Here is a 57111-nt window from a genome sequence, read left to right on the forward strand (position 1 = left end):
TGGACGAGCTGGTCAAGCACTGGGTGACCCACCAGATCGAGGTCATCGTCCGGCGCACCCGCTACCGGCTGCGCAAGGCCGAGGAGCGCGCGCACATCCTGCGCGGCTACGCCAAGGCCCTGGACCAGCTCGACGCGGTCATCGCGCTCATCCGCAACAGCGCGTCGGCCGACGCCGCCCGGACGGGCCTGATGGAGCTGCTGGACGTCGACGAGATCCAGGCGGTCGCGATCCTGGACCTGCAGCTGCGCCGGCTGGCGGCGTTGGAGCGGCAGCGGATCCTCGACGAGCTGGCCGAGATCGAGGCCCGGATCGCCGAACTGCAGGCCATCCTCGACTCCCCGGCGCGGCAGCGGCAGATCGTCCGCGACGAGCTCCAGGAGATCGTGGAGAAGTTCGGCGACGACCGGCGCACCCAGTTCGTGGCCAACGACGGTGACGTCTCGATGGAGGACCTCATCGCCGAGGAGCAGGTGGTCGTCACGATCACCCGCACCGGCTACGCCAAGCGCACCAAGGCCGACCTGTACCGCTCCCAGCGGCGCGGCGGCAAGGGCGTGATGGGCGCGCAGCTCAAGCAGGACGACCTGGTGCAGCAGTTCTTCGTGGGCTCCACCCACGACTGGATCCTGTTCTTCACCAACAAGGGACGGGTCTACCGGGCCAAGGCCTACGAGCTGCCGGAGGCCGCGCGCACCGCCCGCGGGGCGCACGTGGCCAACATCCTGGCCTTCCAGCCGGACGAGAAGATCGCCCAGGTCATCCAGATCAAGGACTACACCGTCGCCCCGTACCTGGTGCTCGCCACCGCACGGGGCCAGGTGAAGAAGACCCGGCTGACCGACTTCGACTCCCCCCGCAGCGGCGGCGTCATCGCGATCAACCTGCGCGAGGGCGACGAGCTGGTGGGCGCGGCGATGATCAGCCCCGACCAGAACCTGCTGCTGGTCACCCGCAAGGCGATGTCGATCTGCTTCAAGGCCGACGACGCCCAGCTGCGGCCGATGGGGCGGGCGACCGAGGGCGTGCGGGGCATCTCGCTGGCCGACGACGACACGCTGCTGTCGATGATCGTCGTCCAGGAGGGCGTCGACGTGCTGGTCGCCACCGAGGGCGGCTACGCCAAGCGCACCGGGATCGAGCACTACCCGGAGCAGGGGCGCGGCGGCAAGGGCGTGCTCACCGCCGACCCGAAGGCCCGCAAGGGCCCGCTGGTCGGTGCGCTGGCCGTGGTCCTCGGTGACGAGCTGTACGCCATCACCTCCGGCGGCGGCGTGATCCGGACACCGGTCAACGGGGTGCGGCACACCCGGGACCGCGCCACCATGGGCGTCAAGCTCATGAACTTGCCCGAGGACGTGTCGATCGTGGCGATCGCGCGTACGACGGACAACGACGAGCCCGAAGCCTAGGCTGGAACGGATGCCAGCCCGGGGACGGGACGACGACGTCCCTCCCCGGGCTGAACGACGAACCGGTGTCGACCGGTGGACAGCGCCCGTGGGTGCACCACCGGGAGGTGCCTCGGCGCGGTGGATGCCGCTGGTGGACAGGAGACTGGGATGAGCGACCGGACCCGCAGTTCGGTACGTACCGACTCCCGTGAGGAGACCGGCACGCCGGACGCGGGAACGCCGCCCGAGACCAGCTCCGGCTCCAGCGGTGCCACGGGTGCCGGGCACGAGCGGCCCGGTTTCGACGACACCGCCCGTACCGCGGCGGCCCGGCCGGAGGCCGCCGAGTCGTCCACGCGCTCCGGCCGCGGTGCCGCGGCCACGCCCCCGCCGGTGGACGCCACCCAGGCGGTGACCCTGCCCCCGGCCGGTGCGACCCCGCCACGGACCACCCGGCCCGCCGACGCCACCCGCTCCGCCGAGCCAGCCGCCGACGGTGCAGCCGGCAGTGCGCCCGCCAAGGCCGGCGCGTCCGGGAAGGGCCGGAACGCCGGACCGGGTCGCGGACCCCGGCGGGCCCGGCTGCAGCTGCGGCACATCGACACCTGGTCGGCGCTGAAGATCTCACTGGTCGTCTCGATCGCGCTGTTCTTCGTCTGGATGGTCGCCGTCGCCATCCTCTACGGCGTGCTCGGCAACCTGGACGTCTTCGACACGCTCAACGAGGTCTTCGCCCAGCTGCGCACCGACGACGGTGGCGGCGGTGACGTGATCACCGCAGGCATCGTCTTCTGGGGCGCGGCGATCATCGGCGCGGTCAACATCGTGCTCCTGACGGCGCTGTGCACCGTCGCGGCGTTCGTCTACAACCTCTGCTCGGACCTCGTCGGCGGCCTCGAGGTCACCCTCGCCGAGCGGGATTGAGCTGACCGCGACCCTCCGGGTCGCAGCGTGCACATCGCGACCCTGCCGGGCCGCAGCGTGCACATCGCGACCCTCCGGGTCGCAGCGTGGCCAGGTGCCGTCCCCCGGCGGCGTTGAGCCGTTGCCTGGTCGCCCGAGCAGGGCGCCTCCGGCCCCCGTGCTCGGCCGCCAGAGGCGGCTCGCGCCGCCGGCGTGGTGCCGTCCCCGACCGTCGACGTCGGGTCACCACTCCGCTCGTCGGGGGCCCGGTCACCCCCCTCGGCAGCGGGCTGCCGGGGTCGCGTAAGCTCCTCACCGGTCCACGGGCCTGTAGCTCAGGCGGTTAGAGCGCATCCCTGATAAGGATGAGGCCGGAGGTTCAAGTCCTCCCAGGCCCACCCGTGCACCAGGATCCGGCCGGCTCGCACGAGCCGGCCGGGCCCGGTCACCCACAGCGGTCGCCGGGTCGCGGTGACCGCACAGTTCGAGGAGGTCACCGGGTGCTGAAGAAGCTGGCGGTCGCAGCGATCGCTGCCAGTGCCGTCGTCGCCGTCCGCAAGCGTTCCGCCGGCAAGGGCGAGGCCGACCTCTGGGCCGAGGCCACCCGCGGACCGGGCGCCGTCAGCACCCCCCGCTCCTGAGCCAGCGCACGACCCGGTCGGGCCGTGCACCCGGGGACGTAGCTCAATTGGCAGAGCACCGCCTTTGCAAGGCGGGGGTTAGGGGTTCGATTCCCCTCGTCTCCACTCCATCAGCCAGTCGCGCCGGCCGGCGACCCGGGTGCCCGGGCGAGCTCGCGGGCAGCAGTGGGAGAGTGGTGTCGTGACCGAACAGACCCCCGCCGCACGGCGCGCCGTCCTGCACACCAACCACGGCGACATCACCGTCGACCTGTTCCCCGACCACGCCCCCAAGACGGTCGCGAACTTCGCCGACCTGGCCGAGGGCGCCCGCGAGTGGACGCACCCCGCCACCCGGGAGAAGACGACCGACAAGCTGTACGACGGCACGATCTTCCACCGCATCATCAGCGGCTTCATGATCCAGGGCGGCGACCCCCTGGGTCAGGGCTTCGGTGGCCCGGGCTACCAGTTCGGCGACGAGTTCCACCCGGAGCTGGCGTTCGACCGCCCCTACCTGCTGGCGATGGCCAACGCGGGCCCGGGCACCAACGGCTCCCAGTTCTTCATCACCGTCGGCCCCACCCCGCACCTGAACCGCAAGCACACCATCTTCGGTGAGGTGGCCGACCAGGCCGGCCGCGACGTCGTCGACAAGATCGCCGCCGTGCGCACCGGCCGCAACGACCGCCCCGTGGACGACGTGGTCATCGAGTCGGTCGAGGTGCAGCGCAGCTGACCACCCCTGACGGGACCGGGGGCACCGGCGGGGTCGACCCGCAGCCGGTGCCCCCGGCCGCGACCTGTTACCGGCACCCGGACCGGCCCACCGGCGTCCGCTGCACCCGCTGCGGTCGGCCGATCTGCCCCGAGTGCATGATCCCGGCGTCGGTCGGGTTCCAGTGCCCGGACGACGTCCGCGCCGGCGCAGCCGAGATCCGGCAGCCCCGCCGCACCACCGGCGTGCGCGTGGCCGGCCGCCGCTGGGGCGTGGTCACGCTGGCGCTGATCGCGCTCAACGTCGCCGTGGCCCTCGCCACGGCGGTCTCCGCGGCCACGGTGGACGTCAACCCGTTCAACAGCTTCTCCTCCCCGCTGCAGAACGACTTCGCGATCAGCCCCATCACGATCGACGCCGGCGAGTGGTGGCGGGTGGTCACCAGCGCGTTCACGCACATCGGCCCGGTGCACCTGGCGCTGAACATGCTGGCGTTGCTGCTGTTCGGGTCGGAGCTGGAGCGGCAGCTGGGCCGCCGGCGGTTCCTCGCCGTCTACCTGGTCTCCGCGCTGGGGGGCTCGGCCGCGCTGCAGCTGTTCGGCTCCTACTACGGCTCGGTGGTCGGGGCCTCGGCCGCCATCTACGGCCTGCTGGGGGCGCTGGGCGTCGTGCTGCTGCACCAGAAGCAGGACCTGCGCGGTCTGCTCACCCTGCTGGCGATCAACCTCTTCATCAGCTTCCTGCCCGGGGTGTCGCTGCTGGGTCACCTCGGTGGCCTCGTGACCGGTGCGGTCGTCGCCGCCGTGCTGGTGTTCGGGCGACGACGCCCTGCCCTGCAGATCGCCGGCGTCGCAGCGGTCTTCGTCGTCCTGCTGGTGCTGGTGTTCGGGGGGCTGCGCTAACCCGGAGCGTCCGGGGCGAGCAGCGCCTCGGCCACCGCCGCCGGGTCGGCGCCCAGGTCGCGCCGACCCAGCACCACCAGGACGGCGTCGTCCCGCGCGTCCTCCAGCTCCAGCGTGCGTCCTCGCACCCCCCAGCGGCGCTGCTCACGCAGCCGCACCCGCAGCGCCGGCCAGGCGATGGTCGTGGCCCGCAGCAGGCCGCGCACCGTCACGCCCTCCGGTCCGACGATCAGCCGCGGGCGCGCCACGGCGTCCCGCACGGCGACCACGCCCAGCAGGAGGGCGGCGGCACCCAGCAGCAGGCGGCCGGCCGGGTCGGAGAAGACCGCGGCCACCGCCAGGGCGAGGCCGACGGCGGCCAGGGCGACCGTCTCGCCCGGCCGGGGAGACCACTGCACCCCGCCAGCTTGTCAGCCGCCCGTGGTCTACTCCGTCCGGGACGTCCGGCACCACCGGGCTCCCGCCCAGCCGGGTCAGCGTCGACACGAGGAGGGGTCATGCGCGATGCCGTCGTCTGCGCCGCGGTCCGCACACCGGTGGGCCGCCGCCGGGGTGGGCTGGCCGGCGTGCACGCCGCCGACCTGTCCGCGACCGTGCTCACCGCGCTGGTCGACCGCACGGGGATCGCCCCGGCGGTGGTCGACGACGTGATCTGGGGCTGCGTCACCCAGGTGGGAGAGCAGACCAGCAACATCGGCCGGGTCGCGGTGCTCGCCGCCGGCTGGCCGGAGTCGGTGCCCGGCACCACCGTCGACCGGCAGTGCGGCTCCTCCCAGCAGGCCGTCGCCTTCGCCGCTGCGACGGTCGTCAGCGGGCAGGCCGACGTGGTCGTCGCCGGTGGGGTGGAGTCGATGAGCCGGGTGCCGATGGGCTCCTCGGTGGGGGACGGGTCGGCGGGCAGCCCGCTGGGCCCGGCCTTCCTCGCCCGCTACGGCGGCGTGGCCCCGCACCAGGGGGTCGGGGCGGAGCTGATCGCCGCCCGGTGGGGGCTCAGCCGCACCGAGCTCGACGAGTACGCGCTGCGCTCGCACGAGCGGGCGGGCAAGGCCCGGGCCGACGGGGCCTTCGACGAGGAGCTGGTCGCCGTCCCCACCCCCGACGGCACCCTCGTCACCGCCGACGAGGGCATCCGGAGCGGCGGCACCCTCGAGCGGCTGGCCGCGTTGCCCACGCCCTTCCAGGCCGGCGGGGTGATCAGCGCCGGCAACGCCAGCCAGCTCTCCGACGGCGCCGCCGCGCTGCTGGTCACCACGTCCGACCGGGCCGCCGACCTCGGGCTGACGCCGATCGTCCGGGTGCACACCACGGTCGTGGCCGGCGACGACCCGGTCGCCATGCTGACCGCGCCGATCCCGGCCACCCACAAGCTGCTGCACCGGTCCGGGGTCCGGTTGTCCGAGATCGGGTTGTTCGAGGTGAGCGAGGCGTTCGCCTCCGTGCCCCTGGCCTGGCTGGCGGAGACCGGCGCCGACCCGGCACGGGTGAACACCCGCGGCGGGGCGATCGCGCTGGGGCACCCGCTCGGCGCCTCCGGTGCACGGGTGATGACGACGCTGGTGCACGCGATGCGGTCCAGTGGCACCCGGTTCGGCCTGCAGACGATGTGCGAGGGCGGAGGCCTGGCCAACGCCACCCTGCTGGAGCTCGTGACGGACTGACCGCACCCGGTCCGCAGGTGCTGTGCACAGCCCCGTCCCCCGGCAGGGCGGGGTGGCGCTGCCACGGCGTCCGTCCACAGGCCGGAGAAGTCGACAACACGCCCAGGAACGGCCCGTCACGCTCCTCGTTTGCGATCTCGGCGAACGGGTAGTAGGGCCCCGAGCACTGCCTGTCCGCGCCTCGGGCCGCTGGCCTTTCCCACAGGTGTGTACACAGCTGGGGACGGACTTCCACGGGTGTAGTTACCCTGCTGCCGTTTCTGCCCCACGAGTCACACGCCGGGTGTCTGCCCAGGTCAACGGCTCGTCCGTGGCCGGGCTAACTCCACATGTGGTGGACAACCCGGTGGACACCGGTGACCGCTGCCTGTGGACGCAGCAGGAGGCTGTGCACAGTTGAACGCTCCGTCGTCCCCCGGTCACGCTCCTGACCTGCACAGAGGTGCCAAGTCGACCCCGCCGGGGGGGTCACCGGGCGGTCACCCTCCCCCTGGGAACGCGAGAGGCCCCCGTCCCCAGGGGGACGAGGGCCTCGGCGGCGCGACCGGGCGGTCAGCGCCAGCGCATCGACATGACCAGGCCGGCCACCATGGCGCCGAAACCGATCGCGAAGTTCCACGCACCCAGGGACACCATGAAGCCGAGGTCATCGCCGGCCACGTAGTAGACGACGATCCACAGCAGCCCGATGAGCATCAGCGTGATCATGACCGGGGCGTACCACCGGGGACTGGGCTCGGCCGCTCGTGCACGCGACGCCGAGGACGGGAGGACGCCCTCGGGCGGCGTGTAGACCGACTTCTTGCGCACCTTGGACTTCGGCACCTGAGCGGACTCCCTCCCGGGCCGGAGCCCTGTCGCCCCGGCGTGACCTCTCCCCAGCCTAAGCTGCTGGGGGAGCTGACCACCCGCACGCCGGGCCAGGTCCCCTGTCCGGGTACCCGGACCGACCCCGTAGGAGGTGCTGGTGGCCCGCTGGTCACGTCCCACGGTGTGGACGGCTCTCGTCCCCGTCGTCGCGCTGGCGGCGGGTCTGCTGTTCGCCACCTCCGAACGGACGGCGCTCGGCACCGACCTGCGGTCCGGGGAGATCACCGAGCTGTCCCAGCTGATCCGGCAGCGGGACGCCGTCGCGGCACGTCAGCAGGAGGAACTGGTCCGGCTGCAGGCCCAGGTCCAGGCGCTCACCGACCAGGCGGCCAGCCGCGACGGTGAGGTCGCCGCGGTGCAGGCCGGCACCGACGTCAACCTGTCCGCCGCAGGGCTCACCCCGGTGCGGGGCGCCGGCGTGCAGATCGTGCTGGACGACGCCCGACGCCCGGCCGGCGGTGGGCTGCCCCCCGGCGCCACCGTGGACAGCCTCGTGATCCACCAGTCCGACGTGCAGGGCGTGGTCAACGCGCTGTGGGCCGCCGGCGCCGACGGGGTGGCCATCATGGGCCAGCGGTTGATCGCCACCAGCGCCGTCCGCTGCGTGGGCAACACCCTGCTGCTGCAGGGCCGCACCTACTCGCCGCCCTTCGTCATCACCGCCGTCGGCGACTCCGACGAGATGCGCGAGGAGCTGGCGGCCTCCCGCGACGTGACGCTGCTGCGCCAGGCCGCCGACCTGTACGGCCTCACCTACCGGGTCTCCGACGAGCGGCAGGTCGCGCTGCCGGCCTACGAGGGCCCGCTGGACGTGCGCTACGCCCAGGTCGACGCCGGCTGACCACCCGACGGGGGACCCGCCCGTGACGGGAGGGCGATCGGACGTGTACACCTGATCGAGCGGCACCCGCCCCGGCGGTGTGCGCAGTGCTCCTGTTCGCCGTCTCCCGTGGATCGAGGCCCCCCATGACCTGGCCCTGCGCCGACGTGCTGGTGGACCGGTGACCGCGCCCGTGGTGCAGCGGCCGGTGCTGGTCGTCGACAACTTCGACAGCTTCGTCTACAACCTCGTCCAGTACCTGGGTCAGCTCGGGGTCCCCAGCATCGTCCGGCGCAACGACGCGGTGACCGTCGCCGAGCTCGGCGACCTGGACGTCGCCGGGGTGCTCCTCTCACCCGGGCCGGGCACGCCCGTCGACGCCGGGGTGACCGTGCCGATGGTGCGGGCGGCCGCCGACGCCGACCTGCCGGTGCTGGGCGTGTGCCTGGGCCACCAGGCGATCGCCGAGGCCTTCGGTGGCGTGGTGGGCCGGGCGCCGGAGCTGCTGCACGGCAAGACCAGCGAGGTGGTGCACGACGGCGTGGGTGTGCTCGCCGGCCTGCCGTCGCCGTTCACCGCCACCCGCTACCACTCGCTGGCCGTGGAGGCCGACAGCGTGCCGGCCGAGCTCGAGGTCACCGGGCGGACGCCGTCGGGCATCGTGATGGCGTTGCGCCACCGGGAGCTGCCCATCGAGGGCGTCCAGTTCCACCCGGAGTCGGTGCTGACCGAGGGTGGTCACCAGCTGCTGGCCAACTGGCTGACCCGCTGCGGGCTGGCGCCGGACCCGGCGGTCGTCGCCTCCGCCGCCGCGACCGTGCGCCGGCTGACGACGGCCACCGTCTGACCCGTTCGACGTCCTGCTGAACGGACGAGGGCCCCTCCCGGTGATCCGGGAGGGGCCCTCGTCCGTCGGTGCCCTGCTGCCTCAGCCGCCCGGGGCGGGCGCGGTGTCCGTGGGGGTGGCGGTGGGCGTCGCGGTGGGGGTCGCGGTGGGCGTCGCCGACGGGGTCGGGTCGGCCGGCTCGGGGATGGCGATCAGCAGGGTGATCGTGTCGTCGGCGGTGACCTGGGTCCGGGCACCGGGCTCGGTGCCGGCGATGGTGCCGGCCGGCAGGTCGCTCCGCTCGACGTTCTGGGCGGTGATGTTGCCGGCCGGGATCCCCGAGTCGATCAGCGCCTGGCGGGCTGCCTGCTCGGTCCGGCCGGTGACGTCGACCAGTTCGATGCTGCCGGTGGAGAGGCCCAGGGTGAACGTCTGGTCCGGCGCGGCCTGGGTGCCCTCACCGGGGTCGATGGAGACCACCCGGCCGGCCGGCTCCAGCGAGTCCACCTGGCTCGTGTTGATCGAGGTGAACCCGGCGCTCTCCAGGCTGGCGCGCGCACCGGACTCGGTCAGGCCGATGACCTCGGGCACGGTCACCGTCTCCGGTCCGGCGCCGATCACCAGCGCCACCGGGGTGCCGGGCTCGACCTCGGTGCCGGCCGCGGGGTCGGAGCTGAGCACCCGGTCGCGCTGCTCCTCGGTGCTCTCCGCCGTGGTGATGGTGCCCTCGGTTAGGTTCTCCGCCAGGATGGCGGCCAGCGCCTCCTGCCGGGTCAGGTCGACCAGCGTCGGGACGGTGGCCATCTCCACGACGGGTTCGGTCGGCTCCTCGTTGCTGTTGAGGGCGATGAGCACACCGACGACCGCGGCGATCAGCACCAGCGCCCCGATGACCGCGGCGATGACCTTGTTCCGCCTGCTCCGGCGGGCCGCCTCGTCGTCCTCGGCGCCCCAGTCGCCATCGTCGTGCGGACCGGCGGCGACGCCACTCATGATCGTGGTCTTCTCGGCGTCGCTCATCACCGGCGTGGCCTCCACCCGCTGGCCGGCGACCGCGCGCAGCAGGTCGGCGCGCATCTCGGCCGCCGACTGGTACCGGTTGGCCGGGTTCTTGCTCATCGCCTTCAGCAGGATGGCGTCGAGCTCCGGCGGGATCTCGGGGTTGATCGACGACGGGGTGCGGGGGTCCTCGCGCACGTGCTGGTAGGCGACCGCCACGGGGGAGTCGCCGGTGAACGGCGGGCTCCCGGTGACCAGCTCGTAGAGCAGGCAGCCGGCGGAGTAGACGTCCGAGCGGGCGTCGACGCCCTCACCGCGGGCCTGCTCCGGCGAGAGGTACTGCGCGGTGCCGATGACCGCAGCCGTCGAGGTCATCGTCGCTGCGGAGTCCGACACCGCCCGGGCGATGCCGAAGTCCATGACCTTGACGGTGCCCTGCGGCGTGATCATCACGTTGCCGGGCTTGACGTCGCGGTGCACGATGCCGTTCCGGTGGCTGAAGTCCAGCGCGGCACAGATGTCGGCGGTGAGCGACATGGCCCGCTCCGGGGACAGCCGGCGTTCGTGCCGGACCACGTCGCGCAGCGTCTCGCCCTCGACGTACTCCATGACGATGTAGGGCGTCGCGCCGGTGGCCGTGCGGTCCTCGCCGGTGTCGTAGACGGCGACGATCGCCGGGTGGTTCAGCGACGCCGCGGCCTGCGCCTCCCGCCGGAAGCGCACCTGGGAGGACGGATCACGGGCGAGGTCCTGGCGGAGCACCTTGACGGCGACCTCACGGCCGAGCCGGAGATCGCGCCCGCGGTGCACCTCCGCCATGCCACCGCGGCCGAGCACCCCGCCGATCTCGTAGCGCTCACCGAGCACCTGGGGCGTGGTCATCGGGGTTCCTCTCGGGCCGTGCGGTGGACCGGCGCCGACGACCGGGTCTGCGCCACGCCGTCGCGGAGCCTAATCGGTGCGGCGCCCGGCACCGGCGCGACGCGAGCAGAGCGTGACGCACGGGTCACGGGGTGTCCTGGGTGCTGCGGAGCGCTGCCGCCGCGGTCGTCTCGGCCGCCGTCGTCGTGGCCGGCGGCGACGTCGTCGGTTCCTCCGGTGGCGGCGCTGCCGTCGTCGTGGGGGTAGCCGGGGGGTTCGATCGCGGCGTGGTCGGGGTGCCGGCCGTGGTGGCCGGCGGGTTCGGCCGGGTCTGGGTGACGGTCAGCGTTGCGGTCGCGGTGGGACTCGCTGTCCCGTCGTCCGGCCGTCCCGCGGTGGCGGAGTCGGTGGGGGTGGTGCTGGGACCCGCCTCGGTCTCCTCGTCGGGTGCGTAGTCGTCGGCCGCCACGTAGAGGACGACCTCGTCGCCCCGGTCCAGTGGCCCACGGGGTGGGGTTGCGGTGACGACCGTGTCTTCGGCCAGTTCACGTCCCACCAGTGCCAGCTGGTCCTCGGTGGCGTCCTCGGTTCTGACCACGAGTTCCAGGGCAGTGAGCTGCTCGGTGACCTCGTCCACGGGGTCGCCGACGTAATAGCTGATGTCGAAGTCGATGCCGCCGGTGGAGTTCGTGCTGGCCGCCTGGGTGTCGACGACGGGCGGGGTGTCCTGGTCCGCGGTGTTCTCGCCGCCGCCACCGTTGGTGAGCACGGCGAAGAGCCCACCGGCCACGGCCAGCACGAGCACGACCGCGCCGATGGCCAGCAACACCCGGCGGCGCCGGGCGGCGGGGTCCGGCTCGTCCTCGTCCCACGCGCTGCCGGACCAGCGGTCCTCGTCGGCGGACCCGGCGGCGAGCGGCGGCATCGTCCGCGGGGCGGTCGCCGGGCCGCGGACGGCGGCGGGGTCGGTGGCCGGCAGCATCGTCGTCGAGACGTCGTCCTGGCCCAGGACCGTGGTCAGCGCGGTGCTCGGAGGCGCCTGCCCGCCCGCGGCGACCTGCCGGACGACGGCGGCGAAGGCGCCGCCGTCGGGGAAGCGGGCCGCGGGGTCCTTGGCCAGCGCCCGCTCGATCAGCGCGCGGACCGGCCGGGGCACGTCGGCGGGCATCGGGGGCGGGGGCCGGTTGATCTGGGCCAGCGCGATCGCGACCTGGGACTCCCCGTCGAAGGGGCGCACGCCGGCGATGCACTCGTAACCCAGCACGCCCAGGGAGTAGACGTCGGAGGCGGCGGTGACGACGTGGCCCTGCGCCTGCTCCGGGGAGAGGTACTGCGCCGTGCCCACGACCATGCCGGTGCGGGTGAGGGGTGCCGCGTCCCGGGCATAGGCGATGCCGAAGTCGGTCAGCTTCACGACGCCGTCCGGCCGGACCAGCAGGTTCCCCGGCTTGATGTCGCGGTGCACCATGCCGGCCGCGTGCGCCGCCGACAGGCCCTCCCCGGCCTGACCGAGGACGTCGAGGGTCTGCTGGGGGGTGAGCCGGCCGCGCTCGGCCAGGATCGTCACCAGCGGCTTGCCCTCGACGTACTCCATCACCAGGTAGGCCAGGCGCTGGCCCTCCTCGGTGACCTCGCCGTAGTCGTAGACGGAGGCGATGTTGGGGTGGGACAGGGCGGCGGTGTGCCGGGCCTCGTTCCGGAAGCGGATGAGGAAGTTGGAGTCGCCGGTGTACTCGCTCTTGAGGATCTTCACCGCGACCGCCCGGCCGAGGGTGAGGTCCTTGGCCTGCCACACCTCGCCCATGCCCCCGGTGGCGATCGGGGCGGTGATCTCGTACCGGCCGGCGAGCACCGTGCCCACGCGCACGGCCATCAGCCGCCGGCCCCCAGCCGGGCCTCGATGACCTGACGGGCGATCGGCGCGGAGGTGTCGCCACCGGTGCCGCCGCTGTTGCGGACGAAGACGGCGACGGCGATCTGCGGGTCGTCGGCGGGGGCGAAGCCGATGAACCAGTTGTGCTCCGGCCGCTCGCCGTCCTGCGCCGTGCCGGTCTTGCCGGCGACCTCGACCCCGCTGATCCGGGCGCGCCGGCCGGAGCCGTTGTCGACGACGCTGGTCATCATCTCGGTGAGCTGCTCGGCGACGTCGTCGGAGAACGGCTCGGAGAGCACCTCCGGCTCCGTCTGGTCGATGACGGTCAGGTCGGGGGCCTGCACGGAGTCGACCAGGTAGGGCTTCATGAGCACGCCGTCGTTGGCCACCGCGGCAGCGATCATCGCGGCTTGGAGTGGGGTCAGGGCCACGTCGCGCTGGCCGATGGAGGTCTGCCCCAGCTCGGCGTCGCCGTCGATCTCACCGATCGTGCTGGCGGCAACGGTCAGCGGGATCTCTCGGCGTTCGTCGTCGATGCCGAACGCCTCGGCCATCTTCCGGATCCGGTCCTCGCCGAGCTCGATGCCGAGCTGGGCGAAGGCGGTGTTGCAGGAGATGGTCAGCGCGTCGATCAGGGGCTGCTCACCGCTCGGGCTGCAGGCCGAGTTGCCGAAGTTCGGAAGTCGCTGGGACGTCCCCGGCAGCGTGTAGTCCTGCGGTGCGGGGATCACCGTCTGCGGCGTGTAGTCGCCGGTGGCCAGCGCCGCGGCCGAGACGATCACCTTGAAGATCGAGCCGGCCGAATACCGCTCCTCGATGGCGAAGTTGGTCACCTGGTCGTCGGTCAGCGACTCCCGGTAGGCGCGGATGGCCTGCGGGTCGTGGCTGGACAGCTGGTTCGGGTCGTACGTCGGGGTGCTGGCCAGGCCCAGGATCGCGCCGGTCGAGGGGTCGAGCGCCACCACGGCGCCGGCGAGCCCGTCGTCCAGCCCGGCCAGGCCGTCCATCGCGGCCTGCTGCACGGCCGGGTCGATGGTCAGCTCGACGTTGCCGCCGGCCGGGTCACGGCCGGTGAAGATGTCGGTGAGCCGGCGGAAGGCCAGCCGCGGGTCGGTGCCGGCCAGCACGTCGTTCGCCGCGTCCTCGATGCCCTCGCGGCCGTAGATGAGCGAGTAGTAGCCGGTGACCGGGGCGTAGAGCGGCCCCTGCGGGTACTGGCGCAGGTACCCCAGCCGGCTGCCCTCGCTGGGCACCGAGGTGGCGACCTCGTTGCCGGCGACCACGATCGACCCGCGCTCCTGGTCGTACTCCTCCACCAGGCCACGGTTGTTGCGCTCGTCGCCCCGCAGCGAGTCGGCGCGGATCACCTGGATGACGTTGACGTTGACGATCAGCAGGGTGAACAGCACCAGCACGCTGATGGCCACCTTGCGCAGCGGCGCGTTCACGGGCGGACCACCTCGGTCGGGGCATCGGTCAACTTCTGCTGGGTGGCCGGCGGTGGGGTGGCAGGGCGGCGGGCGGCGTCGCTGATCCGCACCAGCAGCGCGACCAGGCCGAAGTTGGCCACCAGCGAGGACCCGCCGTAGGCCAGGAACGGCGTCGTGATGCCGGTGAGCGGCAGCAGGCCGGTCACGCCGCCGAGGACGACGAACACCTGCCAGGCCACCGCGAAGGACAGGCCCGCGGCGAGCAGCTTGCCGAAGTTGTCGCGGACGATCAGCGACGTCCGCAGCCCCCGCTCGACCAGCACCAGGTAGAGCACGATCACCGCGACCAGGCCGAACAGGCCCAGCTCCTCACCGATCGCCGCCGCGATGAAGTCGCTCTTCGCGACCGGCACCATGTCGGGGCGCCCGCGCCCGAGGCCGGCGCCGAAGATGCCGCCGGTGCCGAGCCCGAAGAGGGACTGCACGACCTGGTAGCCGCCCTCGTCGATGGTGCCGAAGGGGTCCAGCCAGGTGTTCACCCGCACGCGCACGTGGCCGAACAGCTGGTAGGCGATGAAGGCGCCGCCGGCGAACAGCGAGAGGCCGATGACCAGCCAGCTCGCGCGCTCGGTGGCGACGTAGAGCATGACGACGAAGATGCCGAACAGCAGCAGCGAGCTGCCCAGGTCGCGCGCGAAGACGAGCACGAGGATCGACGCGGCCCAGGCCAGCAGCACCGGACCGAGGTCCCGGCCCCGCGGCAGTTCCAGGCCGGCGACCTTGCGGCTGGCCAGGGCGAGGACGTCGCGCTTGTCGACCAGGTAGGCGGCGAAGAAGACGACCAGGCAGATCTTGGCGAACTCGCCGGGCTGGATCGAGAAGCCGGCCACCCGGATCCACAGCTTGGCGCCGTTCACCTCGGAGATCGAGTCCGGCAGCAGCGCGGGGATGGCGATCAGGACCAGACCGACCAGCGCCAGGGTGTAGGCGAACCGGGCCAGCACCCGGTGGTCGCGGACGACGACCAGGACGGCGGCGAACAGCACCAGCCCGACGGTCGCCCAGAGCAGTTGGACCGGGGCGTCCTCGCGGGTGGCGGTCGCACCGATCTGCTCACCGGAGATGTCCAGCCGGTGGATCATCACCAGACCCAGCCCGGTCAGCACCGCGGCGCACGGCAGCAGCAGCGGGTCGGCGTAGGGCGCGAAGCGCCGGACGACGACGTGCGCGACCACCCACAGGGCGGTGAACCAGGAGCCGAAGGTGGCGAGCTCGGGGCTCAGCGAGCCGGTGACCGTCAGGTCGACGATGCACTGGGCGGCCAGCGTGATCAGCACGGCGAAGCCCAGCAGGGCCAGCTCGGTGCCCCGCCGGGTGGGGACGGGCGCGCCGGCGGCGACGGCGCGGGGGTCGGTGCCGGGGCCGGTCATCAGTCGATCTCCCGGCAGTCCACCCCCGGCTCACCCGAGCTGGAGGGCCGGGCGGCCGTGCCGGTCGGGCTCGCCGGGGCGGTGCCGGTGGGGGTGGCGGCGGCCGGGGAGGTGGTCTCGGGCGAGGGGGTGGTGGGAGGAGCCTGCTCGGTGGCCAGGGGCCCGCTGGGCGACGGTGTCGTGGTGGGTTCGACCGGGGCGGACGAGGTGGCGGCGCTCGGGACGGTCCGGCAGGGGGGCAGGCGCTGGTCGCGCAGGTTGGCGAGGATGCGCTGGGTGTCGGCCAGGTCGTCGGCCGCGATCCCGTCGGAGACCCGGCTGCGGGCGGCCTGGGTCAGGTCATTGGTGGCCAGCCCCGTGGTGTGGTCGAGCCGGTACAGGTCCAGCCCGACGATCGAGGCGTCCACGCCCCGGAACACGGCCACCTCGTCGCCGTCGTCGGCCGCGGCCACCCCGACGAACCAGTGGCTCATCACGAACAGCCAGCCACCGAAGGCCGCGGCGGCCAGCAGGACCACCGCCGTGCCGCCGATCAGCGCGGTGCGCAGCGGACGGCGGCGGAGCCCGGGCGAGGGCCCGGCGGTGGCGCCGGCCACCGGAGGGCCCGGCGAGGTGTGCGCCAGGGCAGCCCGCCCGGCGGCCGACCGCGGGTCGACCTCGCGCTGGCCGGCGTTGTCGCCCGCGGCGCCGTCGACCACCGGCTCGATCAGTGCCCCCCGGCCGTCGTCCTCGATGACGTCGGCGACGATGCAGGTGATGTTGTCCGGTCCACCGCTGCGCAGCGCCAGCTCGATCAGCCGGTCGGCCGTGGCCTGGGCGTCGGGCTCGGTCAGCGCCTGGGCGAGCGTCTCCTGGCTGACCACGCCGGACAGTCCGTCGGAGCAGAGCAGGTAGCGGTCGCCGGCGCGGGTGTCGCGGATCGACAGGTCGGGCTCGACGTCCTGGCCGTTGAGAGCCCGCAGCAGCAGTGAGCGCTGGGGGTGGCTGTTCGCCTCCTCCTCGGTGATCCGGCCGTCGTCGATCAGGCTCTGCACGAACGTGTCGTCGTGGGTGATCTGGTGCAGCTCGCCGTCGCGCAGCAGGTAGGCGCGGGAGTCGCCGACGTGGCACAGCGCCACCCGGGCGCCGGCGAAGAGGATCGCGGTGAGGGTGGTGCCCATCCCCTCCAGCTGGGGGGACTCCCGGATCACCTCGCGCAGGTGCTCGCTGCCGTCGAACACCGCCGACCGCAGCGCCTGGAGCATGTCGCCGGAGGGGGCGTCGTCATCGAGGTGCTCGAGCGCGGCGATCACCACCTTGCTCGCGACGTCACCGGCGGCGTGGCCGCCCATGCCGTCGGCGACGGCGAGCAACCGCGGGCCGGCGTAGACCGAGTCCTGGTTGGTGCCGCGGATCAGCCCGCGGTCGGAGCGCGCGGCGTAGCGCAGGACGAGGCTCATGAGCGGAGCTCCAGCACGGTCTGCCCGATCCTGATCGGCTGGCCGGGGGACACCAGCAGCGGCCCCTGCACCCGCTGCTGGTCGAGGTAGGTGCCGTTGGTCGACCCGAGGTCCTCGACGTACCACTGGCCGCCGCGGTTGGTCAGCCGGGCGTGGCGCGAGGAGGCGAAGTCGTCGGTCAGCACGAGGGTGGAGTCGTCGGCGCGGCCGATGAGGATGGCCTGGTCGCCGAGGGTGATCCGGGTGCCGGACAACGGGCCTGCGGTCACCACCAGGTGCTTGGGCCCGCCGCGCCTGCGGCCGGCCTGCGTCCGCGGGGGCACCGAGGCGACCCGGCCGGCGCGGCCGCCGAACAGGTCGGCGCGGACCACCCGGAAGGCGGCGAAGATGAACAGCCAGAGGAGCAGGAGGAACCCGAAGCGGAAGGCCTGCAGGACGATCTCAGCGGGCACCCTGACCCCCCGGGACCGCGATCACGCGCCGTCCTGCCGGTAGACCAGCACCGAGTGGCCGATCCGGATGACGTCGCCGTCGGCCAGCTCCTGCCGGGTGACCCGCCGGCCGTTGACCAGCGTGCCGTTGGTCGAGCCCAGGTCCTGCACGGTGACCTGGCTGCCGGCCAGCTGGACGTCGGCGTGCTTGCGGCTCACCCCGGTGTCGGGCAGCCGGACGTCGGCGTCCGTGCCGCGGCCGAGGACGTTGCTGCCCTGCTCCAGGACGTGCTTGGTGCCCGGGCCGTCGACGACGAGCACGTGGCTGGTGCGCTGGCCGGCGTCGGGAAGGGGGGCGCCGGCCAGCGGGGGGAGCGGCGGCAGGCCCGGGTGGGCGCTGGGGGCCGGCTCGGCGCGGTGCGGTGTGCCGCCGTCGCCCACGTGCGAGGAGACCTCGAAGACACCGGTGCGCAGCTCCTCGTCGCGCTCCAGGTGCACCTCGATGTCACCGAAGGTCTGGTAGCCCTCCGACTCGACGTGCTCGGCGACCATGTCGGCGAGCTCGGCGGCCAGCTGCTCGGACCACTCGGCGAGGTTGTCGTGGTCGGAGGGCCCGAGGGTGACGGTGAAGACGTTGGGGGCCAGGACGCGTCCCCCGCCCATGACCGAGCGCTGCTCGTCGGCCTCGCGCTGCAGGGCGTGGGCGATCTCGGCGGGGTGCACCTTGCCCTTGAAGACCCGAGCGAAGGCGAGGCCGACCATGCCCTCCAGCCGTCGCTCGAAGCGCTGCAGCACACCCACAGTCGCTCCTCCGCCCTCTGTCGACCTCCCGCTGCCTGGACGTCGATCGTAGCCGGGGGACGTCCCCCGGACCGGTCGCACACCGCAGGCGCTCCGGACGATCTCGTCCGTCCGGGATGGAGGTCCTTGTCTACCAGCGTCGCGCCACCGGGGTGGCCGCCGCGCCGGGAGAACCGGCACCGCGCGGTCCCCCGGGGGGTGCCGTCGGGCGCACCGGACAGGCTGCTACTGTTCTTCCTCGCCAGGGCAAGTGGCGGAATGGCAGACGCGCACGGTTCAGGTCCGTGTGTCCGAAAGGACGTGGGGGTTCAACTCCCCCCTTGCCCACGCACACGTTGGGCCCCTCCCGAACGGGAGGGGCCCTTCGTCGTCTCCGGGGTCAGGGTCTGTTCGTCACCTGCTCGGCGAACTCGATCACCTGCGCCCGGGGTCGGTCAGGCGGTGCCGCTGCGCCCCTGCAGGAAGGCGGCCGAGTCGTAGTAGGTCCGGACGCCGGACAGCTGCTCCTCGTCGCCCTCGATCAGGGTGACCCCGCGGTAGGTGAACGGCTTCCCGTCGCGCAGCGTGCCGGTGGAGGTCCACTCCAGCGCGGCGCTCGACTCGCCCACCACGGTGTGCGTGAACGTCGTCTCGATGTCACCGAAGACGTCGCGGTAGTCGGTCCAGAACGTCTGTGCGCCCTCCCGGCCCCGGGTCTGGTGGTGCTCGTCGAGCTTCACCAGCTGGGTGTCGTCACCGGCGAGCTCGACGAGCGGGCCGGGGTCGCGGTCGGCGTCCAGGCGGTGCAGTGCGTCGGCGAAGCGGTCGGTCATGGTGTGCACGGGGGTTCCTCCGGGGGATGGGCCTCTGCTGGGCTCGGACCCGTCCGCTACCCGGTCCGGACCCGGTCGACCCGGGACACGCCCGGATCAGTCCCGGTGGCCGTGCGGGAGCCGGTGCGCATCCCCGGACCCCTGTCCCCGCCCGGCACCCAGCGTCTGCACCGCGAGCACGATCCCCCAGGGGCCGATCACCCAGACCGGCCAGAAGTAGAGGAGCTGCCCCGAACCCCAGGAGCTCATCGCCCAGACGGTGAGCACGATGAGCGCAGTGGCTCCCCAGCTGCCCCAGGCGGCGCGCAGCGACGAACCGCCGGCCCAGGCCTGCGCGCCCCAGTTCCCACCCCAGGGGAGGCCGCCGCCGGTGTGCGCCGTCGCCGGACCACCGGTGCCGGCCGGCCCGGCCGCCGGGGCGACCAGCTCGGTGCCCGCGGGCTCGTCGGGCAGGTCGGCGGTCAGCGGGGTCAGGTCGCCGTAGGTCTTCGCCTCCCACGCCCGGGTGAGCCGCTCGTCGTACTCCTCGACCGTCAGCCGCCCGGCGGACAGGTTGCGGCCCAGCACCTCGGCCACCGCGGCCCGGTCGGCGTCGGCAGCGCGGAGGTGGGGCTCGGGCATCGGACGCTCGGGCATGGGTCGCTCCTCGGGGGTCGGTGCCGTCCCAGTCTGCTGTCCGGGGTGCGGCCGGGGCCACTGACGTCTGTCACCAGTTCCACGTGGAACAGCCCACGGGTGGTCGGTGCCCTGTGGTGAGCTGTCCGCGACCCGCACGAGGAGGACCGGATGACCCCGCACCCCGACGCGTCCACCGGCGCGCTGCCCTGGCCCGACGCCGAGCCCCGCGAGGTCGCCGTCGCGGTCGGCGCGGCCGAGCTCGTCGTCGACCTGCGGGGCGGCGGGCCCCGGCGTCTGGCCGTCGGGAACTGGGAGGTGCTCGACGGCTACCCGGCCGGCACCGTGCCGGCCGGCCGGCGGGGCGGCGTGCTGGTGCCGTGGCCCAACCGGCTGCGGGACGGGCAGTGGTCCTGGCGGGGGCGTGACCTGCAGCTCGACGTGGTCAGCGGGTCCTCGCCCAACGCGGTGCACGGGCTGCTCACCGCCCAGCCGTGGTCGGTGCTCCGGCAGGCGGGTGACGCGGTCAGCGTCGGCACCCTGCTGGAGCCACGCCCCGGCTACCCGTTCCGGCTCGCCGTCGCGATCGACTACCGGCTGGCCGACAGCGGCCTCACCGTGGCCGTCCGGGTGCGCAACGCCGGTGACGCCGAGGCGCCGCTGGGTGTCGGCATGCACCCCTACCTGCACGTCGGCGCCCCGCAGGAGGGCGGCCTGGCCGACGCCGAGCTGTCCGTGCCGGCGCGCACCGCGCTGGAGGTCGACGGCGGGCTGCCCACCGGCGCCCGACGGCCCTTCGACGGCGCGATCGGCCGGATCGGCGACCGGCAGCTCGACGACCCGGTCACCGACCTGGTCCGGGACGACGACGGCTGGGCCCGGGTGGGGCTGCGGGGGCCGGCGGGCGCGCTGGAGCTGGCCGTCGACGGTGCCTGGCCGTGGCTGCAGGTCTTCTCCGGGGACACCCTGCCGGCCGGCCAGCGCCGCCGCAGCCTGGCGGTGGAGCCGATGACCTGCCCGCCCAACGCGCTGGCCGACGGCGTCGACCTGGTCGTGCTGCCCCCCGGCGGGGTGTGGTCGGGCACCTGGACGCTGCGCTGGTCCCCGGCATGACGGCGCGGGTCCGCGAGCTGTGGCGCTACCCGGTCAAGTCGCTGCTCGGTGAGCGGCTGAGCGGCGCCGACGTCGGCGCGCAGGGGATCGCCGGCGACCGCGGCTGGGCGCTGTTCGACGTCGCCACCGGTCTGGGGCTCACCGCCCGCCGGGTGCCCGAGCTGCTGTTCGCCGCCGCCCGCAGCCGACCCGACGGGTCCGTGGCGGTCGTGCTGCCCGACGGCACGGTCACCGCCGACGACGCCGTCCTCTCGCGCTGGGTGGGGCGAGAGGTCGTCCTCCGGCGCGCCGCGGACGTCGCGGGCGCCCGCACCTACGAGAACCCGTTCGACGTGACCGGGGACGAGGAGGCCGGCTGGGACCCGTTCCAGGGGGCCGACGGGGCCTTCCACGACAACGCCGGTGCCCGGGTCACCCTGGTCTCGACCGGCACCCTCGGGAGCTGGGACCCGCGCCGGTTCCGGGCCAACGTCGTCCTCGACGGCGCGGGTGAGGACGACTGGGTGGGCACGTCCGTCCTGGTCGGGGCGGTGGCCCTGGACGTCGTGGACCGGGTGCCCCGCTGCGTGATGGTCACCAGGCCGCAGGCGGGCGGCATCGCCCGGGACACCGGGGTGCTCCGCACGGTGCACCGGCAACGCGGCGGTGCGCTGGCCGTCGGCGCGCTCGTGACCCGCCCCGGCCCGGTGTCCGTGGGCGACGAGGTGCGCCCCGCCTGACCGGCCGGCGGCCCGCGGGGGAGGATCGACGCCGTGCGCACCATCGAGCTCCGCTCCGGCGAGCAGTCCATCCGGCTGGGCCAGCTGCTGAAGCTGGTCGACGCCGTCCCCTCCGGCGCCCAGGTCAAGGACGTGCTGACCAGTGGCGACGTCCGGGTCAACGGGGAGCCCGAGGATCGCCGGGGCCGTCAGCTGCGCACCGGCGACGTCGTCTCGGTGGCCGGCCAGGAGGACGTCCGGATCGGCTGAGGCACCCCGGACCTGTGCTGTTGCTGTGCGCGGTCCCCTGCGGAGAGTGCTCCTGTGCGCGTGGCGCGCTGAGTTAACCCAGATGTCACATGACCCGGGTGCAGACGAGCTGATCGCGGGCATGGGGGTCAGTGCCCGGGCGGCGGTGGTGCGGACCCGCCGCCCGGGGAACATCCCCCGGCGGTCAGCCCGCGGCGGGCAGCCGCAGGTCGGCGACGAGGGCCCGGTGGTCGGTCCCGGGCACGTGCACCACCTCGAAGCCCTCGACCGCGATCCGCGGGTCGACGAGGACGTGGTCCAGGGTGAGCCGCGGGTGCGGGAACCGCATCGGCCACCACGTGGCCCGGAGCGCCTGACCGGTCGCCGCGGCGGCGTCCACCCAGCCCCGGCCCAGCAGCCGCCGGAAGGCGGCGTGGTCGGGGGTGGCGTTGAAGTCGCCGGCCAGCACCCGCAGCACCGCCGGCTCCGGATCCGGCAACAGCCGCAGGTCCGCCACCCAGCGGGCGACCTGCGCGGGGGAGCTGGTCGGTGGGTGCGTGTGCACCGCGGTCACCTCGACGTCGGGGGCTCCCGGCACGGCCAGCAGGGCCGCGGGCTGACCGAAGCGCCCGGGCACGACCGTGCGCTCCCGGACCTCCCACCGGGTCCAGAGCGCGCCGCCGGCGCCGGGAGGCTGACCCGCAGCGGCCGGCACCACGTGCCCGGCGGGGAGCAGGTCGGCCACCCCCGCTCCGAGCAGGCCGGTCACCGCCTCGGGCGTGACCTCCATCAGCGCGAGCACGTCGGCGTCCCGGTCCGACGCGAGCGCCACCAGCGCGTCGGGGTCGGCCCGGCCGTGCAGCATGTTCGCCGACACCACCCGTAGCCGCGGCCCCTGCGGCGGCGTCTCCGGGGTGACGGGCGTCGTCCGCCGGAGCACCGCGCCCGCCAGCACAGCGGCCGATGCCCCCGCCAGCACCGAGGCACCCCGGGAGCGCGCCGCGAGGGCCGTGGCCAGCGGCAGGGCGCTGGTGGCGGCGGCGTAGTGGGTGAACGCCAGCGCGGGTACGAGGGGGAAGCCCCGCTCGGCACCGGTCGCCCGGAGCGCGGCCGCGACGGCCCAGGGGACGGCGAACGCGGGGGGAGCCCAACGGCGGCGGGCCCGGGGTCGGTGGGGCAGGGCTCGTCGGGTCAGGGCTCGGCGGGACACGGCGTCCATGGTGCCGACCGCGGTCCGGTGGTCATCGTCGGGTGCGTCGTTCACCTGCGTGCGGTAGGACAAGGGGCTGAACGGCGGCTGCCCGGACGGGGAGGGTCGCCTGGACGAGAGGCGGAGCGTGGCTGTCGAGCACCTGGAGATCGAGCGCAAGTTCGACGTCGAGGAGGCGTTCGTCCTGCCCGACCTGGGCGGGGTGCCCGGGGTCGACGCGGTCGCGGAGCCGGTCACGCACGACCTCGAGGCGGCCTACCACGACACGGCGGACCTGCGACTCGCCCGCGCCCGGGTGACCCTGCGCCGCCGCACCGGCGGCACCGACGCCGGCTGGCACGTCAAGCTCCCCGCGATCGCCGGTGCGCGCCGTGAACTCCACTCGCCGCTCGGCCGCGCGACCAAGACCCCGCCGAAGGCCGTGCTGGAGCCGGTCCTGGGCGTCGTCCGTCGCGCCCCGGTCGGTCCGGTCGCGGTGCTGCGCACCCGCCGGGTGGTCACCGAGCTGCGGGACGCCGAGGGCCGGGTGCTCGCCGAGGTGGCCGACGACCACGTGACCGGGACCGCCCTGCCGGCTGGACCCGGTGACGCCGCCGTCGTCACCACGTGGCGGGAGGTCGAGGTCGAGCTGGTCGACGGCGACGAGTCGGTGCTCGCCGAGGTGGCCGCGGAGCTGGTCGCCGCCGGCGCACGCCCGGCGTCGTCCCCGGCGAAGCTGTCCCGGGTGCTGGCCGACCGGCTGGCTGCGGTCGGCGGTCCGCCGGACCCCGCCGTCCCGGCCGCCGGAGGCGGGAAGAAGGCCGCGAAGAAGGCGGCGAAGAAGGCTCGCACGCTGCCGGTGGGTGAGGTGCTGCGGAGCTCGCTCGCACAACAGGTGCGCGACCTCCAGGACGCCGACCTGATGGTGCGCACCGGTCAGCCCGACGGCGTCCACCAGGTGCGGGTCGCCTGCCGGCGGCTGCGCAGCACGCTGGCCGCCTTCCGCCCGGTGCTCGACCGGACGCGGACCGACCCGCTGCGCACCGAGCTGGCCGCGGTCGGTGCGGCGCTGTCGCCGTCGCGGGACGCCGAGGTGGCGCTGGCGCACCTGCGCGAGCTGGTGGCCCAGCAGGCCGACGAGCTGGTGCTCGGGCCGGTCGCCGCCCGGTTGCAGCAGAACGCGGTCCAGGACGAGCACGACGGCGACGTGCGGGCCCGCAAGGCGCTCGCCGCCCCGGCCTACTCCCAGCTGCGTGACGACCTGGACGCGCTGGTCGCCGAGCCGCCGTTCACCGCCGATGCCACCCGGCCGGCCGCCGAGGTGCTCCGCGAGGTGCTCGGCAGGACGACGCACCGGCTGCGGAAGGCCGTCGACGCGGCCGTGGACGCCGAGGACGACGAGGCGCTGCACGACGTGCGCAAGGCGGCCAAGCGGCTGCGCTACACCGCCGAGGCGGCGCTGCCCGTGCTCGGCGCACCGGTCAAGGACCTGATCTCGGTGCTCAAGGGCGTGCAGGACGTGCTGGGCGACCGGCAGGACACCTTCGTGACCCGGCCGCTCTGCCTGCAGCTGGGCCTGCAGGCGCACGCCGCCGGGGAGAACGCCTGGACCTGGGGCCGGCTGCACGCGCTGGAGCAGGCGCGTTGCGAGGAGGCCGAGCGGGAGTTCTGGCTGCGCTGGCCGGGGCTCCGCCCGGTGATGAAGGCGGCGACGAAGTAGCGTCGCAGCGCCACCTGCCGCGACCGAGGAGTCCCGCTGTCCCTGATCGGTCTGCTCGGTTTCGGCCTGACCGTGCTGCTCGCCATGGCGCTGCTGCACGCCTACCTGTGGTTCCGGCTGGTGCGGGGCACCACCCGCCCGGGCCGCGCCCGGCGGTGGCTGACCCTCCTCACCGTCCTGCTGGCGGTGCTGCCGGTCGCCGCCGTGCTGCTGCGCCGGACGCCCCTCCCCGAGGGGGTGACCACCCCGCTGGACTGGGTCGGCTACACCTGGCTCGGCCTGGCCTTCTACGCGTTCCTGGCGGTGCTGGTCACCGAGCCGATCCGGCTGGCCGCCCGGCTGCTGGGCCGACGCGACCGGGCGCAGGTGCCGGTCGCCGACCGGGCCACGTCGACCGGGGCCACGTCGACCGGGGCCACGTCGACCGGGGCCACGTCGACCGGGGCCACGTCGACCGGGGCCACGTCGACCGGGGCCACGTCGACCGGGGCCACCGCGACCGACGCGCGGCCCCAGGCCGCCGGCGCGCCCGACCCGGTGAGCCGGCGCCTGTTCCTGGCCCGGACGCTCGCCGTCGGGGCCGGTGCGGTCGCGCTGGGCACGGCGGGCACCGGGGTGGTGCTGGCCAACTCCGCGCCCGTCGTCCGGCGGGTGCCCATCCGGATCCCGCGGCTGGACCCGGCCCTGGCGGGGCTGCGGATCGTCACCTTCTCCGACGGGCACCTGTCCTCCACCTACGGTGGCCGCCGGTTCGAGCGGGTGGTCGAGACGGTCAACGCCCAGCGACCCGACGTCGTCGCGATCGTCGGTGACCTGGTCGACGGCGAGGTCGACCAGCTGCGCGAGGACGTCGCCCCGCTGGCCGACCTGGTCAGCGAGCAGGGCGTCTTCTTCGTCACCGGGAACCACGAGTACTTCGTCGACACCACCGCCTGGCTGCGGCACCTGCCCACGCTGGGCGTCGAGGTGCTGCGCAACGAGCGGGTGGAGCTGCGCCGCGGCGGCGCCGCGGTCGACCTGGCCGGGATCGACGACCGCACCGCGGCCGCCTCGGGGGTGCCCGGCCACGGAGCCGACCTGGACGCCGCGCTGGACGGCCGGGACGACGCGCGCCCGGTCGTGCTGATGGCGCACCAGCCGGTGCAGGTCGAGCAGGCGCGGGCGGCCGGGGTCGACCTGCAGCTGTCCGGGCACACCCACGGCGGGCAGCTGTGGCCCTTCGACTACGCCGTCCTGCTGGACCAGCCGGCGGTCGAGGGCCTGTCCCGGCAGGGCGACACCCAGCTCTACGTGACCGCCGGCGCCGGCTACTGGGGGCCGCCGATGCGGGTCGGCGCCCGGCCGGAGGTCACCGTGATCGAACTGCAGCCCGGGGAGGTGCCCTGATGACCGGGCTCGGGGAGATCGACGACCGGCTGGCCGCGGCCGCCGAGCGGTGCCGCCGGCTGGTGCACGCGCAGGCCCGGGCGGAGCAGCTGGCCGCCGAGGCGGCCGAGCTCGACGTCCGGCTGGCGGAGCTGGCCGACCGGGCGGGCGCCGAGGCCGACGACGTCCGGGCGCTGGAGGGCGTGTCGCTGTCCCGGGTGCTGGCCGCGCTGCGCGGCAGCCGCGCGCAGGACCTGGACCGGGAACGCGCCGAGGCCGACGCCGCCCGGTTGCGGCTGCAGGAGGCCGTGGCGCTGCGCGACCGGCTGGACCGCCAGCTGGACCGCGTCCGGGCCGAGGAGGCGGAGCTGGCCGACGCCGGTGCGGAGCTGGCCGCCGCGACCGAGGCGAAGGACGCCTGGCTGCAGGCGTCGGGCACGCCGGTGGGCCGTCGGCTGCTGGAGCTCGCCGCCGAGCGCGGGCAGCTGGGCGCGGAGTCGGTGGAGGTCGAGGAGGCCCTCGCCGCCGCCGGCGGCGCCCGGGACGCGCTCGCCCGGGTGCACGACCGGCTCCGCTCGGCGCGGTCGTGGTCGGGCTGGGACACCTTCCTCGGCGGCGGTGCGCTGGCCAGCTCGGTGAAGCACGACCGGCTGGACCAGGCCGCCGCTGCGGCTGCCGACGCCGACCAGCAGCTCAGGGCGCTGGCCCGCGAGCTCGTCGACGTGCCCGGCGCGGCGGTCGAGCTCCCGGCGCTGGGGATCGGCCAGCTCACCCGGTTCGTGGACATCTGGTTCGACAACGTGTTCACCGACTGGCAGGTCGGCGAACGGATCGACGCCTCGCTGGCCCGGGTCGACGAGCTCCGGCAGCTGGTCGACGGGGTCGGCGCGGAGCTCGACCGGCGGGCCGCCGACCTGCACATGCGGCTGGGCCGGCTGGCCGACGAGCGGGCCGCGCTGCTGCGCTGAGGAGCGCGGCCCCGTTCCTCAGCCGGTGAAGGCCCGCAGCTCGGCCAGCCGGGCCGGCGGGACGGTCTTCAGCCGGGCGACGGCGTCGGCGAGCGGGATCAGGCCGATCTCGGTGCCCTGCAGGGCCACCATCTGCCCGGTGTGCCCCTCGTGCGCGGCGATGGTGGCGTGCATGCCGAACCGGGTGGCCAGCACCCGGTCGAACGACGTCGGGGTGCCACCCCGCTGCACGTGCCCGAGCACCGTGGTGCGCACCTCCTTGCCGGTGCGCCGCTCCAGCTCGTCGCCCAGCTGCTGGGCGACGCCGGTGAACCGCTTGTGGCCGAACTCGTCGAGACCGCCCTCGCGCATCGGCATGGTGCCGGGCAGCGGCGTCGCGCCCTCGCTGATCACGCCGATCACGTGCCGGTGCCCCCGCTCGAAGCGGGCGGTCACCATCTGGCAGATCTCCTCGATGTCGAAGGGCTGCTCGGGGGTGATCACCAGGTGCGCGCCGGCGGCGAGACCGGAGTTGAGCGCGATCCAGCCGGCGTGCCGGCCCATCACCTCGACCAGCAGCACCCGCTGGTGCGACTCGGCCGTGGTGTGCAGCCGGTCGATCATGTCGGTGGCGATGCTGACCGCGGTGTCGAAGCCGAAGGTCAGGTCGGTGCCGTCGATGTCGTTGTCGATCGTCTTGGGGACGCCGACCACCGGCACACCCTCGGAGGACAACCAGGCCGCCGCGGTCAGCGTGCCCTCACCACCGATGGGGACGAGCACGTCGACGCCGTGCGCGTCGAGCACCTCACGCATCCGGCCCAGGCCGTCGCGCAGCTTCTGGGGGGCCACCCGGGCGGAGCCCAGGATCGTGCCGCCGCGGGTGAGCAGGTTGTGGACCAGTGGCCGGTCCAGCACCATCGAGTCGTCCTCGAGCAGCCCGCGCCACCCGTTCCGGAAGCCGACGACGGTGCTGCCGTACTCCTTCTCCGCGGTGCGGACGACCGACCGCAGGACGGCGTTGAGGCCGGGGCAGTCGCCCCCGCCGGTCAGCACTCCGATGTGCACGTGGCTCTCCTCCGGACGAGGGTGTCGGGCGACTGAACCGTACGTCATGACGTCTAGACGTCTATCGGTGCAGTACCTTCTGGGCGTGGCGAGTTCGGAGGCGGGGCCCAAGTACCTCGCCGTGCGCGAAGCGCTCCGCCGCCGGGCCTCCGCGCTGCCCGAGCACACCCTGCTCCCGCCGGAACCGGCGTTGTGCGCCGAGTACGGGGTCAGCCGGATCACCCTGCGCCGGGCCGTCGACGGCCTGGTGGCCGACGGGCACCTGGTCCGTGAGCAGGGCCGCGGCACCTACGTCAGCCGCCCGGGCATCCGGCACGAGTACCGGGAGAGCTTCGTCCACCGGATCGCCGGTTTCCAGCAGGTGATGACCGAGCAGGGCGCGCAGGTGGGCACCACGGTCCTCAGCCAGCAGATCGTGCCCGCCGCCCCCGCGATCGCCACCGAGCTGGAGCTGCCGGTCGCCGAGGACGTCGTGGAGCTGGTCCGGCTGCGCAGCGTCGACGGCCTGCCCAACCACGTGGTGCGCAGCTTCCTGCCCGCCGCCCGGTACCCGAAGGCGGCCACCGAGGACTTCGGCCACGGCTCGCTGTACGAGTTCCTCCGCCGGGAGTACGCCGAGGACCTGGCCCACGCGCGGATCGTGGTCGACGTCGGCACCGCGGCCGCGGAGGAGGCCGACCGGCTGCAGATCGTGGCCGGCTCCCCGCTGCTGGTCGTGCGCACCACGGTGCACGACAGCTCGGGCCACCCGCTGGTGCACTCCTTCTCCCGGTTGCGCCCGGACGTCAGCCAGGTGGAGTTCGAGGTCTCCGTCGGGGGGCGCTGACCGCCGTCAGCCGATCGCGGCGGCCCGGGCGGGCCCCGGCCGCGCATCCTCCAGCCGCAACCGCTGGTCCCGCAGCAGCACCCGGTCCAGCGCGTGCCCCAGGTGGCCGGCCAGGTCCGTCACGGCGCTGCAGAGCGGCGGGTCCAGCTCCCGCGGGTGGCCCCACGTGACCAGCAACCCGCTCGAGGCCTCGTGCTGGGTGAGCAGCACCGGCACCGCCAGCGCGCTCTGTGCTCGCCCGGCCGGCATCCCCCCGTCGATCTCCTCGGGTGCGGGGACCGGCACGACCCGCCGTTCGCGCACCGCCTCGGCCAGCGGGTGCTGCGCCTGCAGGCCCACCACCGCCGCCGGCCGGGCGTAGGACGCCGACGCCGAGCTGGTGGCCCACAGGTGCAGGTCGTCGCGGCCGCTCTCGGCCACCCCGACCAGCACGGCCGCGGCACCCAGCGGGGAGCGGACCAGCCGGTCGACGGCGCGCAGCACGTCCGGCATGGTGTCGACCGCCAGCACGCCGCCGCTGAACCGGGCCACCAGGCGGGTGCGGTCGGCCTCGACCTCCGCCTCGACGTACGCGGCCTGGGCGGCCTGGGCGGCCTGCCGGGCGGCGCCGGCCTCCCGGGCGGCCGCGGCCCGGGCCTCCTGGTCGGCGAGCTCCAGGGCACGGAACTGCAGCCGCCGCGAGCACTCGGCCGCCAGCTGGTAGAGCACGGTCAGGTCGTCGGCGGACCACTCGCGGGGCACGTCGTCGACCGCCGCGAGCACCCCGATCGGCCGGCCCTGGCCGTTCCACAGCGGCATCCCGGCGTACGCCACGATGCCGACGGTCCGCACGACGGCGGAGTCGCGCAGCACCGGGTCGGCGCCGGTGTCGGGCACGACCAGCGGCTGCCCGCTGCGCACGACCAGCTGGCTCATGGACAGGCTCAGCGGTGAGGAGCGGCGCGTCGTCCAGGGCTCCCGGAGGCCGTGGACGCCGGGGAACACCTGGCCGCCCTTGGAGACCAGCACCATCAGTGCCTGGGGCACCGACAGGCGGCGCGCCACCTCTGCGGCGAGCCGGTCGAACTCGTCGTCCGGTTGCGCGGGCAGGGGGGCCCAGGTGGGCAGTTCGTAGGCGTCGTCGGACGGGCTGGCGTGCTCCGTGGGGACCGCCTCCGTCTCCGTGCCGTCGGTCCGGCCGGTGGTGCACCGGCTGCGGGCTCACCCCTTCGTGGCAGGCCCGATGCTGTCAGACTCGGGAGCGGGACGCCCGCATCCGATGGGGGACGACGTGGACCAGTTGCAGCAGGACCCGGCGTCCCTCGTCGCCGCCGTGCTCCGCGACCGCGCCGTCACCAGCGTCTTCCAGCCCATCGTGGAGCTCGACACCGGGCGGATCGTCGCCTACGAGGCGCTCGCCCGCGGCCCGGTGGGGCCGCTGCACGCTCCCGACGCGCTCTTCGCCGCCGCCCGCGCCGCGGGCCGGATGGTCGAGCTGGACCACGCCTGCCGGACGTCGGCGCTGCGCGGTGCGGTGGGTGCCGGGCTGCTGGCCCCGCTCACGGTCTTCGTGAACGTGGAGCCCGACGCGGTCGACGAGGCGCCGCTCACCACGCTGATCGACCGCGCCGAGCAGGTGCCCGGCGACCTGCGGGTGGTCCTGGAGATCACCGAGCGGGCGCTGGCCGCCCGCCCCGCGGAGCTGCTGCGCACCGTGGCCCGGGTGCGGGAGCTCGGCTGGGCGATCGCGCTGGACGACGTCGGCGCCGACTCGCTGTCGCTGGCGTTCATGCCGCTGCTGCGACCGGACGTGGTCAAGCTGGACCTGCGCCTCGTGCAGGAGCGGCCGGGGCCGGCCATCGCCGAGATCATGAACGCGGTCAACGCCTACGCCGAGTCCACCGGCGCGGTGCTGCTCGCCGAGGGCATCGAGGACGGCCGGCACCTGGCGATGGCCAGCGCCCTGGGTGCCACGCTGGGCCAGGGCTGGCTGTTCGGCCGACCGGGGCCCGCCCCGGTCGCCGGTGCGTCCGTGGCGTCGCTCCGGCTGCCGGAGACCTCGCCCACCGACACCGACGCCGGCGCCATCTCGCCGTTCGCCTGCCTGCCGCCCGGCTTCCCGCTGCGCGAGTCGCCCAAGGCGCTGCTGATCGAGCTGAGCAAGCAGCTGGAGCGGCAGGCCATGCGGCTGGGGGAGACCTGTGTCGTGGCGGCCACCTTCCAGGAGTCCCGGCACCTGACCCCGGCCACCCGGCTGCGCTACCGGGACCTGGTCGAGCGGGTCGGCTTCGCCTGCGCGCTGGGCGCGGACCTGCCGCCGGAGCCGCTGCCCGGCCTGCGTGGCGCCGACCTGGCGCCGGGTGACCCGGTGCTCGGGGAGTGGGACCTGGTCGTGCTCAGCCCGCACTTCAGCGCCGCGCTGCTGGCCCGCGACCTCGGCGACGACGGCCCCGACCTCGACCGCCGGTTCGCCTTCGCGCTCACCTACGACCGGGACACCGTCGTCCGGGCCGCCCGGTCCCTGCTGTCCCGGGTCGCACCCAGCACGGCTCCCGCGCCGGCGCCCCCGGGGCCCGACGCGGCGTCGCCGTCCCCGGTGCCGACGCCGGCCGGCGTCCGCATGCTGGCCGGCAACCCGCGGGAGGCGCTGCTGCAGCGGGCCCTCGCCGCGGTCGACGCCGGGGTGAGCGTGGTCGACCTGCGCCTGCCCGACCAGCCACTGGTCTACGTCAACCCGGCCTTCGCCCGGCTGGCCGGGTACCCGGTCGAGGAGGTGCTGGGGCGCAACTGCCGCTTCCTGCAGAGCCCGGACACCGACCCGGCCTCCGTCGCCCGGGTGCGGTCGGCCATCGCGGCGGGTGAGGAGTGCCGCGAGGTGCTGCTCAACCGGCGGGCCGACGGCAGCACCTGGTGGAACGAGTGCCACCTGATCCCGGTGACCGACCAGACCGGTGCCGTGGTGCAGTACATCGGCATCCAGGCCGACGTCACCGCCCGGGTGGAGGCGGAGCGCGCCCTGGCCACCGAGCGGGACCGCTGCCGGGACCTGGACGCCCGGCTGACCGAGCTGCTGACCTGCGGCGACGGTCAGACGGTGGTCGACTCCCCGGGCACCAGGCGCGCGTAGGGGGTCGGCTGGCCCGGGCCGCGCTCGCCGACCAGCCCCGCCACCAGGCCCAGGCCGGTGTCGTTGAGCAGGCCGTCGTGCACCGCCAGGGCCCGCCGCGCACCGACCGCCCGCAGGTAGTCGATCACCTCGGCGGTCTTCGACCACGGGGCGTGCGCGGGCAGCAGCAACGTCGGCACGGCCGTCTCGGGCACGGTGAACGCGTCGCCGGGGTGGAACACCTCGCCGGCGACGAGGAAGCCGACGTTGCGCACCCGGGGGAGGTCCGGGTGGATGACCGCGTGCCACTCGCCGTGCACCGACACGTCGAAGCCGGCCGCGGTGAAGGTGTCGCCGGCGCCGACGGCGTGCACCCGCGGGCCGGCGCCCTCCAGCCGCTCGGCGACCGACGGGTTCGTCCACACCTCCAGCCCCGGGTCGGCGTCCAGCGCGGCGCGGACCCGGTCGGGCAGGAAGTGGTCGGGGTGCTCGTGGGTGAGCAGCAGGGCGGTCGTGCCCGGGGCGGAGCCGTCGGCCAGTGGGTCGTCGGGGGTGAACGCACCGGGGTCGACGACGAGCCGGCGGTCGCCGTCGGACAGGACGACACAGGCGTGTCCGTGCTTGGTCAGCTGCACCAGGGTCTCCTCTGCACCGGGGCCTCCTCGGGTCGGGTGGTGCACCGTGCCACGCCGCGGGGTCCCCCGGCCAAACGGGTCCGGGGCGCGGGCTCACCCGATCGGGTGGGACGGGGCCGACGGGCTGTCCGAGCCCCGGCGCCGTGCCGACAACTCCGGGGTGACCGTGACAACCGACACCCTCGTCGCCGCCCGCAGCCGTGCGCACGGGACGACGCCGCCGCTGTGGCACGCCGTCGAGGTCCACCGGGCCGTGACCGACCTGGACGGCGCCTGCGAGCTCACCGTCTGTGGCGCCCTGGCCCGGGTGACCGGCGACCTGCCGTGGCCCCCGGCCGCGGCCGGCGAGGTCTGCCCGGCCTGCTCCGCCCAGCTGGGCTGCTGAAGGACCCCGCTGCCCCCCACCGCTCGCACGCTCGCGGCGGGACCCTGCAGCAGGGCCGTTCCACGTGGAACCGGTCAGCGGCCGGTGAAGGTGATCGGCTGCTTGGCGAGGAAGGCCTCCACGGCGGCGCGGTGGTCGGCGGTCTGGCCCAGCTGGGTCTGCAGCCGGGCCTCCAGTGCCAGCGTGGTCGCCAGCGGGTCGGTGGCCGCGGTCGCCAGCACCTCCTTGATCGCCCGGAACGCGAGGGTCGGGCCCGCGGCCAGCCGCGCGGCGAGCGCCTGCGCCCGCGGCAGCACCTGGTCGGGCTCGACCACCTCGTGCACCAGGCCCCACATCGCGGCGGTCTCGGCCGGGAACGGCTCGGGCAGCAGCAGCAGCTGCGCGGCCCGCGAGCCCCCGACGCAGTGCACCAGCCGGGAGGCCAGCGCCGAGTCGCTGCCCAGCCCGATGCCGGCGAACGCCGTGGTGAACTTCGCCCCAGCCGCCGCGATGCGCAGGTCACCGGCGAGCGCCAGCCCCATCCCGGCCCCCGCGCACGCGCCGTTGACCCCCACCACCACGGGCACCCGCAGCGCGGCCAGCGCCAGCACCAGCGGGTTGTACTCGTCGGCGACCACCGACAGCGGCGTGGTCGCCGGTTCGGCCAGCTCCGCGGCGTGCTCGCCGAGGTCCTGCCCGACGCAGAAGGCGCGGCCGGACCCGGTCAGCAGCACCGCCCGGACGGCGTCGTCGGCGGCCAGCTCGCGCACGTGCGCCAGCAGCTCGGCGCGCATCGCGTGGCTCAGTGCCGGGCGCTGCAGGGTGAGGGTGGCGACGCCGTCGGCGTCGGTGCGGGTGACGGTGGGCTCGGACAACGCTGTCGGCTCCTCGGCTGGTGGGTGCAGGGTCGGGCGTCGGGGACTCCGGTCACCCTGCCACGACCGGGCGGTGTGTACGCGCGCTCGGTCCGGCTCTAAGGTGAGGCTGCCCTTCGTCGGAGACGGTGGGGGTCCCGTTCCCGCCCGGAGGTGCAGTCGTGGGTCAGGTCTTCACCGCCAGCTACCTCATCGGCCTGCGTGAGGGCCTGGAGATGGTCCTCATCGTCAGCGTGCTGGTCGCCTACCTGGTCAAGACCGGCCGGCGGCGGCAGCTCCTCCCGGTGTGGGCCGGGGTGGGCGCGGCCGCCGCGCTCTCGGTCGGCTTCGGCTGGGGGCTGAGCTACGTGTCCACCACCGTCCTCGGTGGCCCGGGGCAGGAGCTCTTCGACGCGATCACCTCCACCCTCGCCGTCGTCCTGGTCACCTGGATGGTGTTCTGGATGCGGCGCACCGCCCGGCGGCTGTCCGGTGAGCTGCGTGGCCGGCTCGACGACGCGATCGGGCTGGGCGTCGGCGCCGTCGTCGGGATCGCGTTCCTCTCCGTGGCCCGCGAGGGGCTGGAGACCACGCTGCTGTTCTTCGCCTCGGCCCGCGGCGCCACCTCCTCGGCGCCGCTGCTCGGCCTGGGCGCGGGGCTGCTCACCGCCGTCGTCCTCGGCGTGGGGCTCTACGCCGGCGCCGTCCGGATCAACCTGTCCCGGTTCTTCACGGTCAGCGGCACGCTGCTGGTGCTGGTCGCCGCGGGCATCCTCAAGTACGCGGTGCACGACTTCCAGGAGGCCGGCGTGCTGCCCGGCCTGACCACGTACGCCTTCGACGCCTCCGGCTGGCTGGACCCCACCAGCTGGTACGGCGCGCTGGCCGCCGGTCTGTTCAACATCACGCCCCAGCCCACCGTGCTGGAGACGATCGCCTGGGTCGCCTACCTCGTGCCGGTGCTCGTCCTGTTCCTGCTCCCCGGGCGCTCGTCCCGGACCACGCCGGCACCCACCCCGGCACCCACCCCGGCACCCACGCCGACCACCCACGCCGTCCCGGAGGACACCACCCATGTCGATGCGCGCCCGTAGCCGGACCACAGTGGCCGCCGTCGCCGGCCCCGCCGCCGTGACCCTGGCCGCCCTGGCGCTGGCCGCCTGCGGCAGCAGCGGGGACTCCGGCGGCACCGAGGCCCAGGCCGCCGACCAGATCGCCGTGGCCGCCTCCGACGACACCTGCGACGTCGCGACCAGCGAGCTCGAGGCCGGCGTCCACCAGTTCACCGTGACCAACAGCGGCTCCAAGGTCACCGAGTTCTACGTCTACGCCGACGGCGACCGGGTGATGGGCGAGGTGGAGAACATCGCCCCCGGCGTCGCCCGCGACCTGCGCCTGGAGCTGCCGGCGGGGGAGTACGAGACCGCCTGCAAGCCCGGCATGGTCGGCGACGGCATCCGCGCGGTGCTCACCGTCACCGGCGAGGCGCCCAGCCTGTCCGAGGACGAGACGCTCGCCCAGGCCAGCGCCGACTACCAGCGGTACGTGCAGTCGCAGACCGGCGCCCTGCTGGAGCGGACCACGGCGTTCACCGACGCGGTGCAGGCCGGCGACATCGAGGGCGCCAAGGCGCTGTTCCCGGTGGCGCGCACCTACTGGGAGCGGATCGAGCCCGTGGCGGAGAGCTTCGGCGACCTCGACCCGCTCATCGACGGCCGTGAGGGCGACCAGGCCGAGGGCGAGGACTTCACCGGCTTCCACCGGATCGAGCAGGCGCTGTGGGAGACCGGCGACGTCTCGGACATGGGGCCCTACGCCGACCAGCTGCTGGCGAACGTCCAGGAGATCGTCACCCTGGCCGACGAGGTGCAGCTGGACCCGCTGCAGCTGGCCAACGGCGCCAAGGCGCTGCTCGACGAGATCGCCACCGGGAAGATCACCGGTGAGGAGGACCGCTACTCGCACACCGACCTGTGGGACTTCCGGGCCAACCTGGAGGGCTCGGAGGCCGCGGTGCAGGCCCTGCGCCCCTACCTGGAGGCCAACGACCCGGAGCTGGTCGCCGAGATCGACGAGCGGTTCGCCGCCGCCGAGGCGGAGCTGGAACAGTACCGATCGGGGGACGGTTGGGTCTCCTACGACCAGCTGACCCAGGACCAGTTGCGCGGCCTGAGCGACACCATCACGGCCCTCACCGAGTCGGTGAGCCAGGTGGCCTCGGTCGTCGCCGGGAAGTGAGCCCTGAACCTGCATGAGTGACGACGTCTCGCGCGGCCTGTCCCGCCGGCGCTTCTTCGGCCTGGCCGGGGCCGGCACCGCCGGGGTGCTGGCCGCCGGCGCCGCCGGTGGCGCGATCGGGCGGGCCACCGCCGAGGTGCCCCCGGCGGGCGGGGCCGCGGACACCACCGGTGCGGTGCCGTTCACCGGTGCGCACCAGGCCGGGATCGTCACCCCCGCGCAGGACCGGCTGCACTTCGTGGCCTTCGACGTCGTCACCGACGACCGGGCCGAGCTGGTCGAGATGCTGCAGGCCTGGACGGCCGCGGCGCGGCGGATGACCGCCGGGCAGGACGCCGGTGAGGTCGGCGCGGTGGGCGGTGGGCCGTACGACGTCCCGGACGACACCGGTGAGGCGATGGACCTGCCCGCGGCCGGGCTCACGCTGACCGTCGGCTTCGGCCCGACGCTGTTCGCCACCGCCGACGGCGTCGACCGGTTCGGCCTCGCCGACCGCCGGCCCGGGCCGCTGACCGAGCTGCCGGCGTTCCCCGGGGACGCCCTCGACCCGGCGATCAGCGGGGGCGACCTGTGCGTGCAGGCCTGCGCCAACGACCCGCAGGTGGCCGTGCACGCCGTCCGCAACCTGATCCGGCTGGGCGCCGGCGTGGTCAGCGTCCGCTGGTCCCAGCTCGGGTTCGGCCGGACGTCGTCCACCTCCAGCGCGCAGGCCACCCCGCGGAACCTCTTCGGGTTCAAGGACGGCACCGACAACCTCAAGGCGGAGAACACCTCGGCGATCGAGAAGTTCGTCTGGGTGACCGACGGCGACCCGGGCGCCGACTGGCTGGCCGGCGGCTCCTACCTCGTCACCCGCCGGATCCGGATGCGGATCGAGCCGTGGGACACCTCCACGCTCGCCGAGCAGGAGCAGACCATCGGCCGCACCAAGAAGGCCGGCGCGCCGCTGGGGCAGCGGGGGGAGTTCGACCCGGTCGACTTCACCGCGCAGGTCGACGGGGAGTTCGCGATCCCGCAGACCTCGCACGTGTTCCTGGCCCACCCGACCAACTCGGGGACGGCGATCCTGCGGCGCGGTTACAGCTTCGTCGACGGCTCCGACGGGCTGGGCCGGCTGGACGCCGGGCTGTTCTTCATCGCCTACCAGCGCAACCCGGAGACCGGGTTCACCCAGGTGCAGCGCAACCTGCGCACGGACGCGATGAACGAGTACGTGCAGCACACCTCCTCGGCGGTGTTCGCCTGCCCGCCCGGGGTCACCGGCGACGACGACTGGTGGGGCCGGGCCCTCTTCAGCTGAGGTGGGGAGGTTGACCCGCCGCCGGCCGACCTGAGCCGGACCGACCGATGGTGAGCCGGGCCATGGCGCGGCTCACCATCGGGTGGGGCGGCTCGACCCGCCCCTAGGCTGGCCGGCGTGCCGGTACCCGAGTTCATCCGTGACCTGCGCTCCGTCATCGGCCACGCGCCGCTGTGGCTGCCCGGGGTGACCGGCGTGGTCACCGACGACGCCGGGCGGGTGCTGCTCACCCAGCGCAGCGACACCGGCCGGTGGGCGCTGCCCAGCGGCATCCCCGAGCCCGGCGAGCAGCTGGCGGTCGCACTGGCCCGCGAGGTGCTGGAGGAGACCGGCGTCGAGGTGGTCGTCGACCGGCTGGTCAGCCTGTGGACCCAGCCGCCGATGACCTACCCCAACGGCGACGTCTGCCAGTTCGTCGACCACGCCTTCGCCTGCCGCGCGGTGGGGGGCACCGCGCACGTCGCCGACGACGAGTCGCTGCAGGTCGTGTGGTGCGAACCGGCGCACCTGCCGGAGCTGGTCGGCGTCCAGGTGCAGCTCGTCGCCCGGGCGCTGTCCGGCGAGCCGGTGCCCTGGTTCGCCCGGTCCGAGGGCGAGCAGCCGGGCTGATCCCGCTTGCCGCCGCCGGGGTGCAGCGGCCAGGGTGACGGCGTGCGCGTCGTCCTGGCCCCCGACTCCTTCAAGGGCACCCTGGACGCCGCCGCGGCGGCCGAGGCGCTCGCCACCGGCTGGCGCCGGCGCCGCCCCGACGACGACGTGCGCACCGTGCCGCTGGCCGACGGCGGCGAGGGCACGCTGGAGGCGCTGGGCCACGACCTGCCCGACGCGGCCTGGCGCACCGCGGCGGTGACCGGCCCGGACGGCCGGCCGGTGGACGCCGCCTGGCTGCTGCGCCCGGACGGGACGGCGGTGGTGGAGATGGCCCGCGCCGCCGGGCTCCCGCTGCTGGCCCAGCCCGACCCGCTGGGCGCGACGACCCGTGGCCTGGGCCAGCTGCTCGCCGCCGTCGTCGGCGACCCCGCGGTGGAGCGCGTCGTGCTCACCCTGGGCGGCTCGGCCACCACCGACGGCGGCACCGGTGCGCTGGCGGCCCTCGGCGCACGGTTCACCGACGCCGAGGGCGCGGACCTCCCGCCCGGCGGCGGTGCGCTGACCCGGCTCGCCTCGGTCGACCTCTCGGGGCTGGTGCCCCCGCCCCCGGGCGGCGTGCAGTGCCTGGTCGACGTGACCGCCCCGCTGCTCGGCCGGCTCGGGGCGGCTGGCCAGTTCGGCCCGCAGAAGGGCGCCGACCCCGGCCAGGTCGCCCTGCTCGACGCCGGGCTGGCCCGGCTCGCGGAGCTCCTCGGCGGGGACGTCGCCGCGCCGGGCGCCGGGGCGGCCGGTGGCACCGCCTACGGTTTCGCCGCCGCCTGGGGCGCGGAGTTCGTCAGCGGCGCGACCGCGGTCGCCACCGCCGCCGGGCTGGACGACGTCCTGATCGGTGCGGGCCTGGTGGTCACGGGCGAGGGGCAGTTCGACGCCCAGTCGCTGCGCGGCAAGGTGGTCGGGAACCTGCTGGACCGGGCGGCGGCCGCCGGCGTCCCGGTCGCGGTGGTGGCCGGCCGGGTGGGGGAGGGCGATCTGCCGGTGCGGCGCGTGCTGTCGCTGACCGACCTCGCCGGCTCGCCGGCGGCGGCGATGACCGACCCGGCCCGCTGGCTGACCGTCGCCGGGGAACGGCTGGCGGCCGAGGAGTTCGCGCCCCGAGGGTGACGGAACAGACACGCCCTGGGACGGCCCACGGGGAACGGTCCGTCACACACCGGCGTTCGCCCCGGGAGAGCCATCCGTGAGATCGCATGTGTACGAACGCCCGTCAGGGGCATCTCCCTGCCGGTGCGTCACGCCACCGGCATCGGTCGCTGGTGGTCGGCACCGATCAGGACGAGGGCACGAGGGGGGCGCACGTGGTCGAGCCCACGCGGAGCACCCTCGGGGACCGCTACGAGCTGCAGGCGCTGCTGGCCACGGGCGGCATGGGCCAGGTCTGGCGGGCCGAGGACACCCTGCTCGGCCGCACGGTCGCGATCAAGGTGCTGCGCAGTGAGTACACCGGCGACCCGCTGTTCCTGGCCCGGTTCCGCGCCGAGGCGCAGCACACCGCCGCGCTCAGCCACCCGAACATCACCGCCGTCTACGACTACGGCGAGGAGCCGGCCATCGACGGGTCGGGCGAGCACCTCGCCTACCTCGTCATGGAGCTCATCGACGGCGAGTCGCTGGCCGCCGTGCTGGCCCGGGACGGCGCGCTGCCGCCCACCCGGGTGCTCGAGGTGCTCCGGCAGACCGCCTCCGCGCTGGGCAGCGCGCACGCGGCCGGGGTCGTCCACCGGGACGTGAAGCCCGGCAACGTGCTGCTCCGCGCCGACGGCACGGTCGCGATCACCGACTTCGGCATCGCGTCGTCGGCCGGCAGCGTGCCGCTCACGAAGACCGGCCAGGTCATCGGCACGGCCTCCTACCTCTCCCCGGAGCAGGCCTCCGGGGCGCACGCCACCGCCGCCAGCGACGTCTACGCGCTGGGGATGGTCGGCTACGAGCTGCTCACCGGGCAGCGCGCGTTCGACGGCGACAACTCGGTGACGATCGCGCTGCGGCACCTGCGCGACACCCCCGAGCCGCTGCCCGACGACGTGCCGGCCGGGGTGCGCACCCTCGTCGAGCGCGCCCTGGTCAAGGACCCGGCCCAGCGCTTCCCCGACGGCGACGCGTTCGCCGCCGCCATCGACGACGTCCTGGCCGGCCGGCTGCTGACCCCGGTCGAGCGCACCGACACGCAGAGCTTCTGGCTGCTCCCCGACGCGGCCGCGCTGGCTGGGGCGAGCACGGCCGACGGCACCGTGCGGCGGCCGGCGCCCGCTGCCCAGGGGCGGCTCGGCCGGGTCCTGGTGCCGGTCGTCGCCCTGCTCGCCGGCGCCGGCCTGGCCGCGGTCGTCCTGCAGGGGGTGGCACCCGACGCCACGGGCACCACCGAGGCCGCCGCCCAGGGCCTCGGTGCGACCACCGCCACGGCGAGCCCGGCCGAGCTGACGCTGGACGACGACGACTACCTGGACCGCCCGGTGGAGGCCGTCCAGCGGCAGCTCGAGGCGCTCGGCCTGGTCGTGCAGACCCAGGCGGTCGCCACCGACTCGGTCGACGCCGGGCTGGTCGTCGACGTCGCACCGCTCGGTGGCCGGCTGGAGCGCGGCGGGGAGGTGCTGGTCAGCTACGCGGTGGCACCGGAAGCCGACAGCAGCCCGACGCCGCGCCAGCGGACCACGGTCGACACCGTCCGGGCGCCGGTCCCGCGCGCGCCGGTGAGCATCGCGCCACCGGCGACCACTCCGGCGCCCTCCCCCACCCCGCAGCCGGCGCCGACGACGGAGCCGGACGAGACATCCGTGGCGCCCGACCCCACTGACGGGTCGGAGTCGTCCGCGCCGGTCATCGACCCGGGCGGGTCGGGCACCCCGACGTCGCCCGGTGGCGGTGCCGCCCCCACGACCGGCACCGGGAGCACCGCCCCGGTCACCGGGAGCGGTCAGGGCTCCGGGAACGGCCAGGGCAACGGGACCGGGCAGGGCAACGGCTCCGGGAGCGGGCGGGGAACGGCGGGGGCCAGGGCGGCGCGGCCGGCTGACCTGCCGGCTCAGGCGGCGGGTGTGCGCCGGGCCGTGCGGTGCAGCAGCAGGCACCCGGTGGCGGCGGCCAGGGCCACCCGACCGGGCGTCGGGTCGGGCCCGCCGAGCAGGACGCCGACGGCGCCGGCGGCGACCGCCGCGAGCAGCAGCCGGTCCCCGCCGGAGCGCACCGCGGCCACCGCGAGCACCGCGGCCAGCACGACGGCCACCCGCGCCGGGTGCCCCGCCCCGGCCACCGGACCCCAGGACAGCCCCAGCGCCGCGACGGCGAGCACCGCCGCGGCGGCCAGCCAGCCCCTGGTCACCGCGGGCGGCCGGGCGCCAGCCAGACGGCGCCGGCGGCGGCGGCCAGCGCGGCGGTGAGCAGGAAACCCCGGTCACTGGCCACCAGCGGGAGCGCCACCAGCACCCAGAAGGCGGCGAGCGCCACGGCGCCCCCGGCACCGGTCCGCCACGCCGTCCGTTCGTCCAGCCGGTGCCCGGCCAGCCGGTTCGCGGCCGGCAGCAGAGCCAGCAGGGCGGCGACGGTGGCGAACGCCGCCCACGTGGGCGTCACCTGCCACACCGACTCGATGCCGAAGTCGAGCGCCAGCCCGAGCTGGAGGAGCACCAGGCCGAGCGCACCGAGGCCGAGGGCGGCCAGCAGCGTGCGGTCCCGGCCGCCGTCGCCGCTGCGGTGGCTCCGCTGCCCGGTGCCGTCCGTCGCCGACGGGCCCGGAGTGGGGCGTGGGGCGGTCGACGGCCCGGGGACCGGCGGCGCCCCGACCATCGTCTGCGGGCCGGCGGCGGAGCTGCCGCCGGGAGCCCGGTCCTCGTCGGACGGCGCGGGGAAGCCGGGGACGACGTCCACCCGGCCGGTGGGGTGGTCGGCCGAGACGTCCTGGGGCGCCGCCGGCTCGGTTCCGGCGGGCTGGCTGGAGTCGGGCGGGTCGGCCGGTGGGGTCCAGACGGGTGCGGGCCCGGTGGGCGGGCCCGGCACCGGCGGGGGCTGCTCGGTCTGCCGCTGGCTGGGCGGCAGCAGGATCGACTCGGTGCGCGGGTCGTCCTCCGGCGGCCCGTCGGCCGGCTGCGGTTCGGGGATCGGCGGATGGGACTGGCTCATCGGTCCTCCAAGGAGCAGGCGTCGGGCAGCAGGCATCGGCGGCGACCCCGGCCCGGGCGGCGCGGCCGGGCCGGGCCGCCCGTCGAACCGTAGCGGCGACCACCCGCTCAGCCGACCAGGTGCCCGGGACCTAGGGTCGGGCCGTGGCTGCGAGCGCGGGGATCGTCGTGACCGGCACGGAGGTGCTCACCGGCCGGGTCGCCGACCGGAACGGGCCGTGGCTGGCCGAGGCGCTGCGGGCTCAGGGGGTCGACGTCGGCTCCGTGGTCGTCGTCGGCGACCGGCCGGAGGACCTGCGCGCCGCGCTGGCCTTCCTCGCGGCGGGCAACGACCTGGTGATCACCACCGGCGGCCTCGGCCCTACCGCCGACGACCTGACCGCCGCCGAGGTCGGCGCCTTCCAGGGCCGGCCGTCGGAGCTGGACGCCGAGCTGGAGCAGCGGATCGCCGCCGTCGTCGCAGCGCTGTCCGCCCGGCGTGGCTGGGACACCGTACCGGAGTCGGCCGCGGCCGGGATCGCCAAACAGGCCCTGGTGCCGGCCGGTGCCACCGTGCTCGAGCCGGTGGGCACCGCGCCCGGCCTCGTCGTCCCGGTGGCCGACGGGCGCAGCGGGCCGCCGGTGCTGGTGCTGCCCGGCCCCCGGTGGAGCTGCAGGGCATGTGGCCGGCGGCGTTGGCCGCCGAGCCGGTACGCCGCGCGCTGGCCGGCGCGACCGAGCTGCGCCAGCGCACGCTGCGGCTGTGGCGCACGCCGGAGTCCGAGCTGGCGGCCACCCTGCGCCGGGTCGACGACCAGCTGACCGGCCTGGAGGTGACCACCTGCCTGCGCGACGGCGAGCTGGAGATCGTCACCCGCTACGAGCCCGACGCCGACGACGCCTACGGTCGGCTGGTCGCCGCGGTCACCGCCGACTTCGCCGGCACGCTCTTCAGCGACGGACCGACCGTCGACGAGCTGGTGGCCTGGGCGTTGGACGAGCGGGGCTGGACGGTGGCGGTGGGCGAGTCGGAGACCGGCGGGCTGGTCACCGCCCGGCTCACCGAGCCCGCCGGGGCGTCGCGGCGGGTGCTGGGCGGCGTCGCGGCCTACGCGAACTCGGCGAAGGAGCAGCTGCTGGACGTGCCGCCGGCCACCCTGGTCGACGGCGGCGCAGTCAGTCCCGCGGTCGCCCGGGCGCTGGCCGAGGGAGCGCGGGCCCGGTTCGGTGCCGACGTCGGGGTGGGGGTCACCGGGGTCGCCGGCCCGGGGGGCGGCACGCCGGAGAAGCCGGTCGGCACGGTGCACCTCGCCGTCGTCGGGCCGGACGGCGCGCTGGCCTACTCCGACCGGCTGCGGGGTGACCGGGCCGCCGTCCGCGGGCGCACCGGCACCCTCGCCGTCCACCTGCTGCGGCAGCTGCTGCTCGGCGGCCCGCCGGCCTGAGGTCAGCCGGGCCAGCCCACCACCCGGCTCCGCCGCTCCATCAGCAGCACGTCGTGCCAGCCGGCGACGCCGTCGACGACCCGCCGGCCCACCTTCTCCCGGGTACCGACCACGCGGAAACCGTGCTTCTGGTGCAGCGCGACGCTGGCGGCGTTGGCCGGCAGGATGCCGGCGCGGATCGTCCAGATGCCGGCCGCCTCGGTGGAGGTGATCAGCGCCTGCAGCAGCGCGCCGCCGACGCCGCGCCCCTGAGCGGCGGGGGAGACGTAGACGGAGTGCTCGACCACCCCGGCGTAGGCGTCCCGGGTCGACTCCCGGGTGCACGCCGTCCAGCCCAGCAGCTCGTCACTGTCGACGGCGACGTGCCGGTGGCCGGGCAGCCGGGAGGCGTCGAACTCCGCCCACGACGGTGGGCTGGTCTCGAAGGTCGCGAGCCCGGTGGCGATGCCGGCGGCCCAGATCGCCTCGACGGCGGGCCAGTCGACGGCGGCCATCGGGCGCAGGGGAGGCGGGCACAGGTCAGCTGCGGACACGGCCTCATCCTGCCGCGACGCGTTCGAGTGTCTGGACAGCTGCGCGGAATCGAGCAGAAGCGGTGATGTCGTTGCGACCGGTCAGGGGATGGGCCGCATTCACCGATGAGCGTGACATTCGTTGAGTGATTGCGCTGCATGACTAAGCGAACTCTCTGAGTAACCACTCTGTTGGACTCAACGTGAGCTTGTGCTCACTCATAGCTACTGCGAAGGTGCCTTCCGAGACGCCTCCGGCCGGGGCGTTCGCACATCGCACCGCTGCTCCATGTCGCTCTGCTACTGCGTCCCGGTGAGGTCTACGTGTCTGGTACTGGCTCGTTGCTGTCTGCTCGTCGTCGAACACGGCGGGGTGGGTCACGTCTGCTGACGGTGGGCGCGGTGTCTTCCGCGCTGGTGATGGGCGGTGCCTCGGGGGTGTTGGCGGCTCCGGTGAGCCCGCCGGAGGTGTCCCCGGCGTTCACCGAGTCGCTGCAGCCGGTGCTGAGGGCCGCGACCACCACCGCCGGCACGGGGGCGGCGTCGCTGAAGTTCTTCGCCCGCACCGTGGGCTCGTCGACGTGGGACCTGCTCGACGGGGTCTCGGTGACCGTCTCCACCGTGAGCGGGGCGACCGGTAGCGCGTCGCTGCCGGCGGGGCGGTTGAGCATCCAGCAGCCCTACGAGTACCGCGCCGAGCACTGCGACAGCACCGGCTGCACCAGCTCGGCGACGCTGACCAGGTCGGTGTCGCCGGACGTCGGCATCGGCCCACGACCTGGGGCCACCCGGGTGCCGTTCACCCTCGGCGATCAGATCAACGCTCAGGTCGACGTGGGCAGCGGCAACCTCATGGTCACCACCCCACAGCTCACCGTCCCCCGGGTGGCTGGGGACCTGTCGGTGGGCGCGGTCTACAACAGCACAAGCCGCGCCGGCACCCGCTTCGACTCCTCGCTGAGCTCGGGCTGGCGCCTGTCCACCGGCTCGGACGTGTACCTGCGCCGGGAGGGCATCACCGGGGCGATCACCTACTACGGCGAGAATGGCCTGACCGGGGTGTTCCTGTTCACCGGTAATGACACCTACACCTACACCTCCCCGGCCGGGTTCAAGATGACCCTGACCGGCAACACCAGCACCGGGTGGACCCTCACCGACCACGCCTCGGCCGACAAGCGGGTGTTCAACACCGCCGGTCAGCTCACCGCGCTGACCGACCGCAACGGCAACTCCACCACCTTCACCTACAACGGCTCTGCCCTCACGAAGATCGTCGGGGACTCCGGGCCGGTGGATGCCCGCACCCTGAAGGTCACCACCACCCCGGGCAGCAAGCAGATCACCCGCATCGGGCAGGACAACCAGTACGACCGGGGCGGCAGCCCCCGGTGGGCCACCTACGCCTACAACAGCGCGGGCCGGCTGTCCTCGATCACCGACACCGCCGGCCGGGTCACCCGCTTCGATCACGGCGGCAACGGCAACCTCAACGCGGTCACTGCCCCCGGCGGCGCGGTCACCAGCTTCAGCTACGACTCCCTCGGCCGGGTAGTCAGCATCACCCAGCCCACCGGCGAGGCTGGCGTGCCCGCGGTGACCCGGTTCACCTACACGGCCACCAGCACCGCGATGGCCGACCCGAACACCGGCCAGGGTTCCGATGCGACCGCTGTGCCGCACACCAGCTACGAGTACACGACCGACGGCATGAAGCTCATCGCCACGGCCACCGATCCCTCCGGCAACGCCCGCGAGGCCACCTACACCCCGCTTCTGGACGTGGCCACCGCCAGCGACTCGGCCGGTTCCACCAGCTTCGGCTACGACACCGCGGTCAACGGCGGGGAGTCCCTTACCGGGGTCACCGGCGCCACCGGCGCCAGCTCTTCCTTCGGCTACGGCAACACCGGCCCGGCCCAGTTCCAGCCCGCCACCGGCACCGACGCCCAGGGCAACGCCTCCACCTACACCTACAGCGGCGCCGGCAACCGGCTGTCGGCCGCCAACGCCGACGGCGTCCAGGCCTCGGTCACCTACAACGCCGACGGCACGGTGGCCACCTCCACCAGCCCCTCCGGCGCGGTCACCACCTACACCTACAACGCCGACAAGCAGCTGACCGGCATCACCCCACCCGCCGACAGCACCCTCGAGCCGCGCGCCTACACCTACGACGAGTTCGGCCGGATGCGCACCTACAGCTCCGGCCGCGGCATCAGCCACACCTACAGCTACGACGCACTCGACCGGGTCACGAAGACCGCCACCAGCAACGGCGGCGGCACCGTCACCTACGACTACGACGAGGCCGGCCGGCTGACCACCCGGGTCGACCCCTCGGGCACCACCACCATGAGCTACGACCCGCTGGGCCGGCTCACCTCCCGCACGCACTCGATGAACAACCTGACCATCGACTACACCTACGACAAGACCGGCAACCTGGCCACGGTCACCGACCCCGGCGGCACCACCAGCTACACCTACGACACCCGCAACCTGGTCACCCGGATGACGCTGCCGGCCGGTGAGCTGATCGACTTCGGCTACGACGCCGACGGCCGCCGCACCGACACCTGGCAGGGCGTCAACACCGCGCACACCAGCTGGGACGCCCACACCCACACCGACTACGACGCCGCCGGCCGGGTCACCCGCGTGGCCACTAACCGGACCTCCTACGCACCCGTGCCGGTCAGCGACCTGTCCTACAGCTACACCTCCACCGGCACCGCCTGCAGCAGCGGACAGCCCGCCGGCACCGCCACCGCCCTGCGGCAGTCGATGACCGACCACACCACCGGGCAGACCACCACCTACTGCTACGACACCGCCAACCGGCTCACCTCCGCCACCACCCCCGGCGGGGACTCCTTCACCTACACCTACGACGCCAACGGCAACCGCACCCAGCAGACCAAGAACGGCGCCGTCGTCGACACCCAGACCGTCAACTCAGCCGACCAGCTCACCACCACCGGCTACACCCACGACGCCTCCGGCAACACCACCACCTCACCCGACCACGGCACGGTCACCTACAACGCCACCGAGCAGATGACCCGCCGCGTCGACGACCAGGCCACCACCACCTACACCTACGCCGGCACCAACCAGAACGAACTCCTCAAGGTCGCCCCCTCCAACAACAGCGCCCGCGAGTACACCTACGGCCGCACCGACGCCAACGGCCTGCCCCTGATCGAGGCCTACGAAGCCGGCGGCGACGGACAGAACTACATCGCCCACGACCCAGGCGGCACCCCGATCGCCATCCGCGCACTCACCGGGCAGATCCACTACTACGCCGAAGACGGCCTCGGCTCCACCGTCGCCCTGATCAACCAGTCAGGCCAGCAGACCGCCGACTACGCCTACGACCCCACCGGCGAAGTCACCGTCACCAACCCGGTGCCCACCAGCAACGCCCAGCGGGTCAACCCCTTCCGCTACGCCGGCGGCACCTACGACATCAGCAGCAACCTCATCAAGTTCGGCCAACGCTGGTACGACCCCACCACCAGCCGCTTCACCCAACAAGACGCCCTCGAAACCCTCGCCGACCCCACCCGCGCCAACCGCTACGAATACGCCAACAGCAACCCCACCAACTACATCGATCCAACCGGCCTGGCTTCTGGTTGCGCCCTATCAATCTTCAGTACGGTGTACACCTCTGTAGGCGTAGGGCTGTCGATCGCAGCGGTACTGGGCTCTGCGGCTACCGGTGGTACCACATTCGTGGCCGGCGTTGCTGGATACCACGTCTCCTCCGTAGGCCTCGCCGCCAGCTTGGCTGGCGTAGCCAGCAGCTGCTAGAACGATGACTATGAACAAGCGTCGACAGACCCTATTTCTTGTCGTGTGGGCTATTCTCTTGGTTGCCGGTGCGCTAGGCGCAATCCTGGCGGCCAGAGAGTCTGAAACACTAATCGCGATTGCCTTCGCTCTGGGCTTCTTAGCAATCAGTGCGGCTGGACTCAGCCTCTACAAGGCAAGAGTTCGGGGAGATAACAGAAGGCGTAATGACTGATGTCCAAACGACCGGGATGACTGGATCCCGCGGGTGAATACTCGCTTTTCGATCCACCATCGCCACTCTGATCTGGCCGGCACAAAGCCCGAGCGCGTCGCCACACCGTCGCCTTTCATGCATCACGCCCTGTCACTCAACAGTGCCACCCGTCCACCATCGTGGACGTCCCACTTCCTTGGAAGTGAGACACCTGCGTTCCACCGGTCCACCGCATCAAGTCCGCAGGTCGCGACCGTCTCCGTAGTCGTCTCACGACGCCGTCTCACCTCGTCCGAACGGTTACGACTTCTGCGACGTCACCGGTGGTCTTTGGTGTGCGCGGGTGTCGATGACCGGGCGGTGACTGGCGCCCCTGCCGCCGGGGGTTCCACGTGGAACGCAGCGGGCAGGACGGTCCGGTGACGACGCTGACGCTGCACGCCACCGGCCCGGTCGACCCGGCGGAGGTGTGGGACCGGTACCTGCACCCGGACCGCTGGTCGGAGTGGTCGCCGCAGATCAGCCGGGTGACCAGCAGCGCGCCGAGGATCGCCCCGGGTGTGGCCGGCCGGGTGCACGACCCGCTCGGCACCTCCGTCGGCTTCGTCGTCGGCGAGGTGTCCGAGGCCGGCCGGCGCTGGGCCTGGCAGGTGACCGTCGGCCCCACCCGTCTGGACCTGCTGCACTGGGTGCGTCCCGGCCCCGACGGCGGGACGACGACCGGTCTGCGGATCAGCGGCATCGCCCCTCTGGTGGTCGGCTACGCGCCGCTGGCCCTGCTCGCCCTCAAGCGGCTGGTCACCGTCACGACCTGATGTCGTCCGCATCTCGTAGCGTGCCGGCATGCGCGCTGTGCCCGGGGTGACGACGACGCACGAGGTGACCAACCAGGTGCCGCCGCTGGTCGGGCACGACCCGATCGCCGGCGACGCCGCCCTCGCCGAGGCCTGCCTCCGGCACGCCGGCGCCGCCACCCTGGCCTCGCTGGCCGACCTGGGGGCCCTGGCCGGCAGCGCGCAGGCCCAGGAGTGGGCCCGGCAGGCCGACGAGCACCCACCCCGGCTGCGCACCCACGACCGGTACGGCCACCGGGTCGACGAGGTCGAGTTCCACCCGGCCTGGCACGAGCTGATGGGCGCGGCGATCCGGCACGGCCTGGCCGGTGCCCCGTGGGCCGATCCGGCGCCGCACGCGCACGTCCGGCGGGCCGTCGGCTACCTGGGCTGGACCCAGGTCGAGGCCGGTCACGGCTGCCCGGTGACGATGACCTACGCCGCCGTCCCGGCGCTGCGCGCGGCCCCCGAGCTCGCCGCGACCTTCGAGCCGGGCCTCACCAGCCGCAGCTACCGGTTCGGGCTCACCGACCCGACCACCAAGCCCGGCCTGGTCGCCGGGATGGGGATGACCGAGAAGCAAGGCGGCTCCGACGTCCGGGCGAACACCACCCGGGCCACCGCGAACGGCGACGGCAGCTGGTCGCTGACCGGGCACAAGTGGTTCACCTCCGCGCCGATGAGCGACCTGTTCCTGGTGCTCGCCCAGCTCGACGAGGGCGTGTCCTGCTTCCTCGCCCCCCGGGTGCTCCCCGGCGGCGAGCGCAACGTGTTCCGGCTGCAGCGGCTCAAGGACAAGCTCGGTGACCGGTCCAACGCCTCCAGCGAGGTCGAGTTCGCCGGCACAGCGGCCTGGCTGGTCGGGGAACCGGGCCGCGGCGTGCCGACCATCATCGAGATGGTCGCCACCACCCGGCTGGACTGCGTGCTCGGCTCGGCGGCGACCACCCGGGCGGCGCTGACCCAGGCGGTGCACCACACCCGGCACCGGTCGGCGTTCGGCGCCCTGCTGGCCGACCAGCCGCTGATGCAGAACGTGCTGGCCGACCTGGCGCTGGAGAGCGAGGCGGCCACCTCCCTCGGCGTCCGGCTGGCCGCGGCGCAGGACGCCGGGGACCGCGACTTCCTCCGCCTCGCCGGCGCTGTCGCGAAGTTCTGGGTCTGCAAGCGCACCCCGGCCGCGGTGGCCGAGGCGCTGGAGGTGCTGGGCGGCAACGGCTACGTCGAGGAGTCGGGGATGCCGCGGCTCTACCGGCAGGCGCCGCTGAACAGCATCTGGGAAGGGTCGGGCAACGTCATCGCCCTCGACGTGCTGCGCGCGCTGGGCGCCGGGTCGGCCGCGCTCGCCGCGGTCACCGCCGAGCTCGACCTGGCCCGCGGCGCGGACGCCCGGTACGACGCCGCGCTGCGCGCGCTGGCCGCCGAGCTGGCCGACCCCGACCAGCTGCCGCTGCGCGCCCGGCGGATCGCCGGCCGGCTCGCGCTGTGCCTGCAGGCGTCGCTGCTGCTGCGGTTCGCCCCGGCGGACGTCGCCGACGCCTTCTGCGCCACCCGGCTGGGCGGCGACTGGGGCGGCGTGCTCGGCACCCTGCCTGCGGGTACACCGGTGCGGGCCCTGGTCGAGCGCGCCGCCGTGGTGCCGGCGTGACCGGCGGGATGCGGCGCCGCCGACGGGCCACCGCCCCGGCGGGTGCGCCGTCCCCGGCCGCGGTTCGGCACACTGCCCCTGTGACCGCAGACGCAGCGACGCTGACCGAGCCGGCCGACCGGTTCCCCGCGGGCGACGACCGTCCCGCGCTGGACCTGCTGGTCTGGGACGCCCCGAACATCGACATGACCCTGGCGACGGTGATCGGCGCCCGGCCCACCGCGGCGTCCCGGCCCCGGTTCGACGCGATCGCCGCCTGGTTCGTCGACGGCGCCGACGACCCGACGGCCGCGCAGCCGCCGGAGGTCGAGGCCTGCGTCTTCGCCAACGTGCCGCCGCAGCACGCCGTCACCCTGCAGCGCTGGGTGGAGGCGCTGCGCAGCTTCGGCTACGCGGTGTTCGCCCGCCCCAAGCTGCAGGCCGACGACGACATCGACCAGTCGATGCTCGACCACATCAGCGTGCGCACCGAGTCCCACCAGCTGCGCCGGCTGGTGGTCTTCTCCGGCGACGGGCGCAACTTCGCCGAACCCTTGGAGGACCTGGCCCGCGCCGGCACCGAGGTCGTCGTCGTCGCGTTCAGCGAGGTCGCCGGCTACGCGATCAGCTCCGAGCTGCTGCAGTTCATCGACATCGAGGACGTGCCCGGCGCGTTCGCCGCGCCGCTGGACCGCGTGCGGCTGGACGCCCTGCCCGTCGACGGCGCGTGGCTGCGGCCGACCAAGGACCTGCGCGAGGCCGCCGGCTCCTTCCTCGCCCGCCGGGTCTGACGAACCGCAGGGGCTGACGCCGCGAGCACTTCGGCTGGAGGTTCTTGCTTCAACGAACTGAAGTTCGCATACTCATACCTGAGTTCGTAGATGCCAACTCCAGTTCGGGAGACCAGGTGGATCTCAGCGCGCCTTACCGTGCAGTCGTCCCGTCCCTCGACGGGCCGGTGCTCCGTGTCCTGGCCTCCACCACCCGGCCGTTGTCCGGGCTGGAGGTCCACCGGCTCGCCGGAGTGGGCAGCGACAACGGCGTCCGCAAGGTGCTCGCCCGGTTGGCCGGTCACGGGCTCGTCTCCGTCAGCGAAGCGGGTCCGTCGCTGCTCTACGTGGCCAATCGTCACCATCTCGCCTGGCCCGCAGTGCAAGCCCTCGTGGACATGCGCCAGCGTCTCGTCGACCGCATGACCATGCTGATCACCAGTTGGGAGGTGGCACCCGTTCTCGTCGGCCTCTACGGGTCGGCAGCCCGGGGAGACGGGAACACCGAGAGTGACATCGACCTCCTCGTCGTCCGGCCGGAGCACGTCGCGGACGAGGTGGGCGGTGCGCCGAACCCGGTCGGGAACCGATGGACCGCGCAGGTGGACGACCTGCGCGAACAGATCTGGTCGATGACCGGCAACCGCGCGCACGTCCTCGAGATGTCCACGCGGGCGTTCGATGAGGTCGTGCGGTCGGACGAGCCGATCGTCCACGAGTGGCGCGACGACCTGGTGGTCCTCGCCGGACCGCTGACATGGCAGGGGTCGGCTCACGCTGCGGCATCGACCCCTGACGGTGGCACGGGCGAGTGAGCACTCGAGGGGGACGGACCAGCCCGCTGACCTCTGCGCAGGCGTCCGTGCTGCTCAACCGCGCCGACGCGCTGATGGTCGCCGCTGACGTGCTCCTGGAGGAGAGGGAGCACAGCTCGGCCAACAGTGCCGCCGCAGCGGTCGCAGTGATCGCCGGCATTGCTGCGGCGGACGCCCTGTGCGGCGTGACGTTGGGCCGGCGTTCCCGCGGGGAGGACCATCGGCAGGCGATCGAGCTGCTCCGACAGGCCACCCCTGACGACCCGGGTCCCGTTGCTGCCTTGACGAGACTCCTGGACGTCAAGGACCAGGCGCACTACGGGACGAACCTGGTCAAGCGGGAGGATGCGGTCGCCGCCGTCCGGCGAGCCCATGGTCTGATCGCTGCAGCCAAGGCCGCGCGAGCCCGCTGAACGGGCAGCCCTCCCGCTTCAGCGGCGGGCGAGCCGGCGGACGCCGGAGGTGTAGGGCAGCGAGTAGTGCTCGAACACCGCCGGCTCCTGCTCGGCCGCCAGTTCGCCGTCGGTGTCGATGGACGGCGCGTCCTTGGCGAGGTCCTTGGGCACGGTGACCCGGATGTGCTCCGGGCTGACCGTGGCCCCGGTGAGCGGTACGAACGTCAGCTGCCGGCGGCCGATCATCCCGGTCATCACCGCGGCGAAGAACGGCTGGTCGGTAGTGGTGTCGACGTACACCGACTCGAGCGTGCCGATCTTGTGGCCGTCGGGGTCGACGACGTTCAGGGTGCGCCAGTCGCGGATGTTCTCAGCGGGGAACACGGGGACCTCCTCGGTTCGGGGGCAGTGGCTGCTCCCTGCCCGGGCCGGGGCGGCGCCAACCGCGCTGGGTGAGGCGGGGGGCGTCAGGCCGCGGGGCCGGAGGAGCTGCGCGGCCGCGGCACCGCGGCGGCTGCGGCCAGCCCGGAGGGCAGCCGGGCCCAGACGTGCTTGCGGCCGGGCTCGCTGCACCAGCCGTAGTCGACCGACAGCTGGGCCACCATCGGCAGCCCCATGCCGCCGAAGGCGGGATCGCGGTCGATCGCCGGGCGCGGCGGGGCATCGGGGGAGCCGTCGGTCAGCCGGATCAGCCAGCCGGTGGGCATCGCCACGATCTGCGCCTGGACGGCGCCGCCACCGTGCCGGAGCGCGTTCGACGACAGCTCCTCGAAGACGAGCAGCAGGCCCTCCCGCGCGTCCTCCGTCGACCGGGCGGCCAGTGAGGGGTGGGCGAGCCGGGCCCGCAGGTCCATCCGCACCCGCGACGCGTCGTGCACCGTCGGCAGCTCCCACCGCCAGACGTCGCCGTCCTCGGTCGGGACCGGGGCCGACGGCCACACCAGTCCGCTCACGTCGAGTCCTCTCGCCGGCCGGGTAGTTGACCGGGTCCATGGTGGCCGATCACGCTCTGCAGCGCACGGCGGGGGTGCTCAGCCGGGTGGGGGAGACCCCGGCATGCCCTCGACGTCGAGTCGCTCCAGCAGGCCGGTCAGCTCCAGCGGGCCGGTGACGACGCGGCTGGTCGCGACGACGGTGACGTGCTTGCCCGCCGCCTCCCGGTGCTGGCTGACCCAGACCAGGGCGGTGACCCCCGCGGACCCGAAGAACGTCACCCCGGACAGGTCGATGGTGAGCAGCCGCTCGGCGCGGCGCAGTGCACGCAGCAGGGTCTGCTGCAGCAGCGGGTTGCTGGCGGCGTCGAGCTCCCCGCACACCCGGGCCACGACCTGGCCGGGTCCGGGACCCTCCGTGAGGGTCACCTCGAACGGCGCCTCGGCAGCCGACCTGACCGTCTTGATGACCCCTCCTCCGACCACGACCGCGTACCGCTCCGCGGTCCGTTCGACCGGCGCAGCGCGTGCCGTGTGTGTACCGCACCGATCGTGTGCCCGCGCACACGGTCCGGCCATCCCGCGCCGGGGTGCGGTCCCCCGATGGGGGCAGCGGGTGACGGCCCGCCCGGCGTCACAGCATCGTCATGATCCACGACTCGCACTCCCGGCCACCGTGTGTGACGCTGGTCGACGGCCATTTCCCGTGGTCAGCGCCCCGGAGACGGGCGCGACGCCGACGGAGAGGAGATCGACCGGATGTGGGACTTCGTTCTCGACGCCTGGGACTACGTCCTCGACCGGCGTGGCCAGATCGCGTTCCAGGCCTTCCAGCACGTGAGCCTGGTGGTGCAGTGCGTGCTGCTCGGCTCGCTCATCGCCCTCGCGCTGGCCGTGCTGGTGTACCGCAGCCCGCGGGCGACCGGCGCCGCGAACGGGCTGTCCGCGATCGGCCTGACCATCCCCGCGTTCGCCCTGCTGGGCATCCTGCTCGCGCCGTTCGGCTTCGGCGTCACCCCGGCGGTGATCGCGGTGACCTTCTACGCCGCCCTGCCGGTGCTGCGCAACGCCGTCGTCGGCCTGGCCGGGGTGGACGCCGCCCTGATCGAGTCGGCCCGGGGCATGGGCATGAGCCGGCTCGCCACCCTGGCGCGGGTGGAGATCCCGCTGGCCTGGCCGGTGATCCTCGCCGGGGTCCGGGTCTCCACCCAGATGGTGATGGGCATCGCCGCCATCGCCGCCTACGTGCTCGGCCCCGGGCTGGGTGGCTTCATCTTCACCGGCCTCGCCCGGCTGGGCGGCGCGAACTCCCTGAACGCCGCGCTCACCGGGACGATCGCCATCGTCGTCCTGGCGCTCGTCCTCGACCTGTTGCTCCTGCTGCTGGGCCGCCTGACCACCCCGAGGGGGATCCGTGTCTGAGACCACGACACCCACGAACGACCCGACCACACCCGCGCGCCAGGTCAGCGGCGTCTCGATCCGGCTGGACGGGGTCACCAAGCGCTACCCCGGCCAGGACCGGCCGGCCGTGGACGAGGTCTCGCTGGAGATCCCGGCCGGGGAGACGGTCATGTTCGTCGGCCCGTCCGGCTGCGGGAAGACCACGCTGTTGAAGATGCTCAACCGGCTGATCGAGCCGACCGGCGGCACCATCCACCTCGGTGACGAGGACGTCACCCGGCAGGACCCCGACCAGCTGCGCCGCCGGATCGGCTACGTCATCCAGGCCGGCGGGCTGTTCCCGCACATGACGGTCGGCACGAACGTCGGCATGGTGCCGCGGATGCTGGGCTGGGACAAGGAGCGGGTCACCGCCCGCATCGACGAGCTGCTGGACCTCGTCGGCCTCGACCCGGAGGTCTACCGCGACCGGTACCCGAAGGAGCTCTCCGGCGGGCAGCAGCAGCGGGTCGGCGTGGCCCGGGCGCTGGCTGCCGACCCGCCGGTGCTGCTGATGGACGAGCCGTTCGGCGCCGTCGACCCGATCACCCGCCAGCGCCTGCAGGACGAGCTGCTGCGGATCCAGGAGGAGCTGGGCAAGACGATCGTGTTCGTCACCCACGACTTCGACGAGGCGGTCAAGCTCGGCGACAAGATCGTCGTGTTCGACGTCGGCGCACGGGTGGTCCAGTACGACACCCCCGAGGCGATCCTGGCCGACCCGGCCGAGGAGTACGTCGCCGACTTCATCGGCGCCGGGGCCACGCTCAAGCAGCTCACCCTGACCCGGGTGAACAGCCTGGAGCTGCGCCCGGTGACCACGGCCTCGGTCGGGGACGACGCCGCCGAGGCGCTGGCCCGCGCCCGCGCGGCCGGCGACGAGTACCTCGTGGTGCTGGACCGCCGCGGCCGGCCGATCAGCTGGCCGACGACCGCCGAGGTCAGCCGGATGCAGCAGATCCCGGCGACGGTCGACGAGAAGCTGCCGGTGGTCGGCCTGGGCTCCACGCTGAACGACGCGCTGGACACCATGCTCGCGGCCAGCCAGGGCGGTGCGGTCGTGCTCGGCCGCCGCGACGGCCTGGCCGGCATCGTCTCGATCGAGACGATCATGGCCGCGATCCAGCGGGCCCGGAGCGAGGTGGCCGGATGAGCACCGCCACCGGCGCGCCGGACACCGGCGAGCGCCCGGACCCGCTGCGCCGTCCCGAGGCGGAGCAGAGCGCGTCCCGCGACGAGCGGGACGCCGCGGCGCCGGAGCGCGCCCGCGGCGGCTGGCGCGCGTTGCTCCTGCAGCCGGTGCTGGTCGTCCTGGGCGTGATCGCGTTCGTCGTGTGGCGGGCCACCGCCGAACTCAGCGACACCGAGCGCGTGCAGCTGGGCACCACCGCGCTGTGGGACAGCATCGCCCGGCACCTCCTGCTGACCGTCGTCGCCGCCGCGATCGTGCTGGTCATCGCCGTCCCGCTCGGCATCGCGCTGACCCGGCCGGCGCTGCGCCGCGCCACCCCGATCGTGATCGGGGTGGCCAACGTGGGCCAGGCCGCCCCGGCGATCGGGCTGTTCGTGCTGCTGGCCTTCTGGCTGGGCTTCGGCTTCTGGACGACGGTCATCGCGCTGGTGCTGTACTCGGCGCTGCCGGTGCTGCGCAACACCATGGTCGGCCTCCAGGGGGTCGACGCCCGGCTGGTCGAGGCCGGCCGGGGCATGGGCATGAGCGGCACCGCGGTGCTGTTCCGGGTCGAGCTGCCGCTGGCCGTGCCGGTGATGCTCTCCGGCGTCCGGACCGCGCTGGTGCTGCTCGTCGGCACCGCCACGCTGGCCACCTTCATCGCCGGCGGCGGGCTGGGCGTGCTGATCAACACCGGGATCACGCTGCAGCTGAACTCGCTGTTGATCAGCGGTGCGGTGCTGGTCGCCCTGCTCGCGCTGGCCATCGACTGGATCGGCCGCGTCGTCGAGCACGTCGCGCGCCCGAAGGGACTCTGATGCGCACCCCGACCAAGCTGGCCGGCGCGCTGGCCACCACGGCCCTGCTCGCCGGCTGCGGGCTGGAGAGCGCCAACGGCTACGTGCCGCCCGCCGACCCCGCCGCGATCCAGGCGATCGACGGGGTCGACGGGGCGCCGATCACCGTGGGCGCCAAAGCGTTCACCGAGCAGCTGATCCTCGGCAAGATCGCGGCGATCGCGCTGGGGGCCGCGGGCTTCGACGTCACCGACCGCAGCGGCATCCCCGGCGCGGCCCCGGCGCGGGCGGCGATGATCAACGGTGAGACCGACATGCAGTTCGAGTACACCGGTACGGCCTGGGTCAACTACCTCGGCATGGAGGAGGGCATCCCGGACCAGCAGGAGCAGTACGAGGCGGTCCGGGACGCCGACGCGGAGAACGGGATCACCTGGCTCCCGCCGGCGGAGGCGAACAACACCTACGCCTTCGCGGTGCGCAGCGAGGCCGTCGAGGAGCTCGGCGGCGTCGCCACCCTCTCCGACATCGCCGAGCTGCCGGTCGAGGAGCGCACCT

At 74.2% G+C, this 57111-nt stretch carries 56 protein-coding genes and 3 tRNA genes (2 of these 59 running past the window's edge); 38 read left to right on the top strand and 21 right to left on the bottom strand.

The window, feature by feature from the left end:
- The 7 genes from gyrA to JD78_RS17530 form a co-directional block, all read left to right on the top strand.
- Nucleotides 1-1412, top strand: the 3' portion of a protein-coding gene (gene gyrA / locus JD78_RS17500; RefSeq protein WP_153359357.1) for a DNA gyrase subunit A. The gene continues 1057 nt to the left of window position 1, outside the view; only the last 1412 of its 2469 coding nucleotides appear in the window; its start codon lies beyond the left edge, outside the window; it ends in the stop codon at nt 1410-1412.
- 150 nt (nt 1413-1562) lie between these two features.
- Nucleotides 1563-2318, top strand: coding sequence for a DUF3566 domain-containing protein (locus tag JD78_RS17505; protein ID WP_153359355.1), 756 nt, complete (start codon nt 1563-1565; stop codon nt 2316-2318).
- Nucleotides 2319-2621: 303 nt separating this feature from the next.
- Nucleotides 2622-2695, top strand: a tRNA-Ile gene (locus JD78_RS17510).
- Between the two features lie 102 nt (nt 2696-2797).
- Nucleotides 2798-2938, top strand: coding sequence for a DLW-39 family protein (locus JD78_RS17515; RefSeq protein ID WP_166521256.1), 141 nt, complete (start codon nt 2798-2800; stop codon nt 2936-2938).
- 32 nt (nt 2939-2970) lie between these two features.
- Nucleotides 2971-3043 (top strand) — tRNA-Ala (locus tag JD78_RS17520).
- Between the two features lie 76 nt (nt 3044-3119).
- Nucleotides 3120-3656, top strand: a complete 537-nt coding sequence (locus JD78_RS17525; RefSeq protein ID WP_153359353.1) for a peptidylprolyl isomerase — start codon at nt 3120-3122, stop codon at nt 3654-3656.
- Between the two features lie 137 nt (nt 3657-3793).
- The gene (locus JD78_RS17530; RefSeq protein ID WP_153359351.1) at nt 3794-4537 is read left to right on the top strand and encodes a rhomboid family intramembrane serine protease; all 744 of its coding nucleotides are present in this window, start codon (nt 3794-3796) and stop codon (nt 4535-4537) included.
- Here the strand turns inward: JD78_RS17530 and JD78_RS17535 are convergent.
- On the bottom strand, nt 4534-4935 hold the full coding sequence (locus JD78_RS17535; RefSeq protein WP_153359349.1) for a PH domain-containing protein: 402 nt from the start codon (nt 4933-4935) through the stop codon (nt 4534-4536). The genes JD78_RS17530 and JD78_RS17535 overlap by 4 nt on opposite strands.
- A gap of 99 nt (nt 4936-5034) precedes the next feature.
- Between JD78_RS17535 and JD78_RS17540 the strand changes: the two genes are divergently transcribed.
- A complete protein-coding gene (locus JD78_RS17540) occupies nt 5035-6195 on the top strand; it encodes a thiolase family protein (protein WP_153359347.1) in 1161 nt (386 codons plus the stop codon).
- Nucleotides 6196-6747: 552 nt separating this feature from the next.
- Here JD78_RS17540 and crgA read toward each other — a convergent pair.
- Nucleotides 6748-7020, bottom strand: coding sequence for a cell division protein CrgA (gene crgA, locus JD78_RS17545; RefSeq protein WP_153359345.1), 273 nt, complete (start codon nt 7018-7020; stop codon nt 6748-6750).
- A 142-nt stretch (nt 7021-7162) separates the two neighbouring features.
- Between crgA and JD78_RS17550 the strand changes: the two genes are divergently transcribed.
- Together JD78_RS17550 and JD78_RS17555 are read left to right on the top strand one after the other, a co-directional pair.
- The gene (locus tag JD78_RS17550; RefSeq protein ID WP_228395093.1) at nt 7163-7906 is read left to right on the top strand and encodes a DUF881 domain-containing protein; all 744 of its coding nucleotides are present in this window, start codon (nt 7163-7165) and stop codon (nt 7904-7906) included.
- A 160-nt stretch (nt 7907-8066) separates the two neighbouring features.
- Nucleotides 8067-8732, top strand: a complete 666-nt coding sequence (locus JD78_RS17555) for an aminodeoxychorismate/anthranilate synthase component II (RefSeq protein ID WP_243731072.1) — start codon at nt 8067-8069, stop codon at nt 8730-8732.
- An 81-nt stretch (nt 8733-8813) separates the two neighbouring features.
- Here JD78_RS17555 and pknB read toward each other — a convergent pair whose 3' ends face one another.
- The 7 genes from pknB to JD78_RS17590 form a co-directional block, all read right to left on the bottom strand.
- Nucleotides 8814-10592, bottom strand: coding sequence for a Stk1 family PASTA domain-containing Ser/Thr kinase (pknB, locus tag JD78_RS17560; protein ID WP_166521257.1), 1779 nt, complete (start codon nt 10590-10592; stop codon nt 8814-8816).
- A gap of 124 nt (nt 10593-10716) precedes the next feature.
- The gene (locus JD78_RS17565; RefSeq protein ID WP_208104138.1) at nt 10717-12444 is read right to left on the bottom strand and encodes a protein kinase domain-containing protein; all 1728 of its coding nucleotides are present in this window, start codon (nt 12442-12444) and stop codon (nt 10717-10719) included.
- Nucleotides 12444-13892, bottom strand: coding sequence for a peptidoglycan D,D-transpeptidase FtsI family protein (locus tag JD78_RS17570; protein ID WP_166521258.1), 1449 nt, complete (start codon nt 13890-13892; stop codon nt 12444-12446). Before JD78_RS17570 ends, JD78_RS17565 begins: the two co-directional genes overlap by 1 nt.
- Entirely contained in the window at nt 13889-15304 is a 1416-nt protein-coding gene (locus JD78_RS17575; RefSeq protein WP_153361962.1) for an FtsW/RodA/SpoVE family cell cycle protein, read from the bottom strand. Before JD78_RS17575 ends, JD78_RS17570 begins: the two co-directional genes overlap by 4 nt.
- The gene (locus JD78_RS17580) at nt 15304-16743 is read right to left on the bottom strand and encodes a PP2C family protein-serine/threonine phosphatase (RefSeq protein ID WP_166521259.1); all 1440 of its coding nucleotides are present in this window, start codon (nt 16741-16743) and stop codon (nt 15304-15306) included. Before JD78_RS17580 ends, JD78_RS17575 begins: the two co-directional genes overlap by 1 nt.
- The gene (locus tag JD78_RS17585) at nt 16740-17195 is read right to left on the bottom strand and encodes an FHA domain-containing protein FhaB/FipA (RefSeq protein ID WP_153361961.1); all 456 of its coding nucleotides are present in this window, start codon (nt 17193-17195) and stop codon (nt 16740-16742) included. Before JD78_RS17585 ends, JD78_RS17580 begins: the two co-directional genes overlap by 4 nt.
- Nucleotides 17196-17216: 21 nt before the next feature.
- Nucleotides 17217-17975, bottom strand: a complete 759-nt coding sequence (locus JD78_RS17590; RefSeq protein ID WP_153361960.1) for an FhaA domain-containing protein — start codon at nt 17973-17975, stop codon at nt 17217-17219.
- A 244-nt stretch (nt 17976-18219) separates the two neighbouring features.
- Between JD78_RS17590 and JD78_RS17595 the strand changes: the two genes are divergently transcribed.
- Nucleotides 18220-18302, top strand: a tRNA-Leu gene (locus JD78_RS17595).
- A 107-nt stretch (nt 18303-18409) separates the two neighbouring features.
- Here JD78_RS17595 and JD78_RS17600 read toward each other — a convergent pair.
- Together JD78_RS17600 and JD78_RS17605 are read right to left on the bottom strand one after the other, a co-directional pair.
- Nucleotides 18410-18787, bottom strand: a complete 378-nt coding sequence (locus JD78_RS17600) for a nuclear transport factor 2 family protein (protein WP_153361959.1) — start codon at nt 18785-18787, stop codon at nt 18410-18412.
- Between the two features lie 96 nt (nt 18788-18883).
- Complete coding sequence (locus JD78_RS17605; protein WP_243731073.1) at nt 18884-19423, bottom strand: DUF1707 SHOCT-like domain-containing protein; 540 nt, start codon at nt 19421-19423, stop codon at nt 18884-18886.
- A gap of 150 nt (nt 19424-19573) precedes the next feature.
- On the opposite strand from JD78_RS17605, the gene JD78_RS17610 reads away from it, so the two are divergent.
- Genes JD78_RS17610 through JD78_RS17620 form a run of 3 tightly spaced genes read left to right on the top strand, consistent with a single transcriptional unit; the run spans nt 19574 to nt 21483 of the window.
- Entirely contained in the window at nt 19574-20515 is a 942-nt protein-coding gene (locus JD78_RS17610; protein WP_153361958.1) for an aldose epimerase family protein, read from the top strand.
- Entirely contained in the window at nt 20512-21234 is a 723-nt protein-coding gene (locus JD78_RS17615; RefSeq protein ID WP_153361957.1) for an MOSC domain-containing protein, read from the top strand. Before JD78_RS17610 ends, JD78_RS17615 begins: the two co-directional genes overlap by 4 nt.
- A gap of 33 nt (nt 21235-21267) precedes the next feature.
- Entirely contained in the window at nt 21268-21483 is a 216-nt protein-coding gene (locus tag JD78_RS17620; RefSeq protein WP_153361956.1) for an RNA-binding S4 domain-containing protein, read from the top strand.
- Nucleotides 21484-21667: 184 nt separating this feature from the next.
- Here JD78_RS17620 and JD78_RS17625 read toward each other — a convergent pair whose 3' ends face one another.
- Entirely contained in the window at nt 21668-22726 is a 1059-nt protein-coding gene (locus JD78_RS17625; RefSeq protein ID WP_228395355.1) for an endonuclease/exonuclease/phosphatase family protein, read from the bottom strand.
- Between the two features lie 73 nt (nt 22727-22799).
- Between JD78_RS17625 and JD78_RS17630 the strand changes: the two genes are divergently transcribed.
- From JD78_RS17630 to JD78_RS17640, 3 genes are all read left to right on the top strand, one after another.
- Nucleotides 22800-24371 carry a CYTH and CHAD domain-containing protein gene (locus JD78_RS17630; protein ID WP_153361955.1) on the top strand — a complete coding sequence of 524 codons (1572 nt, stop codon included), beginning with the start codon at nt 22800-22802 and terminating at the stop codon, nt 24369-24371.
- A 72-nt stretch (nt 24372-24443) separates the two neighbouring features.
- Complete coding sequence (locus JD78_RS17635; protein WP_243731074.1) at nt 24444-25757, top strand: metallophosphoesterase; 1314 nt, start codon at nt 24444-24446, stop codon at nt 25755-25757.
- Entirely contained in the window at nt 25757-26704 is a 948-nt protein-coding gene (locus JD78_RS17640; protein WP_153361954.1) for a coiled-coil domain-containing protein, read from the top strand. The genes JD78_RS17635 and JD78_RS17640 overlap by 1 nt, the downstream gene beginning before the upstream one ends.
- An 18-nt stretch (nt 26705-26722) precedes the next feature.
- Here JD78_RS17640 and JD78_RS17645 read toward each other — a convergent pair whose 3' ends face one another.
- Nucleotides 26723-27751 (bottom strand): 6-phosphofructokinase, encoded by a 1029-nt coding sequence (locus tag JD78_RS17645; RefSeq protein WP_153361953.1) that lies wholly within the window; start codon nt 27749-27751, stop codon nt 26723-26725.
- Between the two features lie 85 nt (nt 27752-27836).
- Here JD78_RS17645 and JD78_RS17650 point away from each other — a divergent pair, with 85 nt between their 5' ends.
- On the top strand, nt 27837-28577 hold the full coding sequence (locus JD78_RS17650) for a GntR family transcriptional regulator (protein WP_228395353.1): 741 nt from the start codon (nt 27837-27839) through the stop codon (nt 28575-28577).
- 6 nt (nt 28578-28583) lie between these two features.
- Here JD78_RS17650 and JD78_RS17655 read toward each other — a convergent pair whose 3' ends face one another.
- Nucleotides 28584-29684 carry a GAF domain-containing protein gene (locus tag JD78_RS17655; RefSeq protein ID WP_341800145.1) on the bottom strand — a complete coding sequence of 367 codons (1101 nt, stop codon included), beginning with the start codon at nt 29682-29684 and terminating at the stop codon, nt 28584-28586.
- Nucleotides 29685-29847: 163 nt separating this feature from the next.
- Here JD78_RS17655 and JD78_RS17660 point away from each other — a divergent pair, with 163 nt between their 5' ends.
- Nucleotides 29848-31683, top strand: coding sequence for an EAL domain-containing protein (locus JD78_RS17660; protein WP_243731075.1), 1836 nt, complete (start codon nt 29848-29850; stop codon nt 31681-31683).
- Here JD78_RS17660 and JD78_RS17665 read toward each other — a convergent pair.
- Entirely contained in the window at nt 31644-32297 is a 654-nt protein-coding gene (locus JD78_RS17665) for an MBL fold metallo-hydrolase (RefSeq protein ID WP_153361949.1), read from the bottom strand. The genes JD78_RS17660 and JD78_RS17665 overlap by 40 nt on opposite strands.
- Before the next feature lie 160 nt (nt 32298-32457).
- Between JD78_RS17665 and JD78_RS17670 the strand changes: the two genes are divergently transcribed.
- Nucleotides 32458-32682, top strand: coding sequence for a hypothetical protein (locus JD78_RS17670; protein ID WP_153361948.1), 225 nt, complete (start codon nt 32458-32460; stop codon nt 32680-32682).
- A gap of 74 nt (nt 32683-32756) precedes the next feature.
- On the opposite strand, the gene JD78_RS17675 is transcribed toward JD78_RS17670, so the two are convergent.
- Complete coding sequence (locus JD78_RS17675) at nt 32757-33536, bottom strand: enoyl-CoA hydratase/isomerase family protein (RefSeq protein ID WP_153361947.1); 780 nt, start codon at nt 33534-33536, stop codon at nt 32757-32759.
- Between the two features lie 161 nt (nt 33537-33697).
- Between JD78_RS17675 and efeU the strand changes: the two genes are divergently transcribed.
- From efeU to JD78_RS17705, 6 genes are all read left to right on the top strand, one after another.
- Nucleotides 33698-34609, top strand: coding sequence for an iron uptake transporter permease EfeU (gene efeU / locus JD78_RS17680; protein WP_228395350.1), 912 nt, complete (start codon nt 33698-33700; stop codon nt 34607-34609).
- Nucleotides 34610-34619: 10 nt separating this feature from the next.
- Nucleotides 34620-35753 carry an iron uptake system protein EfeO gene (efeO, locus tag JD78_RS17685; protein ID WP_228395349.1) on the top strand — a complete coding sequence of 378 codons (1134 nt, stop codon included), beginning with the start codon at nt 34620-34622 and terminating at the stop codon, nt 35751-35753.
- 13 nt (nt 35754-35766) lie between these two features.
- Complete coding sequence (gene efeB / locus JD78_RS17690; RefSeq protein WP_166521261.1) at nt 35767-37053, top strand: iron uptake transporter deferrochelatase/peroxidase subunit; 1287 nt, start codon at nt 35767-35769, stop codon at nt 37051-37053.
- A gap of 117 nt (nt 37054-37170) precedes the next feature.
- Nucleotides 37171-37662: an NUDIX hydrolase gene (locus JD78_RS17695; protein ID WP_166521262.1), complete on the top strand. Its 492-nt coding sequence runs from the start codon at nt 37171-37173 to the stop codon at nt 37660-37662.
- A 42-nt stretch (nt 37663-37704) separates the two neighbouring features.
- The gene (locus JD78_RS17700) at nt 37705-38805 is read left to right on the top strand and encodes a glycerate kinase (RefSeq protein WP_153361946.1); all 1101 of its coding nucleotides are present in this window, start codon (nt 37705-37707) and stop codon (nt 38803-38805) included.
- 194 nt (nt 38806-38999) lie between these two features.
- A complete protein-coding gene (locus JD78_RS17705) occupies nt 39000-41078 on the top strand; it encodes a serine/threonine-protein kinase (protein WP_243731076.1) in 2079 nt (692 codons plus the stop codon).
- Here JD78_RS17705 and JD78_RS17710 read toward each other — a convergent pair.
- Nucleotides 41017-41817, bottom strand: coding sequence for a hypothetical protein (locus JD78_RS17710; RefSeq protein ID WP_153361943.1), 801 nt, complete (start codon nt 41815-41817; stop codon nt 41017-41019). The genes JD78_RS17705 and JD78_RS17710 overlap by 62 nt on opposite strands.
- 143 nt (nt 41818-41960) lie before the next feature.
- On the opposite strand from JD78_RS17710, the gene JD78_RS22395 reads away from it, so the two are divergent.
- The gene (locus tag JD78_RS22395; protein ID WP_243731077.1) at nt 41961-42617 is read left to right on the top strand and encodes a molybdopterin-binding protein; all 657 of its coding nucleotides are present in this window, start codon (nt 41961-41963) and stop codon (nt 42615-42617) included.
- A gap of 197 nt (nt 42618-42814) precedes the next feature.
- Nucleotides 42815-43240 carry a nicotinamide-nucleotide amidohydrolase family protein gene (locus JD78_RS22400; RefSeq protein ID WP_243731144.1) on the top strand — a complete coding sequence of 142 codons (426 nt, stop codon included), beginning with the start codon at nt 42815-42817 and terminating at the stop codon, nt 43238-43240.
- Nucleotides 43241-43242: 2 nt separating this feature from the next.
- Here the strand turns inward: JD78_RS22400 and JD78_RS17720 are convergent, their stop codons facing one another.
- Nucleotides 43243-43773 carry a GNAT family N-acetyltransferase gene (locus tag JD78_RS17720; protein WP_243731078.1) on the bottom strand — a complete coding sequence of 177 codons (531 nt, stop codon included), beginning with the start codon at nt 43771-43773 and terminating at the stop codon, nt 43243-43245.
- 381 nt (nt 43774-44154) lie between these two features.
- Here JD78_RS17720 and JD78_RS22685 point away from each other — a divergent pair, with 381 nt between their 5' ends.
- From JD78_RS22685 to JD78_RS17750, 6 genes are all read left to right on the top strand, one after another.
- Entirely contained in the window at nt 44155-47574 is a 3420-nt protein-coding gene (locus tag JD78_RS22685; RefSeq protein ID WP_153362495.1) for an RHS repeat-associated core domain-containing protein, read from the top strand.
- 615 nt (nt 47575-48189) lie between these two features.
- On the top strand, nt 48190-48585 hold the full coding sequence (locus JD78_RS17730; RefSeq protein WP_153362496.1) for an SRPBCC family protein: 396 nt from the start codon (nt 48190-48192) through the stop codon (nt 48583-48585).
- Nucleotides 48586-48613: 28 nt separating this feature from the next.
- A complete protein-coding gene (locus JD78_RS17735; protein ID WP_166521263.1) occupies nt 48614-50251 on the top strand; it encodes an acyl-CoA dehydrogenase family protein in 1638 nt (545 codons plus the stop codon).
- Between the two features lie 80 nt (nt 50252-50331).
- A complete protein-coding gene (locus JD78_RS17740; protein WP_243731079.1) occupies nt 50332-51021 on the top strand; it encodes an NYN domain-containing protein in 690 nt (229 codons plus the stop codon).
- 116 nt (nt 51022-51137) lie between these two features.
- Nucleotides 51138-51815, top strand: coding sequence for a nucleotidyltransferase domain-containing protein (locus JD78_RS17745; protein WP_153362453.1), 678 nt, complete (start codon nt 51138-51140; stop codon nt 51813-51815).
- Nucleotides 51816-51862: 47 nt separating this feature from the next.
- Nucleotides 51863-52228 (top strand): hypothetical protein, encoded by a 366-nt coding sequence (locus tag JD78_RS17750; protein WP_153362454.1) that lies wholly within the window; start codon nt 51863-51865, stop codon nt 52226-52228.
- A gap of 18 nt (nt 52229-52246) precedes the next feature.
- Here JD78_RS17750 and JD78_RS17755 read toward each other — a convergent pair whose 3' ends face one another.
- From JD78_RS17755 to JD78_RS17765, 3 genes are all read right to left on the bottom strand, one after another.
- Nucleotides 52247-52594 (bottom strand): PRC-barrel domain-containing protein, encoded by a 348-nt coding sequence (locus tag JD78_RS17755; RefSeq protein ID WP_153362455.1) that lies wholly within the window; start codon nt 52592-52594, stop codon nt 52247-52249.
- Between the two features lie 83 nt (nt 52595-52677).
- A complete protein-coding gene (locus JD78_RS17760) occupies nt 52678-53163 on the bottom strand; it encodes an ATP-binding protein (RefSeq protein ID WP_153362456.1) in 486 nt (161 codons plus the stop codon).
- A gap of 78 nt (nt 53164-53241) precedes the next feature.
- Nucleotides 53242-53571, bottom strand: a complete 330-nt coding sequence (locus tag JD78_RS17765; protein WP_208104140.1) for an STAS domain-containing protein — start codon at nt 53569-53571, stop codon at nt 53242-53244.
- A 330-nt stretch (nt 53572-53901) separates the two neighbouring features.
- Between JD78_RS17765 and JD78_RS17770 the strand changes: the two genes are divergently transcribed.
- The 4 genes in view from JD78_RS17770 to JD78_RS17785 are tightly spaced (each overlapping or abutting the next) and all read left to right on the top strand, a layout consistent with a single transcriptional unit that may run on beyond the window.
- Nucleotides 53902-54564, top strand: a complete 663-nt coding sequence (locus tag JD78_RS17770) for an ABC transporter permease (RefSeq protein ID WP_166521265.1) — start codon at nt 53902-53904, stop codon at nt 54562-54564.
- Nucleotides 54557-55738, top strand: coding sequence for an ABC transporter ATP-binding protein (locus JD78_RS17775; RefSeq protein WP_166521266.1), 1182 nt, complete (start codon nt 54557-54559; stop codon nt 55736-55738). The genes JD78_RS17770 and JD78_RS17775 overlap by 8 nt, the downstream gene beginning before the upstream one ends.
- Nucleotides 55735-56574: an ABC transporter permease gene (locus JD78_RS17780; protein WP_153362458.1), complete on the top strand. Its 840-nt coding sequence runs from the start codon at nt 55735-55737 to the stop codon at nt 56572-56574. Before JD78_RS17775 ends, JD78_RS17780 begins: the two co-directional genes overlap by 4 nt.
- Nucleotides 56574-57111: the 5' portion of a glycine betaine ABC transporter substrate-binding protein gene (locus tag JD78_RS17785; protein ID WP_166521267.1), read on the top strand. Its footprint extends 446 nt past the window's final position; only the first 538 of its 984 coding nucleotides appear in the window; it begins with the start codon at nt 56574-56576; its stop codon lies off the right edge, out of view. Before JD78_RS17780 ends, JD78_RS17785 begins: the two co-directional genes overlap by 1 nt.

It is taken from the genome of Modestobacter roseus, assembly GCF_007994135.1.
GTDB lineage: Bacteria > Actinomycetota > Actinomycetes > Mycobacteriales > Geodermatophilaceae > Modestobacter > Modestobacter roseus.

Coding starts and splice junctions, on each gene's coding strand:
- JD78_RS17505 (WP_153359355.1), top strand. CDS start 1,563: ATGAGCGACCGGACCCGCAGTTCGGTACGTACCGACTCCCGTGAGGAG.
- JD78_RS17530 (WP_153359351.1), top strand. CDS start 3,794: ATGATCCCGGCGTCGGTCGGGTTCCAGTGCCCGGACGACGTCCGCGCC.
- JD78_RS17540 (WP_153359347.1), top strand. CDS start 5,035: ATGCGCGATGCCGTCGTCTGCGCCGCGGTCCGCACACCGGTGGGCCGC.
- pknB (WP_166521257.1), bottom strand. CDS start 10,592: ATGACCACGCCCCAGGTGCTCGGTGAGCGCTACGAGATCGGCGGGGTG.
- JD78_RS17565 (WP_208104138.1), bottom strand. CDS start 12,444: ATGGCCGTGCGCGTGGGCACGGTGCTCGCCGGCCGGTACGAGATCACC.
- JD78_RS17575 (WP_153361962.1), bottom strand. CDS start 15,304: ATGACCGGCCCCGGCACCGACCCCCGCGCCGTCGCCGCCGGCGCGCCC.
- JD78_RS17580 (WP_166521259.1), bottom strand. CDS start 16,743: ATGAGCCTCGTCCTGCGCTACGCCGCGCGCTCCGACCGCGGGCTGATC.
- JD78_RS17600 (WP_153361959.1), bottom strand. CDS start 18,787: ATGACCGACCGCTTCGCCGACGCACTGCACCGCCTGGACGCCGACCGC.
- JD78_RS17605 (WP_243731073.1), bottom strand. CDS start 19,423: ATGCCCGAGCGTCCGATGCCCGAGCCCCACCTCCGCGCTGCCGACGCC.
- JD78_RS17610 (WP_153361958.1), top strand. CDS start 19,574: ATGACCCCGCACCCCGACGCGTCCACCGGCGCGCTGCCCTGGCCCGAC.
- JD78_RS17615 (WP_153361957.1), top strand. CDS start 20,512: ATGACGGCGCGGGTCCGCGAGCTGTGGCGCTACCCGGTCAAGTCGCTG.
- JD78_RS17640 (WP_153361954.1), top strand. CDS start 25,757: ATGACCGGGCTCGGGGAGATCGACGACCGGCTGGCCGCGGCCGCCGAG.
- efeB (WP_166521261.1), top strand. CDS start 35,767: ATGAGTGACGACGTCTCGCGCGGCCTGTCCCGCCGGCGCTTCTTCGGC.
- JD78_RS17710 (WP_153361943.1), bottom strand. CDS start 41,817: ATGAGCCAGTCCCATCCGCCGATCCCCGAACCGCAGCCGGCCGACGGG.
- JD78_RS17735 (WP_166521263.1), top strand. CDS start 48,614: ATGCGCGCTGTGCCCGGGGTGACGACGACGCACGAGGTGACCAACCAG.
- JD78_RS17770 (WP_166521265.1), top strand. CDS start 53,902: ATGTGGGACTTCGTTCTCGACGCCTGGGACTACGTCCTCGACCGGCGT.
- JD78_RS17780 (WP_153362458.1), top strand. CDS start 55,735: ATGAGCACCGCCACCGGCGCGCCGGACACCGGCGAGCGCCCGGACCCG.